The sequence below is a fragment of the Rhizobium sp. S96 genome (genome assembly GCF_030382195.1).
Taxonomy (GTDB): Bacteria; Pseudomonadota; Alphaproteobacteria; order Rhizobiales; family Rhizobiaceae; genus Rhizobium.
The window spans coordinates 210,044-265,091 of sequence record NZ_JAUDRY010000003.1 but is presented as its reverse complement, the minus strand read 5'-3'; the positions used below and the strand labels follow the sequence as shown (position 1 = coordinate 265,091).

Annotated in this window: 56 protein-coding genes and 2 pseudogenes (2 of these 58 cut by a window edge); 24 read left to right on the top strand and 34 right to left on the bottom strand. The window is 61.1% G+C overall.

The genetic code is table 11. From position 1 onward, the window contains the following. On the bottom strand, positions 1–258 hold the beginning of the coding sequence (locus QTL94_RS02300; protein WP_289800458.1) for a glycosyltransferase family 2 protein. Its footprint begins 1,662 nt before the window's first position; only the first 258 of its 1,920 coding nucleotides appear in the window; the start codon lies at positions 256–258; its stop codon lies off the left edge, out of view. Positions 259–316: 58 nt separating this feature from the next. On the opposite strand from QTL94_RS02300, the gene QTL94_RS02295 reads away from it, so the two are divergent. Then, on the top strand, positions 317–1,192 hold the full coding sequence (locus QTL94_RS02295) for a transporter substrate-binding domain-containing protein (protein ID WP_289800457.1): 876 nt from the start codon (positions 317–319) through the stop codon (positions 1,190–1,192). On the opposite strand, the gene QTL94_RS02290 is transcribed toward QTL94_RS02295, so the two are convergent. From QTL94_RS02290 to QTL94_RS02270, 5 genes are all read right to left on the bottom strand, one after another. Continuing rightward, entirely contained in the window at positions 1,189–1,602 is a 414-nt protein-coding gene (locus QTL94_RS02290) for a tellurite resistance TerB family protein (RefSeq protein WP_065689403.1), read from the bottom strand. The two genes, QTL94_RS02295 and QTL94_RS02290, sit on opposite strands and share 4 nt — an antisense overlap. Before the next feature lie 53 nt (positions 1,603–1,655). Further along, positions 1,656–2,393: a thermonuclease family protein gene (locus QTL94_RS02285; protein WP_289800456.1), complete on the bottom strand. Its 738-nt coding sequence runs from the start codon at positions 2,391–2,393 to the stop codon at positions 1,656–1,658. Between the two features lie 11 nt (positions 2,394–2,404). Continuing rightward, the gene (locus tag QTL94_RS02280) at positions 2,405–3,070 is read right to left on the bottom strand and encodes a S24 family peptidase (protein ID WP_065690195.1); all 666 of its coding nucleotides are present in this window, start codon (positions 3,068–3,070) and stop codon (positions 2,405–2,407) included. A gap of 109 nt (positions 3,071–3,179) precedes the next feature. Next, entirely contained in the window at positions 3,180–3,827 is a 648-nt protein-coding gene (locus tag QTL94_RS02275; RefSeq protein WP_289800455.1) for a response regulator, read from the bottom strand. Between the two features lie 88 nt (positions 3,828–3,915). Continuing rightward, a complete protein-coding gene (locus tag QTL94_RS02270) occupies positions 3,916–4,314 on the bottom strand; it encodes a hypothetical protein (protein WP_065689406.1) in 399 nt (132 codons plus the stop codon). A 109-nt stretch (positions 4,315–4,423) separates the two neighbouring features. Here QTL94_RS02270 and QTL94_RS02265 point away from each other — a divergent pair, with 109 nt between their 5' ends. Together QTL94_RS02265 and QTL94_RS02260 are read left to right on the top strand one after the other, a co-directional pair. Next, positions 4,424–4,777, top strand: coding sequence for a DUF952 domain-containing protein (locus QTL94_RS02265; protein WP_289800454.1), 354 nt, complete (start codon positions 4,424–4,426; stop codon positions 4,775–4,777). Then, positions 4,774–5,862: a quinone-dependent dihydroorotate dehydrogenase gene (locus tag QTL94_RS02260; RefSeq protein WP_289800453.1), complete on the top strand. Its 1,089-nt coding sequence runs from the start codon at positions 4,774–4,776 to the stop codon at positions 5,860–5,862. Before QTL94_RS02265 ends, QTL94_RS02260 begins: the two co-directional genes overlap by 4 nt. Here QTL94_RS02260 and QTL94_RS02255 read toward each other — a convergent pair. From QTL94_RS02255 to QTL94_RS02245, 3 genes are read right to left on the bottom strand one after another with little or no spacing between them, the layout of a single operon-like run. Further along, positions 5,838–7,184, bottom strand: coding sequence for an MATE family efflux transporter (locus QTL94_RS02255; RefSeq protein ID WP_065689408.1), 1,347 nt, complete (start codon positions 7,182–7,184; stop codon positions 5,838–5,840). The two genes, QTL94_RS02260 and QTL94_RS02255, sit on opposite strands and share 25 nt — an antisense overlap. Positions 7,185–7,223: 39 nt before the next feature. Further along, positions 7,224–7,721 carry a CAP domain-containing protein gene (locus tag QTL94_RS02250; protein ID WP_289800452.1) on the bottom strand — a complete coding sequence of 166 codons (498 nt, stop codon included), beginning with the start codon at positions 7,719–7,721 and terminating at the stop codon, positions 7,224–7,226. A gap of 1 nt (position 7,722) precedes the next feature. Then, the gene (locus QTL94_RS02245; RefSeq protein ID WP_113520282.1) at positions 7,723–7,989 is read right to left on the bottom strand and encodes a DUF6460 domain-containing protein; all 267 of its coding nucleotides are present in this window, start codon (positions 7,987–7,989) and stop codon (positions 7,723–7,725) included. Positions 7,990–8,134: 145 nt separating this feature from the next. Here QTL94_RS02245 and QTL94_RS02240 point away from each other — a divergent pair, with 145 nt between their 5' ends. Beyond that, the gene (locus tag QTL94_RS02240; RefSeq protein ID WP_289800763.1) at positions 8,135–9,067 is read left to right on the top strand and encodes a class I SAM-dependent methyltransferase; all 933 of its coding nucleotides are present in this window, start codon (positions 8,135–8,137) and stop codon (positions 9,065–9,067) included. A 217-nt stretch (positions 9,068–9,284) separates the two neighbouring features. After that, on the top strand, positions 9,285–9,920 hold the full coding sequence (locus QTL94_RS02235; RefSeq protein ID WP_065689411.1) for a YitT family protein: 636 nt from the start codon (positions 9,285–9,287) through the stop codon (positions 9,918–9,920). Between the two features lie 55 nt (positions 9,921–9,975). On the opposite strand, the gene QTL94_RS02230 is transcribed toward QTL94_RS02235, so the two are convergent. Then, positions 9,976–10,437 carry a carboxymuconolactone decarboxylase family protein gene (locus QTL94_RS02230; RefSeq protein WP_289800451.1) on the bottom strand — a complete coding sequence of 154 codons (462 nt, stop codon included), beginning with the start codon at positions 10,435–10,437 and terminating at the stop codon, positions 9,976–9,978. Positions 10,438–10,461: 24 nt separating this feature from the next. Further along, positions 10,462–10,962: an RrF2 family transcriptional regulator gene (locus tag QTL94_RS02225; RefSeq protein WP_289800450.1), complete on the bottom strand. Its 501-nt coding sequence runs from the start codon at positions 10,960–10,962 to the stop codon at positions 10,462–10,464. 185 nt (positions 10,963–11,147) lie between these two features. On the opposite strand from QTL94_RS02225, the gene QTL94_RS02220 reads away from it, so the two are divergent. The 4 genes from QTL94_RS02220 to QTL94_RS02205 all read left to right on the top strand — a co-directional run bounded on the left by QTL94_RS02220 (position 11,148) and on the right by QTL94_RS02205 (position 15,773). After that, on the top strand, positions 11,148–11,903 hold the full coding sequence (locus tag QTL94_RS02220) for an ABC transporter substrate-binding protein (RefSeq protein WP_289800449.1): 756 nt from the start codon (positions 11,148–11,150) through the stop codon (positions 11,901–11,903). 171 nt (positions 11,904–12,074) lie between these two features. Further along, positions 12,075–14,585: a ligase-associated DNA damage response DEXH box helicase gene (locus QTL94_RS02215; RefSeq protein ID WP_289800448.1), complete on the top strand. Its 2,511-nt coding sequence runs from the start codon at positions 12,075–12,077 to the stop codon at positions 14,583–14,585. Positions 14,586–14,604: 19 nt separating this feature from the next. After that, a complete protein-coding gene (gene pdeM / locus QTL94_RS02210) occupies positions 14,605–15,333 on the top strand; it encodes a ligase-associated DNA damage response endonuclease PdeM (protein WP_289800447.1) in 729 nt (242 codons plus the stop codon). A 218-nt stretch (positions 15,334–15,551) separates the two neighbouring features. Next, a complete protein-coding gene (locus tag QTL94_RS02205) occupies positions 15,552–15,773 on the top strand; it encodes a DUF2798 domain-containing protein (RefSeq protein ID WP_289800446.1) in 222 nt (73 codons plus the stop codon). 170 nt (positions 15,774–15,943) lie between these two features. On the opposite strand, the gene QTL94_RS02200 is transcribed toward QTL94_RS02205, so the two are convergent. From QTL94_RS02200 to QTL94_RS02185, 4 genes are all read right to left on the bottom strand, one after another. Further along, positions 15,944–16,612, bottom strand: a complete 669-nt coding sequence (locus QTL94_RS02200; protein WP_289800445.1) for a coiled-coil domain-containing protein — start codon at positions 16,610–16,612, stop codon at positions 15,944–15,946. A 126-nt stretch (positions 16,613–16,738) separates the two neighbouring features. Next, positions 16,739–17,320, bottom strand: a complete 582-nt coding sequence (locus tag QTL94_RS02195) for a transglycosylase SLT domain-containing protein (RefSeq protein WP_289800444.1) — start codon at positions 17,318–17,320, stop codon at positions 16,739–16,741. Between the two features lie 119 nt (positions 17,321–17,439). Then, positions 17,440–18,246 (bottom strand): TIGR02186 family protein, encoded by an 807-nt coding sequence (locus tag QTL94_RS02190; RefSeq protein WP_289800443.1) that lies wholly within the window; start codon positions 18,244–18,246, stop codon positions 17,440–17,442. After that, positions 18,246–19,169: a sulfite exporter TauE/SafE family protein gene (locus QTL94_RS02185; RefSeq protein WP_065689420.1), complete on the bottom strand. Its 924-nt coding sequence runs from the start codon at positions 19,167–19,169 to the stop codon at positions 18,246–18,248. The genes QTL94_RS02190 and QTL94_RS02185 overlap by 1 nt, the downstream gene beginning before the upstream one ends. 264 nt (positions 19,170–19,433) lie before the next feature. Between QTL94_RS02185 and QTL94_RS02180 the strand changes: the two genes are divergently transcribed. Beyond that, positions 19,434–20,024 (top strand): DUF922 domain-containing Zn-dependent protease, encoded by a 591-nt coding sequence (locus QTL94_RS02180; protein ID WP_289800442.1) that lies wholly within the window; start codon positions 19,434–19,436, stop codon positions 20,022–20,024. 1 nt (position 20,025) lies between these two features. On the opposite strand, the gene QTL94_RS02175 is transcribed toward QTL94_RS02180, so the two are convergent. From QTL94_RS02175 to QTL94_RS02155, 5 genes and pseudogenes are all read right to left on the bottom strand, one after another. Further along, positions 20,026–20,664, bottom strand: a complete 639-nt coding sequence (locus QTL94_RS02175) for a TerC family protein (protein ID WP_289800441.1) — start codon at positions 20,662–20,664, stop codon at positions 20,026–20,028. Between the two features lie 166 nt (positions 20,665–20,830). Beyond that, positions 20,831–24,628 carry a peptidoglycan-binding protein gene (locus tag QTL94_RS02170; RefSeq protein WP_289800440.1) on the bottom strand — a complete coding sequence of 1,266 codons (3,798 nt, stop codon included), beginning with the start codon at positions 24,626–24,628 and terminating at the stop codon, positions 20,831–20,833. Between the two features lie 343 nt (positions 24,629–24,971). After that, positions 24,972–25,669: pseudogene (locus QTL94_RS02165) on the bottom strand (SDR family NAD(P)-dependent oxidoreductase). Between the two features lie 76 nt (positions 25,670–25,745). Next, entirely contained in the window at positions 25,746–26,432 is a 687-nt protein-coding gene (locus QTL94_RS02160) for a DNA-3-methyladenine glycosylase I (protein WP_289800439.1), read from the bottom strand. A 51-nt stretch (positions 26,433–26,483) separates the two neighbouring features. Next, on the bottom strand, positions 26,484–26,960 hold the full coding sequence (locus QTL94_RS02155) for an Lrp/AsnC family transcriptional regulator (protein WP_289800438.1): 477 nt from the start codon (positions 26,958–26,960) through the stop codon (positions 26,484–26,486). Positions 26,961–27,085: 125 nt separating this feature from the next. On the opposite strand from QTL94_RS02155, the gene QTL94_RS02150 reads away from it, so the two are divergent. After that, a complete protein-coding gene (locus QTL94_RS02150; RefSeq protein ID WP_289800437.1) occupies positions 27,086–28,369 on the top strand; it encodes a cystathionine gamma-synthase family protein in 1,284 nt (427 codons plus the stop codon). Between the two features lie 11 nt (positions 28,370–28,380). Here the strand turns inward: QTL94_RS02150 and QTL94_RS02145 are convergent, their stop codons facing one another. The 5 genes from QTL94_RS02145 to QTL94_RS02125 all read right to left on the bottom strand — a co-directional run bounded on the left by QTL94_RS02145 (position 28,381) and on the right by QTL94_RS02125 (position 32,444). Continuing rightward, positions 28,381–28,752, bottom strand: a complete 372-nt coding sequence (locus QTL94_RS02145) for a hypothetical protein (protein ID WP_113520270.1) — start codon at positions 28,750–28,752, stop codon at positions 28,381–28,383. A 165-nt stretch (positions 28,753–28,917) separates the two neighbouring features. After that, the gene (locus QTL94_RS02140) at positions 28,918–29,937 is read right to left on the bottom strand and encodes a sensor histidine kinase (RefSeq protein ID WP_289800436.1); all 1,020 of its coding nucleotides are present in this window, start codon (positions 29,935–29,937) and stop codon (positions 28,918–28,920) included. A gap of 13 nt (positions 29,938–29,950) precedes the next feature. Then, entirely contained in the window at positions 29,951–30,388 is a 438-nt protein-coding gene (locus QTL94_RS02135; protein WP_289800435.1) for a response regulator, read from the bottom strand. Beyond that, positions 30,385–31,878 carry a sensor histidine kinase gene (locus QTL94_RS02130; RefSeq protein ID WP_289800434.1) on the bottom strand — a complete coding sequence of 498 codons (1,494 nt, stop codon included), beginning with the start codon at positions 31,876–31,878 and terminating at the stop codon, positions 30,385–30,387. Before QTL94_RS02130 ends, QTL94_RS02135 begins: the two co-directional genes overlap by 4 nt. A 92-nt stretch (positions 31,879–31,970) precedes the next feature. After that, complete coding sequence (locus QTL94_RS02125; protein ID WP_289800433.1) at positions 31,971–32,444, bottom strand: VOC family protein; 474 nt, start codon at positions 32,442–32,444, stop codon at positions 31,971–31,973. 200 nt (positions 32,445–32,644) lie between these two features. Between QTL94_RS02125 and QTL94_RS02120 the strand changes: the two genes are divergently transcribed. The 4 genes from QTL94_RS02120 (at position 32,645) to QTL94_RS02105 (ending at position 38,471) form a co-directional block, all read left to right on the top strand. Continuing rightward, positions 32,645–34,441: an acyl-CoA dehydrogenase C-terminal domain-containing protein gene (locus QTL94_RS02120; RefSeq protein WP_289800432.1), complete on the top strand. Its 1,797-nt coding sequence runs from the start codon at positions 32,645–32,647 to the stop codon at positions 34,439–34,441. Between the two features lie 107 nt (positions 34,442–34,548). After that, the gene (locus QTL94_RS02115; protein ID WP_289800431.1) at positions 34,549–35,757 is read left to right on the top strand and encodes an acetyl-CoA C-acetyltransferase; all 1,209 of its coding nucleotides are present in this window, start codon (positions 34,549–34,551) and stop codon (positions 35,755–35,757) included. Between the two features lie 12 nt (positions 35,758–35,769). After that, positions 35,770–37,983, top strand: a complete 2,214-nt coding sequence (locus QTL94_RS02110) for an FAD-dependent oxidoreductase (RefSeq protein WP_289800430.1) — start codon at positions 35,770–35,772, stop codon at positions 37,981–37,983. A gap of 278 nt (positions 37,984–38,261) precedes the next feature. Further along, entirely contained in the window at positions 38,262–38,471 is a 210-nt protein-coding gene (locus QTL94_RS02105; RefSeq protein ID WP_018898356.1) for a cold-shock protein, read from the top strand. Between the two features lie 148 nt (positions 38,472–38,619). On the opposite strand, the gene QTL94_RS02100 is transcribed toward QTL94_RS02105, so the two are convergent. Further along, on the bottom strand, positions 38,620–39,723 hold the full coding sequence (locus QTL94_RS02100; protein ID WP_289800429.1) for an MFS transporter: 1,104 nt from the start codon (positions 39,721–39,723) through the stop codon (positions 38,620–38,622). A 134-nt stretch (positions 39,724–39,857) separates the two neighbouring features. On the opposite strand from QTL94_RS02100, the gene QTL94_RS02095 reads away from it, so the two are divergent. Beyond that, positions 39,858–40,460, top strand: a complete 603-nt coding sequence (locus tag QTL94_RS02095; RefSeq protein WP_289800428.1) for a TetR/AcrR family transcriptional regulator — start codon at positions 39,858–39,860, stop codon at positions 40,458–40,460. Here QTL94_RS02095 and QTL94_RS02090 read toward each other — a convergent pair. After that, positions 40,420–43,923, bottom strand: a complete 3,504-nt coding sequence (locus QTL94_RS02090) for a PAS domain-containing hybrid sensor histidine kinase/response regulator (protein ID WP_289800427.1) — start codon at positions 43,921–43,923, stop codon at positions 40,420–40,422. The genes QTL94_RS02095 and QTL94_RS02090 overlap by 41 nt on opposite strands. A 214-nt stretch (positions 43,924–44,137) precedes the next feature. On the opposite strand from QTL94_RS02090, the gene mscL reads away from it, so the two are divergent. The 5 genes from mscL to QTL94_RS02065 all read left to right on the top strand — a co-directional run bounded on the left by mscL (position 44,138) and on the right by QTL94_RS02065 (position 50,289). Further along, complete coding sequence (mscL, locus tag QTL94_RS02085) at positions 44,138–44,575, top strand: large conductance mechanosensitive channel protein MscL (protein WP_065689438.1); 438 nt, start codon at positions 44,138–44,140, stop codon at positions 44,573–44,575. 120 nt (positions 44,576–44,695) lie between these two features. Next, positions 44,696–45,862: a pyridoxal phosphate-dependent aminotransferase gene (locus QTL94_RS02080; RefSeq protein WP_065689439.1), complete on the top strand. Its 1,167-nt coding sequence runs from the start codon at positions 44,696–44,698 to the stop codon at positions 45,860–45,862. Between the two features lie 201 nt (positions 45,863–46,063). Then, positions 46,064–47,098: a UDP-glucose 4-epimerase GalE gene (gene galE / locus QTL94_RS02075; protein ID WP_289800426.1), complete on the top strand. Its 1,035-nt coding sequence runs from the start codon at positions 46,064–46,066 to the stop codon at positions 47,096–47,098. Positions 47,099–47,201: 103 nt separating this feature from the next. After that, complete coding sequence (locus QTL94_RS02070; protein WP_289800425.1) at positions 47,202–49,163, top strand: putative bifunctional diguanylate cyclase/phosphodiesterase; 1,962 nt, start codon at positions 47,202–47,204, stop codon at positions 49,161–49,163. A gap of 46 nt (positions 49,164–49,209) precedes the next feature. Further along, positions 49,210–50,289 carry an enoyl-CoA hydratase/isomerase family protein gene (locus QTL94_RS02065; RefSeq protein ID WP_289800424.1) on the top strand — a complete coding sequence of 360 codons (1,080 nt, stop codon included), beginning with the start codon at positions 49,210–49,212 and terminating at the stop codon, positions 50,287–50,289. A 21-nt stretch (positions 50,290–50,310) separates the two neighbouring features. On the opposite strand, the gene QTL94_RS02060 is transcribed toward QTL94_RS02065, so the two are convergent. Then, positions 50,311–50,556, bottom strand: coding sequence for a hypothetical protein (locus QTL94_RS02060; RefSeq protein ID WP_289800762.1), 246 nt, complete (start codon positions 50,554–50,556; stop codon positions 50,311–50,313). 315 nt (positions 50,557–50,871) lie between these two features. Between QTL94_RS02060 and QTL94_RS02055 the strand changes: the two genes are divergently transcribed. Both QTL94_RS02055 and QTL94_RS02050 read left to right on the top strand, forming a co-directional pair. After that, positions 50,872–51,132: a hypothetical protein gene (locus QTL94_RS02055; protein ID WP_113520253.1), complete on the top strand. Its 261-nt coding sequence runs from the start codon at positions 50,872–50,874 to the stop codon at positions 51,130–51,132. A 44-nt stretch (positions 51,133–51,176) separates the two neighbouring features. Continuing rightward, positions 51,177–51,378 (top strand): annotated as a pseudogene (locus QTL94_RS02050) (DNA adenine methylase); the annotation flags it as partial. 99 nt (positions 51,379–51,477) lie between these two features. On the opposite strand, the gene QTL94_RS02045 reads toward QTL94_RS02050, so the two are convergent. From QTL94_RS02045 to QTL94_RS02025, 5 genes are all read right to left on the bottom strand, one after another. After that, positions 51,478–51,660, bottom strand: coding sequence for a hypothetical protein (locus QTL94_RS02045; RefSeq protein WP_289800423.1), 183 nt, complete (start codon positions 51,658–51,660; stop codon positions 51,478–51,480). 115 nt (positions 51,661–51,775) lie between these two features. Continuing rightward, positions 51,776–51,985 (bottom strand): cold-shock protein, encoded by a 210-nt coding sequence (locus QTL94_RS02040; protein WP_047514662.1) that lies wholly within the window; start codon positions 51,983–51,985, stop codon positions 51,776–51,778. A 642-nt stretch (positions 51,986–52,627) separates the two neighbouring features. Further along, positions 52,628–52,873 (bottom strand): DUF982 domain-containing protein, encoded by a 246-nt coding sequence (locus QTL94_RS02035; protein ID WP_065689444.1) that lies wholly within the window; start codon positions 52,871–52,873, stop codon positions 52,628–52,630. 157 nt (positions 52,874–53,030) lie between these two features. Next, positions 53,031–53,237 (bottom strand): hypothetical protein, encoded by a 207-nt coding sequence (locus QTL94_RS02030; protein ID WP_113520252.1) that lies wholly within the window; start codon positions 53,235–53,237, stop codon positions 53,031–53,033. Positions 53,238–53,325: 88 nt separating this feature from the next. Continuing rightward, positions 53,326–53,574: a hypothetical protein gene (locus tag QTL94_RS02025; RefSeq protein ID WP_065689445.1), complete on the bottom strand. Its 249-nt coding sequence runs from the start codon at positions 53,572–53,574 to the stop codon at positions 53,326–53,328. Positions 53,575–53,911: 337 nt separating this feature from the next. Between QTL94_RS02025 and QTL94_RS02020 the strand changes: the two genes are divergently transcribed. Beyond that, entirely contained in the window at positions 53,912–54,955 is a 1,044-nt protein-coding gene (locus tag QTL94_RS02020; protein ID WP_289800422.1) for an acyltransferase family protein, read from the top strand. A gap of 33 nt (positions 54,956–54,988) precedes the next feature. Here the strand turns inward: QTL94_RS02020 and QTL94_RS02015 are convergent, their stop codons facing one another. Then, positions 54,989–55,048, bottom strand: the 3' portion of a protein-coding gene (locus QTL94_RS02015; protein ID WP_244499405.1) for a CAP domain-containing protein. The gene runs 375 nt beyond the window's last position; only the last 60 of its 435 coding nucleotides appear in the window; its start codon lies off the right edge, out of view; the stop codon is at positions 54,989–54,991.

Sequence of the window (55,048 nt, the reverse complement as noted above, 5' to 3'; positions counted from 1 at the left end):
TGCCGCGTAATAGCTGTCGGGGTCGATCAAGCCGCTTGCCAGCAGTTCCTGCTCCACGGTCGTGCCATGGTGGCGAGCGGACTGGGCCGCCTTCGCAACCGTTGGCTTCCCGATGCCGAGCTTCAGAAGAACCTCGATTTCCGCCTGGTAGGGGTCGGGGTGCGGGAGCTGCGCGGGCGGCATGGTGCTGCCGGCCACGGGATGCCGTGGCCGTTCGCAATCTTCGTTTCCGCCTGGCGCATATTCCCCGATACGCATGACTCTGATACACCGTTTCACAATGGCAGTGCATGCTAATCCCCGAGGTCGAAGCATAATGATGCAATCTAGACTGGCATCCCTAAATCTTGAGGGGCTTCGCAGTTTTCTCCTGTCTCTGGTTGTGGCGTTGGGCGCGTTTCCGGCGCTTGCCCAGCAGGCAACGCCATCATTGCCTCTGCTGTTCGATTCCCGCGAGCGCCTTGCCAAGCCGGATCTCTCGGCGCTTGTTCGCCTGCGCTTCCTGACGTCGATGGATTTCCCGCCGTTCAACTTCACCGATCAGAACGGCAAGCTAGGGGGCTTCAATGTCGATCTGGCGCGCGAGATCTGCACAGAGCTCGAGATCGCCGACAAATGCCAGATCCAGGCACTACCCTTCGTTGATCTCAAGGATGCGCTCGGGGCGTCGCAGGGCGATGCCGTGATCGCCGGCGTGGCGGTGACTGCCGAGTTGAGGAGACAGTTTGCCTTCTCGCGGCCCTATCTCATGTTGCCGGCGCGCTTCGTTCGCAATGTGAAGGTTGCCGTTCAGGGCGATGCCGCGACGGCCCTTGCCGGCCACACGGTCGGTGTGGTCAAGGGAACCGCGCACGAAGCCATGCTGGCCTCCTATTTCCCCAAGCTGAAGGCGATGCCGTTCGACAGCAAGGACGCGCTGCTTGCCGCGCTGAAGGATGGCAAGGTCGAGGCCGCTTTCGCGGATTCGCTGCAGCTGTCCTTCTGGGTATCGTCGCCGGCCTCGGCGAAGTGCTGCGAGCTGTTCGACGGTCCCTATCTCTCCGAGCAGTTCCTCGGGGAGGGCATGACCATCATGCTGCGTCAGAAGGACGATGTTCTCACGGCCGCGCTCGACCATGCGCTCGCTGCGCTCTCGCGCAGCGGACGCCTGCAGGAAATCTACCTTCGCTATTTTCCTTACGGTCTTTACTAACCCTTGCGGAACCGGGCGATGGCGCTGCGCTCTATGGCAGCGCAGGTCAGCTTGTCGAGGCCGAGCCGGTCGCGTAGCAGGCTGAGCAGGCGCAGTTCTTCCGCCTTCACCGACAGGTCCGCCGACGCAACTTCGACAGCAAGCGCATAGGCGGTGTCGTAGAGGCGTGGAGGCACGGTATCCTTGACGGTCTCCAGTACGACATCGAGCCCTTCAGGGCCGGCAAGGAGCGAGGCGCAGTCACGCGCCACTGATATCAACCGGTCCTCGTCGAAGTCGCGAAAGACCGGTAGGAAGCCGATCAGCTCGCCGATACGCTCCAGTTCGCGATCGTTCATCGTACTGTCGACGGCGGATGCCATCACCATCACGTAGATCAACGCATCGTGGGCGGAAAGCGGCTTGTTCATGTCTGGATCGTTCCTCTCTAGCGAGCCTCGAGTTTAAGAACTGGTCCGGCGCATTACAAGGGATCGGCTGGTTCATCCGGCAGCGGATCGGGAACGGGGACACCCTTGCGCGGGTCCTCGCCATGCAGGCCCTTCTGGTCCTGCTTCGCCTTTGTACCCGCCTCGACGAGGGCCGAACCGTCCGCCGCGTCGGCCCAGCCGGTCTCGACCAGCCACTGCGAAAGATCCTGCGTGCCGATCTTGCACGAGGTGGTAACTGTGCCGCTCCAATCGGCACTGTCGAGATCGCAACTGACGGTCCTCAGTCTGAGGAAAAGCCGGAAGTTTGTCTTGGCAAGCATTCCGCATGGCCATTCGACCCCGCTTGGGTCGGTGCAGATCTTGTCCGCCGGGGTGGGGATGATGCCGGCAAGCTGCAGCCGCCTGGCGCCGAAGCCGAGGACGCCGGCGCTTTCCGCAACGGGCCGCGGAAGGTTCATGCCCTCTTTCTCTTCGGTCGCTTTCGGCTTTTCCGGCTCGGGTGCCGCAACACGTTCGAGAGGCTTGCCGTCCACCGCAGCCGGGTAGAACTGGCTCGCGGCGTCGATTGCTCTGGCATTCATGCTGGCTTGCGGATTGGTTGTCGGCTGCGGGGCGGGCGTCGTTGTGCCTTCGGCTTGGCCACCGTCCGGTGCTGGCTCGGATGTCTGGTTAGGATCTACCGTGCGCCCAAGCCTCTGGCCGCCCGCGCCGATAAGGCCGACAACCACCCCGATCCCCGCAACAGCCGTCAGAATTGCCGCAGGACGCATGGAAGATTTTCCTACTGGCTGGCCCAGATGATCCGGGCTATCCAATCGACATCGGAAAGCTCGATCGTCCGGTTCGGATGCTCGGGATTGAGCGACATCAGCTCGATGGAACGCGGGCTCTGGCGCAGCAGAACCTTGGCCATTACTTCGCCTTCGCGCGTCTTGACGACGACGCGGTCGTTACGCCGCACCTGCGCGCCGGGCTCGACGATCAGCACGTCCCCGTCGCGATAGAGCGGCATCATGCTTTCGCCCTGCACCTCGAGTGCATAGACACCGGCCCTTTGCGAGGGCGCTGCCGGAAATTCCACCACGTCCCAGCCTTGCCCGGCCGGAAAACCGCCGTCGTCGAAAAAGCCGCCGGCACCCGCCTGGGCAAAGCCCAGCAATGGGATAGAGCTCCCCTGCGGTGGAAAAGCGCCGTCCGGTATGTTGGAAAATCCGTTTGCCGGCCGCATGAAGGTCATGAACTGCTCCATGCTGGAACCGGTCGCGTCGAGCACCTTCGCGATCGATTCCGTGGACGGCCAGCGCAATCGGCCGTCGGCGGACAATCGCTTGGATTTGTTGAATGAGGTCGGGTCGAGGCCGGCGCGGCGCGCAAGACCGGAGGGCGTCAGATCGTGCCGTTCGGCAAGCCTGTCGATTGCTCCCCAGATCTGCTCGTGTGACAGCATGTCGCCTGCTTCCATGCGCCTGCAGGCGCGGTTCCCTATCGGCTGAAATATTAGCGGCAAGCGATGCGGGAGTAAAGAGACGTGAGGAATAAAATCCTCTGTCGCGCCGTCAGGCGACCAGCGCCATGTTGATCTTGCCGAGCTGAATCACGGCCTGCGTGCGGCTGTCGACATCGAGCTTCAGCAATATCGCGGACACATGGGCCTTGATCGTCGCTTCCGACACACCGAGTTCATAGGCGATCTGCTTGTTGAGCAGGCCTTCCGCGAGCATCGTCAACACCCGGCTCTGCTGCGGCGTCAATGTATGCAGCCGGTGGATCAGCCTGGCGACGTCAGGATCATGCTCCTGTCCATCGCGATAGTTTTCAGGCGTTGCGATATCCCCGCCAAGCACAGTCTGGATGCCTCGGCGGATATCCTCGATGCCGGATGATTTCGAAATGAAACCGGAGGCGCCGAGTTCCAGAGCCCGGTGGATGGTGGTCGTGTCGTCGGAGGCGGACACAATCACGATCGGCAGCCCGGCGAATTCCGATCGCAATGCCATCAGTCCTGAGAAACCGCTGACACCGGGCATTGCCAGGTCAAGCAGCATCAGATCCGCATCCGGATGGTCGCCGGCCGCTTTGCGCGCCGCGGAAAAATCGCCGGCCTCGACGATTTCCTGGTGGCCGTCCATGCCCTCGACAGCCTGACGCAGCGCATCGCGGAAAAGCGGATGATCGTCTGCGATGATTATCGTCTGCTCATGCATCGAAAACTCCCTCCCAAGAGCTCGATAACGTCTCCATATACCGCGATCGCTCGCGAAATAGGCCTCCGTACCTATAGATTATAGCAAATCAGGTCTTTTGCGGAAGGGCGTTGCGCTGCTCTTCGCCCTGGAATTCCTTGACTATCCCCATGAAGCTGCGCATCCAGCGCTCCATGATGCCGATGGAACGGTCGATTTCCGCATCCGAGGGCAGGGCCTTGTTGACGATGCTCTTGTTCTCGAGCGCCGTGACGCGATCGGAGAGCCGGTCGAGTTCATTCTCGTAGGCGGCGCGTTCGTCGGCGGCCATCCGGCAGACGAGCGAACCGTCCTTTTCCTCGCAGAGCGACATGGCGCCTGTCTGGCGGTCGAGCCGGACGAAGTGATCGCCGCTGCGTTCGAGCTGGAAGCGGGAGGTGTCAGGTTCGGCGGCAAGTGCCCCCAGCGGCAGCAAGAAGGCGACAAGGCCGATTGCGATATTTTTCATGGTTTCCTCCGGAAATCTCGGTGGCCGTCGCATTTTTCGCGTCGGGGCGTGGACATCGCCGCCTCTTTGCGGCAAAGCCCGGGAAAGACCAGCCATTCATGAGGCCATCATGACCCTGACACCCACGCTTTACAAGATCGTGACGGAGACGCTCTGGCAGGAGGCCCGCGAGAGCGGCGTGTTCCGAGGCGCCGCCATCGACCTGACGGACGGCTTCATTCATTTCTCGACCGCAGATCAGGCCAAGCAGACAGCCGCGCTCCACTTCGCCGGCCAGGCTGGCTTGCTGCTGGTCGCAGTCGATGGCGGGAAGCTGGGTGACAAGCTGGTCTTCGAGCCGTCCCGAGGCGGCGCTCTCTTTCCGCATCTTTACGCCGACCTACCGCTTTCAGCCGTGCTTTGGGAAAAGCCGCTGCCGTTGGATAGCGCCGGCCACCACATCTTTCCGGACCTTCAGCCATGATCGATCTCTTCAAGCATGCCGCCCGCAAGGGTCTCTTCCTTTTCGACCCCGAGACGGCACACGGCATGTCGATCGCGGCCCTCAAGTCCGGCCTCGTGCCCGCCTGCGCGCTGGCTGCTGATCCGCGCCTGCGCCAGACCGTTGCAGGCATCGATTTCGCCAATCCGCTCGGCATGGCGGCAGGCTACGACAAGAACGCCGAGGTTCCGGAAGCGCTGCTGAAGATCGGCTTCGGCTTTACCGAAATCGGCACGGTGACGCCCAAGCCGCAGCCTGGAAATCCGCGTCCCCGCATCTTCCGTCTGGTTGAGGACGAGGGGGTCATCAACCGCCTGGGCTTCAACAACGAGGGGCATGACGCGGCCTTTGCGCGCCTCTCCCCGATCCGGGGCAATGGCATCATCGGCGTCAATATCGGCGCCAACAAGGATAGCGCCGATCGCATCGATGACTACGTGAAGGGTATCCGTCGGTTCTATTCGGTCGCGCGGTATTTCACCGCGAACATTTCCTCGCCCAACACGCCGGGTCTGCGAGACCTGCAGGCGCGCGAGAGTCTCTCCGCCCTGTTGTCGGCGGTGCTTTCCGCGCGTGACGAGGAGGCAGCGAAGTCAGGCAGGAAGACGCCTGTCTTCCTGAAGATCGCGCCGGATCTCACGGAGGAGGGAATGGACGACATCGCCGCCGAAGTGCTGTCGCATGCGCTCGATGGCTTGATCGTGTCGAACACCACGCTTTCCCGCGATGGCCTCAAAGACCAGCAGCAGGCGAAGGAAGCCGGCGGCCTTTCGGGCAAGCCGGTGTTCGAGAAGTCTACGGCGGTGCTCGCGAAGATCCGCAAGCGGGTCGGCCCGGCATTGCCGATCATCGGCGTCGGCGGCGTGTCGTCGGCGGAAACGGCAATGGAAAAGATCAGGGCGGGCGCCGATCTCGTTCAGCTCTATTCCTGCATGGTCTACGAGGGACCGGGGCTTCCCGCCCAGATCGTCCGTGGCCTGTCGACGCTGCTCAACCTCGAGAAGGCTGCCTCGATCCGCGAGTTCCGCGACACGAAGATGGATTACTGGGCCGCGCGAAACGTCTGATCGGCGCGCGGCTTTACCAGCATTGCCAGGAAGAAGCCGCGAAACAGCAGGAAGCCGTTCATCGCCAGCCACAGGCCGTGATTGCCGAAAAGCGGCACGAAGATCGCAAGAGCGAGCAGATAGCCCGCAAACGACATCAGCATCCGGTTGCGCATGTCGCTTGACCACGTTGCGCCGATGAAGACGCCATCCATCAAGAAGGCCAGCGCGCCGGTAAGGCCGGTGACCGCCGCCCACGGCAGGTAGGTTTCCGCCGTCTGCTGAACCTCGGGCGAGGTGGTCAGCACCGAGATCAGCCAGGGACCGGCGATCAGGAAGAAAATGGAAATGATGGCTGCGAGGCCGAAGGACCAGATCGCCGTCAGCTTCAGTCCGCGGTCGAAGGCCGGCCGATAGCGCGCGCCGATCGCCCTTCCGGTGATCTGCTCGGCGGCGTTGGCAAGCCCGTCGAGATAATAGCCCGACAGCAGGAAGAAGTTCATCAGCACGGCGTTGGCCGCCAGCGTAACGGCGCCGAAGCTCGTGCCGATGCGCGTCATGATCGTGAACGCTGCCAGCAGGACGAAGGTCCGGATCAGGATGTCGCGGTTGAGGGCGAAAAGCTCGCCCAGCCGATGCCTGGAGAAGATCTCTACGCGTTTCGGCCGGTCGGCTCGGTTGAAACCGCGCAGCACGATGAAAAGGCCGACCAGCGCGCCGACGGTTTCGCCGACCATGGTGCCCCATGCGACGCCGGCAACGCCCCAGTTGAGCCAGATCCCCAGGAAGATGGCGAGCACGATGTTGATGCCGTTGATGATCGTCTGCAGCAGCAGGCCGATGGTTCCCTGGCCGCGGCCGAGCACGAAGCCGAGAATGGCATAGTTGGCGAGCGCTGCCGGGCCGGCGAGGATGCGGATCGAGAAATATGTGCTGGTCGCCTGCGCGACCGCGTTCTCCGGCCCCATGAGCTTGAGGCCCGCGGCAAGCAGCAGCGGCGACAGACAGAGCAGCGCCAGGCCGCAACCGACCGCCGAAATCAGCGCCCGCCAGAAGACGCCTTGCTGCGCATGCTGATCACGCCGTCCGTACGCCTGAGCCGTCAGCCCGGTCGTCGAGGCGCGCAGGAAGTTGAAGCTGCCGAGAATGAGATCAAAGAGCATGGCGCCGATCGCAAGGCCCGCGAGCGCATCCGGCTGGCCCATATGGCCGACCACCCCGGTATCCACGAGGCCGAGCAGCGGCGTCGTCATGAAACCGAGCGTCATCGGTATCGCGATGGAAAGCACCAGCCGGTGCGTCACATCGAATGCCAGCCTGTTTTCGCTGCCGTGCGTGTCCATCTCTTGAAGGGCCTGCCTCTAAGGGGAGGCAGAATCGCCTCAGCTGGAAAGCACCATTGCCCAGTATGGCACGTTTTTGGAAGCCGGATTATGCGCCAGCGCGACGCCGAGGCCGGTATAGCGGCCAAGCATGTTTTCGAGATGATGTGGCGAGTTGATCCAGGCCGTCACGACGGCCGGAACAGACTGCTGGCCGGCAGCGATGTTTTCGGCGGCCGGAAGCTGCACGCCGCTCGCCTTGACGCGCGGGCCGAAGCCGTCGCCGATGCCCATCACGTGCTTCATCTTGCCTGCCGCTGCCATGCGCTTGGCCTGGTACAGGGCTGCCGCCGTTGCGGCGGGATCGATGGAGAGCGGCGGCAAGCCGTTCTTGGCGCGCAGCTGGTTGACGAGGGGTAGGGCGGCAGCCGTCTGGTCTTCGCCGTCCGACGGCGTCGAGGGTGTCTGCGGCGCCGTTGCGCAGCTGGCAACGCTGGCGACCAGCGCGAGGCCCGACAGACGCAGCAGGTTACGACGTGAAAGATCGATGGAGCTCATGTTACCTGCGATAGTTGAAGAGGCGGATGAGGAGGAAGATCGGAATGACCACGGTGGCGCCGAGCAACAGATAATCACCGACACGGCCGAGGGCGGCAAAGCCACGATGCCAGACTTCCAGCACGAAATTGCGGAGGCCGTAGACGAAATCCAGTGGCGCCCAGCCGAACACGGCCATGATGAAGCCGACGATCAGCGACACGACCAAAAGCTTGATCAACGTACGGCCGAGCGAGTCGCCCAGAAACTTGTTCACCTGATCGGACATGCGCCATCTCCTGTTTATCCCTGAAATACGGGCGCGAATCGTTGCTCGCAAGCCTTTTTCAGAGCTGGCGCCTCTGCCTCTGAAATAGGACTTGAGTTTTTTTGTGGCCGCCGCCAAATGCGTGCCGTCCCAACAGGTCCCCATCATGCAGCCGCACCAGCTCACCTCAGGCGATGTTATTGCCGATCGCCGCGCCGATTATGCCAAGATGCTCGACGAGGGCGGCGAGCCGGATGCCGCCGCCGAGTTGATGGAGCAGGCGCTCGAGCTGGCACCCGGCTGGGCAGCCGGATGGTATCGTCTGGCAGGCTACCGTGAGAAGGCCGGAAATAAATCCGGCGCGATCGATGCATACCGGCGCGCGCTCGATCTCGGCCCCGAGGACATTTTCGGCGCCGAACTCAAGCTGGCGCTTCTTGGTGATATCGCGACGCCGGACCAGCCGCCCAGCAGCTATGTCGAGCGCCTGTTCGACGACTATGCGGATCGGTTCGAAACCTCGCTGGTCAAAAAGCTGGATTACAGCGTGCCGCAAAAGCTCGCGGCGCTCATCGCGTCGAAGGAGCGGCACTACACGCTGGCGGTCGATCTCGGTTGCGGCACCGGCTTGCTCGGGCCGGAAATACGCGACCGGGTGGCGTGTCTTGAAGGCTTCGACCTCTCGCAGAACATGCTGGCCAAGGCGGCGGAGAAGCACGTCTACGACCATCTGGCGCAAGCCGATCTGTCACTCGCGCCCGAGGCAACCGGTCTCTTCCTGGGCGCTGGCGAGCGTCGCGCGGATCTGATCACGGCGGCCGATGTGCTGATGTATCTCGGCAATCTCGAAACTGTTTTCGATGCTGTCGTGGCCCTCGCGGCCCCCGGTGCCGACTTTGCCTTTTCCGTTGAGGATGCCGGCGATGGGGATGGCTTCGATCTCAAGCCTTCCCTGCGTTATGCGCATTCGGAGGCTTATGTCCGTCAGCTCTGCGAGCGCCATGGCCTGCAAGTCGTCGCGGTCACCAAAACGCCCATTCGTAAAGATGGCGCGAATGTCATTTTCGGCATTCTGTTCCTTACGCACAAAACGGTGTGAACGAACGTTTCTTGCGATTTCGCAATAGGTCAGCCTTACTTACGTATTTCGCTTGAAAAAGCCGCGAAAGCGCCTGATAATTCAGGCCATACGCCGAAGAGCACATGCGTTCGAAAGAACGCAAAAGCAGGCCCGGCAGCATTTCATCATTTCCATTCCGTGCCGCCCGGGTTTCCTCGGGCGTTCTTGAACTCGTCTGCCGTCGGGGACTAACGACATGACACAGCTCATCAATGCCCTTGGTTTCTGGAATACGACAGCCACGCGTCACACACCTGTGGAAGACGTGCAGGGCATCTTCTCGGGCAGCCTTATTGCCGCCCTCGGGCTCTATTTCCTGGCCAGCGCGGGTTTGCTGACCGGCAGCACCGCCGGCGTCGCCTTTCTGCTGCACTACGCTTTCGGTGTGAATTTCGGCCTGGCCTTCTTCCTGCTTAATCTGCCGTTCTTCTATCTCTCGTGGAAGCGCCTCGGCGTCTCCTTCACCGTGAAGACTTTCATTGCCATCGGGCTGACGTCGCTGCTGACGAGCCTGCAGCCAAAGGTGATGAGCATTGCCGCAATTCATCCGGCATGGGCCGCCCTGCTTGGCGGTCTGCTGCTCGGCTTCGGTCTTCTCGCGCTCTACCGTCACCGCGCCAGCCTGGGCGGCGTCGGCATTCTCGGCATCTACATGCAGGAGCGCTTCGGCATCCGCGCGGGCCTGGTTCAACTGGCCGTCGACATGTGCGTGCTTGCGGCTGCTTTCTTCGTCACCACGCCGCCGGTGGTGTTCTATTCGGTTCTCGGCGCCGTCGTCCTGAACCTCTTCCTCACCATCAATCACCGCTCCGATCGCTACATCGCGCTCTGAGTGGGTGTCCTCCCCGTTTTGCGGGGAGAACGTCGGTCGATCCCGGTAGCCTGGCTCAGACGGCCTTGGCCGGCTTGTCGATCGGGTGCTGCGAGCGGAAGCCGACCGCCAGACGGTTCCAGACGTTGATGACGCCGATCGCGACGGTGATCTTGGTGATTTCCTCTTCGCTGAAATGCGCCTTCAGCGCTTCGAAGTCGGCATCCGGAGCGCCGGTCTCTGCGATCTTCGTGACGGCATCGACCCATCCCAGTAGGGCGCGTTCGCGGGCATCGTAGACCGGCGATTCACGCCAGACGCACATCAGGTTGATCCACTGTTCGCTGAGACCGTCGTGCCGGGCTTCCTTCACGTGCATGTCCACGCAGTAGGCACAGCCGTTGATTTGCGATGCGCGCAGCTTGATGAGGTGGATGAAGCGCCGCTCCAGGCCCGAGGTCTGGACGAATTCTTCCAGAGCGACAACAGCCTTGTAGGACTCTGGCGAAGCCTTGGCGAAATTGAAACGCGGTTGCATGGGCAGTCTCCTCTTTGTCGGGGCTCAGCGAGCCGTTCTACGTTCATGAATTTGCAGGAAGGCGCAGCTTCGTGCGGCGATGGAGCCGTCGTCGATCTCCGCCAGTTCGGCGCCGAGATCGGCAACGGTGGTCTTGGCAAGCTCGGCGCGGTAGACGCGCTCCGCCCGCAACATGGCAGCCGAGATGTTGCACGGCTTGGCAAACAAACGATCCGAGACCGGGTTCGGCCCGCGCTGACGGATCTCGTTGCAGCGGAAGGCCGGCGCCGGACCTTCGACGGCGAGCACGATATCAAGAAGCGTGATCTCCTTCGGGCGCCTCGCCAACCGATATCCGCCCTTCGGGCCGGGCACGGTGTCCAGAATGCCGGCGCCCGAAAGCGCCTGCAGATGCTTCAGCAGATAGCTCGTCGAAACGCCATGAAACTCCGCCAGCGCCGCGGCGGAAAGCACGCCGCCTTCGGACAATCCCGACAGCATCGCAACGCTGTGAATGGCCTGTTCGACGCCGTCGCCGAGTTTCATGAGATGCCTCCTCAATTCGTGGATAAAAAATATCCACGATATAAATTCTTGTCAAGGCCCATTTCCCTCGTAGCCGCGCGGAGCGGTCTTCTGCTGCCGCTGGACTTTACCTTGCGGGCTTGTGAAGCGGCGCGGATTCGGTAATGTCGTCCGGTAAGCTAAAAACCATTCCAAAAGGGAACCGCATGAAAAAGACGATTTTTGTGGCCGCCGTCGCACTGCTCGCAGCGCCGCATCTGGCCTCAGCGGAGGATACCATCCGGATCGCGACCGAAGGCGCATACCCTCCCTTCAACTACGTTGAATCGGATGGCAGCCTGAAGGGTCTCGACGTCGACATGGCCAATGCGCTGTGCGAGGAGATGAAGGCAAAGTGCACGATCGTCGCCCAGGATTGGGACGGCATCATCCCCGGCTTGCTCGCCAAGAAGTACGACGCGATCGTCGCCTCGATGAGCATCACCGCAGAGCGCAAGAAGCAGATCGACTTCACCAACAAGTACTATACCACCCCGCTCGCCGTGGCTGTTCCCAATGACAGCCCGCTCAAGGGCGTGAGCGTCGAGGACATGAAGGGCAAGATCGTCGGTGCCCAGGCATCGACCACCCAGGCCGACTATCTGAACGACGTCTACGCCAAGGGCGGCGCGGAAGCCAAGATGTATCCGACGCAGGACGAAGCTGTCGCCGACCTGCAGAACGGCCGCATGGACGCGCTGATCTCCGACAAGTTCGTGGTCGTGGATTGGCTGAACAAGGCTGGCAAGGATTGCTGCAAGCTGCTGGGTGACGTTCCCGGAACCGCGACCGAAGCCGGCATCGGCATCCGTCAGGGCGACACGGAACTCAAGGAACGCTTCAACAAGGCGATCGATGCGCTGGTGGCCAACGGCACCTACCAGAAGATCACCAAGAAGTACTTCCCCTTCGACATCTACTGATCGCTTGTCGATCGTGTCGTGCGGAGACCATCGGTGTCCGCACGTCTTTGACTGCAAGCTCCCAAGGCTTGGTCTGGGGTCGTGGTTTGCCAACCCGCCGCCATCTAACGCGCGACAGTTCCTATAGCCGCGCCATTCTATTTCGCCACGTCGTGCACTACCTTTAACGTCGTGGACCAGATCGATTCCGAAGCCAGTGTTCTCCTGCCTCAACCTTTCACCCGTTGGTTCGCGGAAAAAGGCTGGCGTCCGCGCGTCCACCAGCTCGAGTTGCTGGCGCGCGCCGAGGCCGGTGAAAGCACATTGCTGATTGCGCCGACCGGCGCTGGCAAGACGCTCGCGGGCTTCCTGCCGTCGCTGACCGATCTGACCCGTCGCGGCAAGATTCCGCCGGGCTCGGCCTTCACCGGCATCCACACGCTCTATATTTCGCCGTTGAAGGCGCTTGCCGTCGATATCGAGCGCAACCTGATGAAGCCCGTCGAGGAAATGGGCCTGCCAGTCACGGTCGAGAACCGGACCGGCGATACGCCTATCGCCAAGCGTCAGCGCCAGAAGCTCAACCCGCCGGACATTCTGCTGACGACGCCGGAGCAGGTGGCGCTGTTGCTCGCCAACCGGGAGGCGGAACGCTTTTTCAAGGACCTGAAATACGTTGTCCTCGACGAGCTTCATTCGCTGGTCAGCTCCAAGCGCGGCCATATGCTGTCGCTCGGATTGGCACGGCTGCGACGCCTTGCGCCCAATCTCCAGACAATTGGCCTTTCGGCGACGGTGGCCGAGCCGATGGACTTGCAGAAGTGGCTGGTGGCGCAGGAACAGGGGCAGGAACGCCACGCCGGCATCGTCACCGTCGAAGGCGGAGCCAAGCCCGATATTTCGATCCTCTCGACCGAGGAACACATTCCCTGGGCCGGTCACTCGGCGCGATACGCGATCCCCGACGTCTACAAGCAACTCATCGACCATCAGACGACGCTGCTCTTCGTCAACACCCGCAGCCAGGCGGAAATGCTGTTTCAGGAACTCTGGACGGTCAACGAGGAGAACTTGCCGATCGCGCTGCATCACGGCTCGCTCGACGTCGGCCAGCGCCGCAAGGTGGAGGCGGCGATGGCTGCGAACCGGCTGCGCGCCGTGGTCGCCACCTCGACCCTCGACCTCGGCATCGATTGGGGCGATGTCGATCTCGTCATTCATGTCGGCGCGCCGAAGGGAGCATCGCGGCTTGCCCAGCGTATCGGTCGCGCGAACCACCGCATGGACGAGCCATCCAAGGCGATCCTCGTTCCCGCCAACCGTTTCGAGGTGATGGAGTGCCAGGCAGCCCTCGACGCCAACTATCTCGGCGCGCAGGACACCCCGCCGGTGGGGCGCGGCGCACTCGACGTGCTGGCCCAGCATGTGCTCGGCATGGCCTGCGCCGAACCCTTCGATATGCTGGAGCTCTATGATGAGGTGGTGAGCGCCTCACCCTATGCGGATCTCGATTGGGAGACCTTCGAGCGGATCGTCGATTTCGTCGCCACCGGCGGCTATGCGCTACGCACCTACGAACGCTATGCCCGCATCCGCAAGACCAAGGAGGGACGCTGGCGCGTTTCCAATCCGCTGGTCGCGCAGCAATACCGACTGAACCTCGGCACCATCGTCGAAAGCCCGATGCTGAACCTGAAGATGGTGAAGCGCGGGGAGGGCGGCCGCATCGGTCGCGGCGGTGCCACGCTCGGCAAGATGGAAGAATACTTCTTCGAGCAGCTTTCGCCCGGCGACACCTTCATCTTCTCCGGCAAGGTGCTGCGCTTCGAGGGGATCCGCGAGAACGAGGCACTGGCCAGCCAGGCCTATTCCAATGACCCGAAGATCCCCTCCTATGCGGGCGGCAAGTTTCCGCTTTCCACCTATTTGGCTGATCAGGTGCGCTCGATGCTTGACGATCCCGACCGCTGGCACCGGCTGCCGGACCAGGTGCGCGACTGGCTGGCGATCCAGAAGGAGAAGTCGATCCTGCCGAAGCGCGACGAGCTGCTGATCGAGACCTTCCCGCGCGGCAGCCGCTGCTACATGGTGGTCTACCCGTTCGAGGGGCGGCTGGCGCACCAGACACTCGGTATGCTCCTCACCCGACGGCTGGAACGCGCCGGCGGCAAGCCGCTCGGCTTCGTCGCCACCGATTACTCGCTCGGCATCTGGGGGCTCGAGGACATGAGCAGGATGATCGCGAGTGGCCGCCTCAGCCTTTCCGACCTCTTCGACGAGGACATGCTGGGCGACGACCTCGAAAGCTGGCTCGACGAATCCTTTCTTTTGAAGCGCACCTTCCGCAATTGCGCCGTGATTGCCGGTTTGATCGAGCGCCGGCACCCGGGCAAGGAAAAGAGCGGCCGGCAGGTGACGGTTTCGGCTGATCTGATCTACGACGTTCTCCGGACCCATGAGCCCGACCACATCTTGCTGCAGGCGACGCGCCAGGATGCGGCGACCGGGCTTTTGGACATCGGCCGGCTTGGCGATATGCTGAGACGAATCAAGGGGCACATCACCCACCGCGCGCTGGAGCATATCTCGCCGCTGGCCGTGCCCGTGATGTTGGAGATCGGCAAGGAGCCGGTGCATGGCGAGGCCCACGACGCGGTGCTGGCGGAAGCAGCGGACGACCTGATCGCCGAAGCCCTGGCGTAAGAACGAGGAACAGACTAACGTGATTAACCGGCTGGCGCTGGCGCGAGAACTGAACGGAGTGGCAGCCATGCCGGGCGTTGAAACGTCCGTGCACGGGGTTGCCGCCGTCTGCGATCCGCTCGGCGCCCTCTATCTGCCCGATGCCGGTGTTCTCGTCGTTTCGGACCTGCATCTGGAAAAGGGCGCCGCCTTCGCTCGTCGCGGCATGATGCTGCCGCCCTATGACACGCTGGCGACGTTGACGGTGCTGTCGGCCGTCATTGCGCGCTACGATCCCAAGCTCGTGATCTCGCTCGGCGACAATTTCCATGACCGTATCGGTTCGGCGCATCTGCCGGAGGTTTTCAGGTCGCGCATCGTCGACATGGCACGCGGGCGCGAATGGATATGGATCAACGGCAATCACGATCCTGACGGGACCGTCGATCTGCCCGGGTCTTCGACCGATGAAATGCACTATGGCAGGCTGACCTTCCGGCACGAACCGAAAAGCGGCCTGCAGAGCGGCGAGATCGCCGGCCATTTGCACCCGTCCGCTACCGTGCGCCGGCGCGAAAAATCCGTTCGCCGGCCATGCTTTGCCACCGATGGCGCCCGCCTGCTGATGCCGGCTTTCGGCGTGATGAGCGGCGGCCTGGATCTTCGCCATAAGGCGATGAAGGGGTTGTTCGATCAGCCGCAGCTGGTCGCGCATCTGCTCGGCCGCGATCGTATCTATTCCGTCCGGTTCGGAAATCTGGTCGGGTAGCGGCTCTGCCGGTTCGACCGGCCACCGTTGACAATTCGGCGCAGTCGGCTATTTCGAAATCGCCGAGAAATTCTAGGCCGGTTGGTTATTCCGGCGCTCGCCACGCGCGAGAATTAGTCGCTGACGCGAACCCACGGCACCAAACCTTTGATCAAGGGTGGTGCTGTGACGTGAAAGACCATCTTTCAGCACGCTCCACCTGGCAACGTGGAGAGAACATGACCGATCCGAAGACAATTCTGATAGCCCAGATCATGATATCCGGGATGATGGCCTTCTGCATGACAGGCTTCTTTGGCTTCCTTCATATGGGACTGACGAGCCAATGGTTGCATGAATGGTCCCACGCCTTCGTCGTCGCCTGGCCCGTTGCCTTCTGCCTGTCGCTGATTGTCGGCAAGCTCTCCTTCACGATCGCCTGCCGGATAACGGGGAAATAGACCCCGCCGCCTATAACCTTTCGCTACGTGCGCCGGCGCGAAAAATTCGTCCGCCGGCGACACTCGTCACCGACGTGTGTCCCTTTTCACACGCAGCGGTCGTCGCTGATCGCGCCCCGCTTGGGCGCACGATCATATCTACTCCGTTGGGTTCTCAGTTCTGTTGGTTGCTACTGGTTGGGCAAGCTCAACGGAATTGCTATCGCCATAAAGACGATCAGGGCAATCAACAAAGACAGTTGGAACGAGCGATTGATAATCTCGATCGAGCGTCCGATTTTGACCCTGCCGATCAATACGACAAGGGTGCAGAAGACCACCATAACCGCCAGCGCTGCCAACAGCATCGCAACTTCTCTTTCGATGCTCGGTATCAACTGGCTTGAGATGCTTGTGACAAATGCCTTCTGTGGTGCCGAGACAGCCAGTTTATCAAGAAGCAACTTGGCTCGATCAGCCAGAGTTGTGTACTCGAATATGAGAAGAGCGACGACCAGAACGAAAACGGAATTGGTGATTCCGTTGCTGTTGAAATAAACGTGTTCTATCGGCGAAAAGTGAGGGACGAGCTTTTCCTTTAGTTCCTCTCGTTGATTTTGGGCGATTTTCTTCAACCGATCAATTTCGCTTAGGAGCGATTCCGTGTCGGCAGCGACGGGATGTGGCGAATCCAGCGTTTCGGGCGGCCGGAGAACGGATGGCGGGCGCGCTTTGGGTCCCCAGATGAAAAGCAATAGCGCTATGACGACCAAACTCAGGATTGCTGAACTCAGTCTCGGGTCTAGTTGCTTGAGTTGGTCCAAGGCAAAACGCGTCAATTCGATGATGATCTCGACCATGGGATCCCCTCTGGATCGTCAGCTGGCCTGCATCATACATCAATCCCGCCAGAAATAAACCTATGAGGGCATTGTGTAGATATGCTCGCAAAAGATGCTGATGGTTGCAATGATCTCAAGATTCGGTCAGTTGCACCCCTGCAGCTGCTGCTGGTAGGTGGCGGCCATGTTGGCGAACCGTTGCGCGGTCTTCTGCAGCTGTGGGTTCGATTGCCAGTCGCCGCGCATGTATCCCTTCGGGCCGGAGTAATAGGCGAGGTAGAGGCGATAGGCATCGTTCAGCGGAATACCAGTCATCTGGCTGTTCTGTGAGTGGTACCAGCCGATGAAGTCGATCGCGTCGGCGAAATTGGTGCGTCGTGCGGCCCAGTTGCCGGTTGCCGACTGGTAGTGGTCCCAGGTTCCGTCAAGCGCCTGCGAGTAGCCGTAGGCCGTGGAAGGCCTTGTCCACGGGATGAAGCCGAAGAGCTTGGTGCGGGGCGGTCGCGCATTCGGCTGGAAGCCGGACTCCGTGTACATCGTCGCCATCAGGATCGGGACCGGTACGCCGTATTTCTTCTCTGTCCGCTCGGCAGCGCGCTGCCAGTTTGTAAACAGCCCGTCACGCTGATCGAAGACGGCGCAGATGTTTCGCGTTTGTCGGGGAGCTGTCGCGCAGCTGGCGACGAGGGCCAGTAGCACGAGGGCGAGAAGGGTACGGATACGCATTACAGGAAGCCTCTCAATTCAGAGAGATTACTAACTTGTAAATGTTAATGGTCGGTTTTTAGCGAATGGCGAACACGTGTCCGTCTGGCGGCAAGAGTCTGGCAGGCCGCACGATTGGCTCAATCCTTGCGGAACACCACACTGGCGCCCCAGCCGGTCAGCAGCGCGAGGAAGACGGCAAACAGTCCGTAGGCGATCGGCTGTTCATGCGCGGCGTCGGTGATCGTCTGTTCGATGCCCGTCTTGATGACCCGAAGCGGAACGGATTTTTCGGTCACGAAGGTGCCGCTCTTGAAGAGATAGGCGCGGACGGTATGCACGCCGTTCGGGATGTTCGCCGGCAGTCGCAGGCTCGCCTTGAACAGGTTGGAGCTGACGAAACGCACGCCGCTCGGATCGCGGTCGTAGAGGCCGCCTTTTTCCTGCAGTCGCCTGAAGGCCTGGCGGAAGTCGCCGAGATTGCTGGCATTGCCGACAAACCCGATCGGTGTCAGCGGAATATGGTCGATGCCGATGCCTTGGTCCGTCAGATCAAGCGGCGTGGTGATATCGTCGAGCATTCGCGAACTCGACATCGAATAGGAATGAGGCACGGACTCGAAGGTCATCGAGCGCGTGTTGATCCAGATGCCGAAGACGCGCTCCTTCCGGCGCACCGTCGCATCCTCGCGCGGTCCTTCCAGCACGACGACGACATCGTACTGGCCGATCGCCAAAAGCAGGCTGTCGGTGTTGGTCACGGCGCCGAAGATCGTCAGGTCCGCGCCGTGGAAGTCGGATGTGATGGCGATTTCGCTCGTCGACGTACCGATCTCCAGCCCCTCGGCGATCGTCTGCGTTCCCTGGCCAGGCAACATCATCTGCGCGCCGGCGGTTTCCGCGAGCAGCATCAGAGGAAAGAGCAGGGAGAGAAGGCGAAGGCGCATCAGTGCCCGCCTTCCATGACAACGGAATAGATGTCGGCTGGGGTCACCACCAGAGCCACAGCTAGGCGCAGGCCGACCGCAAGCACGAGCAGTCCGAGCAGCGCGCGCAATTGTTCGCCGCGCAGCTTCTGGCCGACGCGCACGCCGTATTGCGCACCAATGACGCCGGCAACCATCAGAATGAACGCGAGCACGATATCGACGGAGAAGTTCGTCGCGGCTTGGACCACGGTTGTATAGGCCGTGACGAAGATGATCTGGAACAGCGAGGTTCCCACCACGACATTCGTCGGGATGCGCAGCAGGTAGATCATCGCCGGCACCATGATGAAGCCGCCGCCAACACCCATGACCGATGTCAGGATGCCGATCGCAAAGCCGAGCGCGATGATCGGAATGACGCTGAGGAAGATCTTGGATTTCTTGAACCGCATTTTCAGCGGCAGGCGATGGACCCAATGATGATGCCCGGGCTTGCGCACTGCAGGCGGCACGTTCTTTGCCGCCCGGCGCATGGCATTGACGCTTTCGAGCAGCATCAGTCCGCCGACCGTGCCGAGGAAAACGACGTAGAGCAGCGAGATGAACAGGTCGAGCTGGCCGATCCGCCGCAGCAGCGAGAAGATCCAGATGCCGACGGTGGCGCCCGATAGACCGCCGATCAGCAGCACCGTCCCGAGCTTCACATCGAGCGTGCCGCGCCGGAAATGCGTGATCGCGCCTGATATGGACGATGCGACCACCTGGTTGGCGCCGGTGGCGACGGCCACGACGGGGGGAATGTTGTAGAAGATCAGCAACGGCGTGATCAGGAAGCCGCCGCCCACGCCGAACATGCCCGAGAGGAAGCCTACGGCCGCGCCCATGCCGAGAATGATGAAAATGTTCACCGACAATTCCGCGATGGGCAGATAGATTGTCACAGGCGGCCCCGAATGATGATCTGCCCCCCACGGGCAGTCTTAGTCATGCCTTTGAATTTGCCGCATGATAACTTGAAATCGTTGCCAGAGGCTTTCGATAAGCGACATGGGCTGCCCTTGATCGGCGTGCATGATCACTCCTGACCAATCAGGCTTTTTTCAGGTTTTGTGACAGGGCTGACATCACCGCAAGAGTTGAACAGGAAAGAGCCGATCGATAGGTTCGATCCCCTGTGCGTCGGCAGATGGGGATTGTGCTTGAGAATGTGTTTTCGGTTGTGCCTAGTCGCGGCTTTTTCCGCGGTCCCGATCGCAGCATCGGCGGAATGGAAGGCCGTTGAAGAGGTAAAGCCATACGCGATTTCCGGTGCATCGGGGGCTGCGCTCTACGCTTCGATCGGCGAGCGGGGACCTTCGATCGACGGCAGGGGGCGTACCATCGCCCATACCACCTTCAAGCTGACATGGACCCGGAAGTACGAGCCCCAGGCCGGCTCGTGCGTTCTGGTTTCGGCGCGGCCCAAGCTCATCATCACCTACACGCTGCCCAAGCCGGCCCAGACGCTACCGGCACCGATACGCGCCAGCTGGGAGCGGTTCATTGCCGGTATCACCCAGCATGAACATGTCCATGGCGATCACATCAAGGACATGGTGCGAGAGATCGAGGCCATGAGTGTCGGTCTGGCCGTCGCCGACGATGCAGGCTGCCGGAAGATAAGGGGCGAGCTTACCAAGCGTCTCGGCGAACTGTCGGCGCGGCAGCGCGAGCGCAGCCGCGAATTCGATCGTGTGGAGATGAGCGAAGGCGGAAATATCCGCCAGCTCATCCTCGCGCTTGTGAACGGACCGTGATTTAGCCGCTGATCGCTGCGGCGGCCGGCGCCACGTGCGGCCATACCTCCAGCGCTCCGCGGTAGATCATGTGCAGGGCGACGTAGACGATGATCGCCAGACCGATGTACGCGATCCAGCGATAGCGGTTCAGCAAGCGTGCAATGAAGTTCGCAGCGATACCCATCATCGCGATCGACAGGATGAGGCCAATCACCAGGATCGTCGGATGCTCGCGGGCCGCACCGGCAACAGCCAGCACGTTGTCGAGAGACATGGATACGTCGGCAATGACGATCTGTGTCGCCGCCTGAACGAACGTCTTCCGTGGCGCCTGGGCGCTGTCGCTGTCCCCGTCCGCGGCGTGATCTGCTTCGCCGGCGCGAAGTTCACGCCACATTTTCCAGCAGACCCAGAGCAGCAGAATCCCGCCGGCGAGCAGCAGGCCAATGATGTCGAGAAGCTGAACGGTGACGCTGGCGAGCCCGATACGCAGCACCGTGGCTGCAAGGATGCCCACCAGAATGGCTTTCTTGCGCTGCTCCGGTGCCAGCCCCGCTGCAGCCAGCCCGATGACCACCGCATTATCGCCGGCAAGAACGAGATCGATCAGGACCACTTGCAGAAGAGCAAGCAATCCGGCGGAGGTAAAAATTTCCATGCTGCAGCATCCCTGGTGTTTGCAAACGCCATCCCCGCCCAACGCATAGATGATCGCTTGGTTGCGGATCAAGTGCCGTCAGGGGCGCTTGGGAAAGATTTGCTGCCGAGGGCGCAAAGCGCGGGCTGTTTCGCCCGCGCTCAGAGATGAGCGGTTATCCGAAGGCTCAGGCTTTCGTCGCCGGTCCCTTGTTGCGCTCGAGCAAAGCCTTCACCGTTTCATCGTTGATCCGGCCGCTGGGCTCCTGGCCGATCGACTTCTGGAAGCTCTTGATGGCGGCAACCGTCTTTGCGCCCAGCTGTCCATCCGGCTTGCCGGCGTCGAAGCCGTTGTTGTTCAGGATCGCCTGGATGTTGCGGATTGCCTTGGTCATATCGACAGACGATGTCTTGGTGCCGGTGCCGGCCCACTCATCGGGGATATCGACGGTGTTCGACTTGGCGTCCTGCGGCTCCGCCTTCCAGAGATCGGCCTTGGCGCGCGCCTTTTCGAGCTGGTCGGGCTTCATCGCGTTGGCGACCTCGTCACGCTTCTGCGACGCGTCCTTGTCGCCGCCCTTTGCAGCGATGGCGAACCACTTATAGGATTCCGTCAGGTCCTGCGCGACGCCGTTGCCGCGGGCGCAGAGAATAGCGAGGTTAAACTGGCTGTCGGTGACACCGAGGTTGGCGGCTTTGGTAAACCAGTTTGCTGCCGCCGTGTAATCCTGCTGACCGAGCGCGCCGGAGGCGTAGAGAACGGCAAGATTGTGCATGGCGCTGGCGTTGCCCTGATTGGCAGCCTGCTCGTAGTACTTCTTGGCCTTGTTGATGTCGCGGTCGACGCCGGTGCCCTTTTCGTAAAGGTTGCCGAGACGATACTCCGCCGGTGCAAAGCCCTTGTCGGCGGAAAGCTGGTACCAGCCCGCCGCTTCCTTGGGATCCGCGGTCACGCCAGCGTGGCCATCGCTATAGCGTGCGCCGATTTCGAACAGCGCCAGCGCGTCGCCGCTCTTTGCGGCATCCGCGAGCGACTTCGGCTGGACGGTGTCGGGCACGGCGATCGTCGGTGCCGGCGCTTCCAGTGCAGCGGTCTTTGGCGCGGCGTCGGCCGGCACGAAGGCCGACGCATCCTGCGGCGCGCCGGAGGGCGCAAGCGCAGTCGGGCCATCGCCATTGAGCGGCGCGGCTTCGGTCAGATGGTCTGCTGTTGCCGGTGCTGGTGCCGGCTCGGTTGCGGCAACCGGCGTCTGCGGCGCAGCGGCGGGTTCAGCAGAAGGAGCTGCCGATGCAGCAGCCTGGCTCTGGTCCGGCGCGGTTTCGCTGTCGGCGGGAAGCGCGCTGTTGCCGGCGTCGGTCACTGTCGCGACTTCTACCGACGGGGTCGGCTCGCCATGCGTCAGGGTGCGGGCAAGCGGGAATGCCATGATGGCGAGCAGAACGGCGCCGACAGCCAGGAGGATCGGGCGACGGAAGCGTGCAAAGGCGCCTCCTTTGCCAGCATCGGCTTGCGCAGCCTTCTTGCCACTCTTCGCCACGCCTGCTTTCGAATCCGAATCCACTTCCATTGCCGCGGCCTGCGCGGCCCGGCGCGCGGCGGCGATGTAGTCCGCACGCTCGTTTTCACTGACCGGCTTCGAGCTCGTCCGCGCTGCGTTCTGGCTGGCGCGAACGCGCTCCAGGATCTTCTTCACGTCAGGCGCGCCGGAGCCTGGCTCCAGTGGCTCGTTGGCAGCTTCAGGCGGCATCACGTCGATGGGATCGATCGAGGGGGCCGGATCGATAACGGTCCGCTCGCTCGCCTTGGCCTTCTTCGCGGGAATGAGACGCTTGCCGAGGCTTGCGAGCAGGCTGCCCTTGGACGCCGGTGCAGGCGCCGCAGTCGCGGGCTTCGTTGCTGCTTCGATTGCGATCGCGCTTGTCTCGGTGGCCGTCATGACCGGCGCAGCGGCAGCCTCCGTACGGGTGGGCTGCTGCACCGTGCCGCGAGTTCCGAACAAGGCCGGCTTTTCTGCCTCCTCAGCGCCCGCCGGCACCAGCGAATAGGGATCGACGTTGAAGTCGACATCGGCGACCGGCATTCTCGGCGCATGCCGTGCGGCACCGCTCTCCATGTCATCGAGCCGATCGGCAATCTGAACCAGCGTTTCGTGCAGAGCCTGAAACGTCTTGTGCGTGCGCTCTTCGCTGCTGCGGCTGAGATCTTCGAGATGACGCAGATCGTCGGCCAGCGCATTGAGCGCGGATATGTCGACGCCAGCCGAGCTGCCGGCTACGCTGCCGTTGCGCGCATAGGCCTGAACGACCGTCTCCGCCGCCTGGCGGGCCGCCTCGATGATGTATTCGTCGCTGGTCGCCATATAGTCTTCGATGGCACCCATGCGGCGATCCAGATCGGCAGGCATCTCGGCGCTCGGGCGCGGCTCGCTCATCAGCGAGGAGAGGTGAGCGATCTGGTCTTCGAGATTGCGCAGAGCAGCGGTATCGGTGGCAGGCGCTGCGGTGCTTTCTTCAAGGCGCGCGGCGATATCGCTGAGGCGGCCTTCGATCCGGCGGAACGCGCCGTCGTCGATGGACGCCGCAACCGGCTGCAGCGGCTGGAACTCCATTTCGTCGATCCGGCGTGCAAGATAATCCAGCCGTTGCGCAAGCGCATCGTTGACCGAGCCTGTCTCAAGCGCGTCGATCTTGCGGGAGATGTCGGCAAGCGCACCGGTCAGCTCCGGCTGCGGGGCAGCTCTCTGGCTCTGCTCGAGGAGCAGGGAAAGGTGCTGAAGCCGTTCGTCGAGGCGAGAGGTCGCTTCGGCGTTGGCAAGCTCCTCGACGCGCATCGTCAGCGCTTCGAGCCGGTCGGCGAGGTGCTCGGTGGGTGCCGCGCGGCTCGCCACGCTTTGACCCATCAGCTCGATCTGATCCGCCAGTCCGTTCAGGCGCCCTTCGAGGCGGTGGATCAGGGCCGGATCGCCAGTGTTGGCGGCGCGACCGGAGGCGGCGATCGCCCGGCTGATCTCGTCAAGTCGGGTGTCGACAGCTGCGAACTGCTCGGACATCACGCGATCATGCGGCTGGATCATGCTGCCGAACTGTTCCATCACAGTCGCGATGGAGATCAGCTTGTCTTCCAGTGCGCGCACGGCCGGGCTCTCGCCCATGCCGCCGATGTGACGCTTGATATCGTCGAGACGGTAGGCAAGCGAGACCAGTTCTTCCTGCAGGCTCGAGGTGTCGAGGGTATGGAGCTGGTTTTCGAAGCCGTCCCAGCGGTTTTCCATGTGGCGCAGCGAATCTTCGCGCGCCAGTCCGTCCATCAGCGACCGCAGCTCTTCGAATTCGCCACGCAGTTCCTGCGTTTCGGTGGTGCTGGAGCGGCCTGCAAGAACATTGATGCTTTCCGCGAGACGCCCCATGTCGGCGCGGATGTCTTCGACGAAATGCCCGTCGGCGGCGCTTGTCTTGATCTCGCGCAGCTCGTTGCGCAACGCGTTCATTTCGCGGGTAACACCCTCGGAAATGTCACGCTTCAGGTCCTGGCGCAGATTGACGAGTGCCTGCGCGATCTCGGTCATGGTGTCTTCGGAGGCGCGGCTCGCGGGTGCTGCCGGCTGCTGCATTGCAGGTGCCGGACGCTGCGGCGCGGGTGCAACCGGTCTTGCGGGCTCCTGGTAGGGTGCGTGCTCGCGGGGATAGGGTGCCGGTTCGCGAAGAACCGGGCGTTCGCGGCTGGCCTCGATCGTGCGCTGGCGCTGACGGATCTCGGCAAGCGGATCCGGTCGCGCCGCGGCTGCGGCCAGGGGGGCACGCTGCCCGTAGGTGTCGGGGTAGGTTTCGCGTTCGGCGACCGGGGACGGTGCGCGTGGCCGCTGATCGCGGACGCCGCTACCGATCAATCCTTCGATCCTCGCCTCAAGTCCTTCAATCGTGCGGTTCAGTGCATCGAGCGACGCCCTGTCGGAATGCCGTGGGGAATTTGATCGCGATCCGTTCATCTTCTTGCTCGCTTCGTCTGTCCGAACCCTCGTCAGGGTCGATCATTGGCTTTTCCGTCAGCGCCCGCATCACTGCGGACCAGAGAGCCCCGTCCATGAGGAAATAATCAATTAGGCTTTCCTCAACCTGTACGGAGTAGCGACATGCACAAAACGCGAGACTTGAAAAAATGAACGCAGGTCGCCAATGCTCAATCGGCACCTTTCACGAAACGTGGTAAACAACCCGTTAACCGGCGTGAGATTTCTTTAACTTCTGGTGAGTTTCAGCCGATTTTCGGACGGAAATCGGGTGTTTGGATTGCGCGCACAATCCAGGCGCGCAAAACCAGCGGAGCATCTATCAGAAGCTTTCAGTCCAGGGTCGCAACTCGATTTCCTGCGACCACGCGCTCCGGTGCTGCAGCAGAACATCAACATAGCTTTGTGCGATCGCATCGGGATCGAGCATCGCGTCCGGCTTGTCGGGGCTTTCCGGCCGTGTCTTCGAGCGGATTGCGCCGTCGATGATGAAGTGCGCGACATGGATGCCCTTGGGGCCGAGTTCACGCGCAGCACTCTGCGCCAGACCGCGAAGCGCGAATTTGCCCATCGCAAACCGCGCCGATTGAGCGAAACCCTTGATGCTGGCCGTCGCCCCGGTAAACAGGATGGCGCCGCGACCGCGTGGGACCATGCGTTTCGCTGCCTGCTGGCTCACAAGGAAACCGCCGAAAGCGCCGACGGCGAGCGCCTGTTCGACCTCGTTCGGATCGAGTTCCGTCAAGGGGCCGCGCACCCGGCCGCTGGCATTGTAGACGACGAGATCAGGCTCGCCGATCTCTTCAGTCACCTCCTCGAAGAGGGCCGCCACGGAGCCCGGTTGCGCCGCGTCGGTCGCAAAGGTCTTCGCGCCCGTTTCAGCCGCCAATGCCGCCAGTTTGTCGATATTGCGCGCCGCCAGGGCCACCTTCACACCGCTGCAAGCAGACGCGCCAACGAAGCGCTGACGCCAGAACCGGCGCCGACGATGAGCGCCGTGCTGTAGGGAAAGTCTGTCATGGTCGCGTTCTCCTGATCCATCTCTCTCACCTAGGCATCGGATCGTTGTGGAACCAGACGCGATGCAAAAAAGACCTCAGGGGTGCCCAGGCGCGTCGATCGAATAGGCGGCAATTCTCGAAAGGTGGTTCAGCGACAATCCCGATTGAGCCGACCACTCGGCGAAAACCTGTTGTGCAAGCTGAAGATCCTTCTTGGCCGTGCCGGTTTGGGAAAGCGCAGCGCCGGCGTCTCTGAGGCAGGCAAGCACATCGCCTGTCAGGATGAAGCAGTCGCGCCCGATCGCGCGCAGGAAGTACTGGCCCGCCAGGCCGCCGAGCCTGCTGCCGCGCTTGCTCAGCAGTTCGAGAAGCCCGGCGTGGTCGGTGGCCGGCCATTCGGCGAAAAAGATGCCAGCGCTGCCGGCCTCATTGGCGAGTTCCCGTACAAAGGCAGCATTGGCGCGGACCGCCATGATTTTCGCGCCGTTGCGGATGATTCTGCTGTCGGAGGTGAGGTCGTGCCAGTAGTCGTCCGGCGCGATGTTCAGGAAGGCCGGATCGAACCCGGAAAACGCGTCCTCGAACCCCGGCCATTTGCTGTCGATCACTTGCCGCACGAAGCCGCTATAGAAAACGCGACGCGTCATCTCCGCGAGGATCCGGTCATCCGTCGTCGCCCTGAGCTTGTCGTGATCGGCAAGCGGCGGCAGCATCGCCTGCAGGGCTGCCGCGCCGCCCTTGCGCTCCTCCGCGCGTTGCCGGATCACTTCGAAATCGATCACCTTCTTCTGTCCTCCTCACCACTCAACGGCCATTGTTCGAGCTGCGCTCATCTAAGCCGCGCTTTCCCGCTGAACCCTTCGCGCCTTGATCGTGTTCATCACGAAGCTCGTCTCGATCGTGTCGACGCACTTCAATCGGGCGATCTTCTCCTTGATGAAACGCTCGTAGTCCTCCAAGCCGGAGCTCATCACCTTGAGCACGTAATCGCGTGATCCGGTGACCAGATGGCACTCGAGAACTTCGTCCCACTGGCGCACGGCCTCTTCGAACATCTGGATTTCATCCTCGTGCTGGCGGCTGAGCCGGATGGAAGCGAGCGCCGTCATCGTCCAGCCATCCACGGCCGGATCGATGACCGTGGTGTATCCCTGAATGATCGAGGCCTCCTCCAGACGGCGCAACCGACGAAGACAGGCAGAGGCGGACAGGCCGACGCGTTCGGCCAGTTCATTGTTCGCGATGCGCGCATCGGCTTCCAGTTCCCGCAGGATTCGCCGATCCGTTTCGTCTGCAATTTTCTGCGTCATCTATTTCCTCTTCCCGCAATAAATTGCTTCGATAAGCGCACACGCGCTCCAAATAGCAAGAACCGCCTTCGCATTCTGATATAATTTTGAGGCCTCATACGTATCTCTCAACGCTGGAGACGACCATGACCGCACCGCATCCCTCCAAAACGCACATCGGCAACCATGCACTGCATCCCGAAACACAGATGCTGAACTACGGCTACGATTCGGAGCTGTCGGAAGGTGCGGTCAAGCCCCCGGTGTTTCTGACGTCGACCTTCGTTTTCAAATCCGCCGAGGATGGGCGAGACTTTTTCGATTATGTCTCGGGTCGGCGTGAGCCGCCGGCAGGCACCGGCGCGGGCCTTGTCTATTCCCGCTTCAATCATCCCAACAGCGAAATCGTGGAAGACCGTCTTGCCGTTTACGAGCGAACGGAAAGCTGCGTGCTGTTTTCATCAGGCATGTCGGCTATCGCCACGACGCTGCTTGCCTTCGTCCGCCCGGGCGATGCTGTGCTGCATTCGCAGCCGCTCTACGGCGGGACCGAAACGCTCCTGGCGAAGACCTTCGCCAATCTGGGTGTGGCTGCCGTCGGCTTTGCCGACGGGGTCAGTGAGGCATCCGTGCAGGCCGCGGCGGAGGCGGCGATGGCCAAGGGGCGGGTGTCGCTGATCCTGATCGAAACGCCGGCCAATCCGACCAACAACCTCGTCGACGTCGCGATGATCCGCCGCGTTGCCGATGCGATAGGACGGAAGCAGGGACATACGCCGATCATCGCCTGTGACAACACGCTGCTCGGCCCCGTCTTCCAGCGCCCGATCGAGCATGGCGCCGACATCTCGCTCTATTCGTTGACGAAATATGTCGGCGGCCACTCGGACCTGATCGCGGGCGCGGCACTCGGCGTCAAGGCCGTGATGAAGCAGGTGAAGGCGCTGCGCGGTGCGATCGGCACGCAGCTTGATCCGCATTCCTGCTGGATGCTTGGACGCTCGCTGGAAACGCTGCAGCTGCGCATGGAGCGGGCAAACAGCAACGCCCAGGCTGTCGCGGACTACCTGCACGCCCACCCGAAGGTCGAGACGATCCATTTTCTGCCGTATCACGACCCGGCATCCCCACTGGGGCGGACCTTTGCCGCCCAATGCACGGGTGCCGGATCGACATTCTCATTCGATATCAAAGGTGGTCAGGCGGCGTCCTTCAAGTTCTTGAACGCGCTGCAGATATTCAAGCTCGCCGTGAGCCTCGGCGGTACGGAATCGCTCGCCAGCCACCCGGCCACAATGACCCACTCGGGCGTCCCGGCCGATGTGCGCCAGCGCATCGGCGTGTTGGAATCAACCATCCGCCTGTCGATCGGCATCGAGCACCCGGACGATCTCATAGCGGATCTCGCCCAGGCGCTGGACGTTGCATGAGGGGAGGCGGCTTAGGCTGCCGCCGTTTCCCTTACGTCGTCGAGCAGGAAATGCACGACCAGATATTTGGTCGTGTAGTGCCGCCCGCTATCGGCGACGTTGTCGACACTGCCGCCATCCGCCGGGTGCCAGCGGTGATAATGCGGGTTGGTCGTGATCAGCGTGATCGCTTTGCCCTGTCGCTTTCCATCGAGCCTGTAACGCATTTCGGCCAGCGGCCAGATGCGTTCGTAGTCCTCCATCGCAATGCGAACCTTGAGCGCTTTCCGGCTGATCGCTTCGCTGCGCGATCCGTCTTCGTGCTCGATCGGAGGTAGGTCTATCGTGACCTCTTCCGCATCGTTCAGGATGGAGTTGAACTCTTCGGGCCAAGTCCGTCTCATGAAATCGCTCCTCCCAGGCTATTTCGTCAGTTAGCCAGCGAAATCTAGCGTGTCTTGCTAAAGAAGCAAACGGCCACGCACGATTTTCAAGGAATGATTTGGTGTCCCGTTGGCAACGCTGGCTCGCGGTGCCTCCCGGGCTGCGGGCGAGGGCAGTGCCTTGCGCTATTGTTGCCAGTGAATGGCGATGTGCGTGCCGGAGGATCGACCGTCATGCCCGAAGGTCAATTCGGCGCCGAGTGTGGTGGCCATGGCGTTTATCAGCCTCGTGCCGAGCCCCGTTCCTTTTGGCCCGCTCGTTCGGTTGTATCCGACGCCATCGTCTTCCACCGAGAGAACCGCGCCATCGCCCTCTGTGCGAAGCGTGATGCGGACATCGCCTGTTCCGGAGGGATAGGCGTATTTCATCGCGTTCGTCACCAGTTCGATCAGGATGATGCCGAGCGCGACAGCCTTGTCCGCCGACGTAGAGACCTGACAGAGATCGGACTGTACCGAGATGCCGCGCGCGAACGCGTTGGCGCTCTGAAGCTCGGCCAGCAACGGCCCGAGGTAGACATCGAGCTGGACCTCGCCGACATTCTCCGACGTGTAGAGGCTGCGGTGGACGCCTGCGATCGCCGTGATCCGGTTCTGTGTCTCGTTTAGCGCCGTCTTGGTTTCGTCTGTCTTGGCGATCTGCATCTGCATGCGGATCATCGCGGACACGAGCGAAAGGCTGTTGGCGATGCGATGGTTCATCTCCGCGAGCAACAGCTCGGCGCGCTCCTTCGCGACGACGAGCTGGCGATCGGCCTCTTCCTTCTCGCTGCGCAGCCGCGCATTTTCCAGCGCCTGGTTCAGCGCGCTGACGAGTAGGGGAAAGAAGTCATCAGTCGCCGTCTTGACGACGTAATCGGCCGCGCCTCCCTTCAATGCCCGGATTGCCACATCGGCGTCGCTGGATCCGGTCACATAGAGAACCGGCGTCTGCTTTCCGCTTTCCGCGATCGCTTCCAGGAAGTGCAGGCCCGTCTGGCTCTCGAAGTAGTGGTCGAGGACGACGGCTTCGAAGTCTTCGCTGGTGAACAGGTCCAGGCCCACCGAGATCGATGGAGCGTGAACGACTTCGAAATCACTGCGCGCAAGAACCCGCGTCGCAAGGCGGGCAAGGGCTGGATCATCATCGACGTAAAGGATGCGCACAGTTTGCTACTCGTTAGGGGACTTGGATGACGGAGAAGAAGAGGCCGAGATTTCGGATCGCTGTCGCGAATCCATCATAGTCGACTGGCTTCGTGATATATACGTTTGCACCGAGATCGTAGCATTTCTGGATCTCGCGCTCGTCGTCCGTCGTTGTCAACACGACGACCGGCATGCGACGCGTATGTTCGTTGCCCTTGATCTGGGCGAGAATGTCGAGACCCGACATGTCAGGCAGGTTGAGGTCGAGAAGCACGAGCAGGTAGCGATCCTTGCTCACCACCCCGTCACGGTTCGGACCAAGAATGTAGTCCAGCGCGCTTTTGCCGAGCGTGAACGGCACGATCTCGTTGTGGACGCCGGCGCGGCGTACGTTCTTTTCGATGAGGCGAGCGTGGCCTTCATCGTCCTCGATCATCACGATCGTGACTTCCTGTCCGGTTGCTTTCATAGTTCCATACTCCGTACGATTTTGGTGAGGTCGGTCGGCAGCGTCAGGATGAACGTGCTGCCCTGCCCAAGTTCTGACTCGACTGTAATGTCACCCCCCAAATTTCGGATTAACGAGCGCACGTGGGCGAGGCCAATGCCTTCTCCGCGCTGATCCTGTTCCCCGGCGCGCCGAAAGAGCTCGAAGACACGCTCGAGGTCCTGGGGGCCGATCCCGCGGCCGTTGTCCTTGACCTCCACCCTGATCCGTCCCGGACCGTCGGGATAGGCGTCGACGTTGAGCTGCAGCGGACGCCCCGGCATCTGGTATTTGACGGCATTGTCGAACAGGTTGCCGAATATCTGCTCGAGCGAGAAGCGATCGTTGATGATGCTGCCGACACGAACCCGTGCATCCGCGGTGCCGCTCGCATCCACGATCTGATGGTGGACATTCGCCGCCGCGGTGTCGATCAGGGCTTTGAGGTCGATACGCTCCGGTTGAAGCTTGCGGCGCCCGTCCCGGGAAATCTTCAGGATCGCGTTGATGAGCGAATCCATCTTGCGGGTCGATGATCGGATAAACCCGAGCGCTTCGGGCAGGTCTTCTTCGACTGCCTGTCGAGCCTCGTGGATTTCTTCAGCCGTCGGCGGCTTCTCGTCGGCGAGAATATAGGTCGAAACAGCCTTCATCGCGGTATCGAGTTCGCTGAGGAAGCCCATGATGTTGACAAGAGGCGCACGCAGGTCGTGCGTCACGATGTAGGCAAACTTCTGGATTTCCTGGTTAGCGCGGATCAGGTCCTGGGTGCGCTCGTTTACGCGTGCCTCCAGTCCGACGTTCAGGAACTCGACTTCCTTCGTGGCTTGCGACAGGTCGCGCACGTGCTGCGCAATGATCAGAATGCCGCCGCCGAGCACAAGCAGGATGGCGACTGCGCCGCCGATCGTAACCCATTGCAGATTGTTGGCGGCGGAAAGCTGTGCCTCCACGAGCACGCGCAGGCGATCATCCGTCTGCTGCAGGAAGTCGCCGAGGATCGCTCGAACCTTGTCCATGAGCTCCCGCCCGGCGTCATCGCGAACGATCGCCAAGGCTTCGGGCAGCTTTCCGTCCTTGGTCAGCGCAACCGTCGTCGTCAGCTCGGTCATCTTGCCATCGATGGCGGCGTTGAGCGCGTCGAGCTGCTTGGCATAGCCTGGAAGAGACGAAACGTTCTCGGTCAGAACCTTGCGCCGCTCCGGCAGGTTTGCCAGAGCCTTGTTGTAGGGCTCCAGATAGGCGGGATCGGTCGACAGCAGGAAGCCGCGCTGCCCTGTCTCCGCATCCTGCACCGTCGTCAACAGATTGACGATGGAGCTGCGGACCCGACGCAATGACGCCGTTTCATCCGAATATGAACGGTTTGCCTGCACCAGCCACAGCGACGAGCCGACGATTCCGAGAAGGATCATCACACCAACGGCAAGCATGAGCAGGCTGGATCGAAGGAAGGCGGCTGTGGAAGTCATGAAGCGTCCAATTATGGGTCTCCATGATTTCTATACATAGCCGCCACAGAAAGATAGCACCCTCATAATATACCGTTTCAATTGATTTCCGTTCAGCGGTAGGCGGCCTGAAGGGTCGCCAAGTCGAGCTTGACCATCTTGAGCATCGCTTCCGTGACGTGTTTGGCGCGCTCCCGATCCGGATCGGCAATCATGTCGGCGAGCACGCAAGGCACGATTTGCCAGCACACGCCCCAGCGGTCTCGCAGCCAGCCGCATTGCTCTTCGGTGCCGCCATTGCCAAGAAAGCGTGTCCAGATCCGGTCGATCTCTTCCTGGGTTTCGCATTGCACCGAGATCGAGAACGCATGGTTGAACGGATCGAGCGGACCCGCCTGCATGGCCGTGAAGTCCTGCTGCCTGAGTTTGAATTCGACAATGGTGACGCTGCCGGGAGGGCCGCTGGGTGTTTCCGCGGGAAGCACCGTCGTTCTCCCCATGGACGAATTGGGCACCGTTGCCACATAAAATGCAACTGCTTCCCGCACGTTCTTTTCGAACCAGAGATTCGAGCTGACCTTGACCATTGTTCGTCCTCCTCGCTGTTCGTTGCTAATGCATCACAGCCATAGGACGTTCCGAGACGGCGGTTCCCGACATGCGCCAGCCGAAACGGGCGCAGAAATTCGCGGCGCTTGAAATTTGACGTTTACGCAAACGTCAATATTTTGTAATAGAGTCTCAAATGCCGGTCTCGCCCGGTAAGCGAATTGGAGGAATTCGAACGATGCCAGTCTACAAGGCCCCGGTGAACGACACGCTCTTCGTGCTGAACGATGTGCTGGGTCTCGAACGCTACAACAATCTGCCGGGCTTCGCCGATGCGAGCCCCGATATGATCGAGGCCATTCTGGGCGAGTCGGCGAAGGTGGCCGAGGAAGTGCTGTTCCCGCTGAATTATTCGGGCGACCAGGAAGGTTGCGTACGTAACGACGACGGGTCGGTCTCCGTGCCGAAGGGCTTCAAGGGAGCCTATGATGCCTATTGCCAGGGCGGCTGGACGGGTCTTGCCGTGCCCGAGGAGTTCGGTGGCCAGGGCCTTCCCTACACGCTCCACGCTGCCGTCGGCGAATATACCTCCGCCGCGAACATGTCGCTGATGATGTATCCCGGTCTGACGCAGGGCGCGATCGCCGCGATCTTCGTGCATGGCTCCGACGCGCAGAAGAAGACCTATCTGCCGAAGATGGTCTCCGGCGAATGGTCGGGCACGATGAACCTGACGGAACCGCATTGCGGCACCGATCTCGGCCTTCTGCGCACCAAGGCCGTGCCGCAGCCGGACGGCAGCTACAAGATCTCAGGTCAGAAGATATTCATCTCCGCCGGCGAGCACGGCATGACGGAGAATATCGTGCATCTCGTGCTCGCCCGTATTGAGGGCGCGCCGGAAGGCACCAAGGGCATCTCGCTCTTCATCGTGCCGAAGTTCACCGTCACGGACGACGGTATGGTTGGCGATCGCAATGCCGTTTCCTGCGGTGCCGTCGAGCACAAGATGGGCATTCACGGCAACGCAACCTGCGTCATGAATTATGACGACGCCACCGGCTTTCTCATCGGTGCCGAGAACAAGGGCCTCAGCGCCATGTTCGTGATGATGAACGAGGCCCGCCTCAGTGTCGGCCTGCAGGGCCTGGCGATCTCGGAAGTGGCCTATCAGAATGCCGCGAATTATGCCCGCGAGCGGATCCAGGGTCGCTCTCTCTCCGGTGCGAAGGCGCCCGAGAAGAAGGCCGATCCGATCATCGTGCATCCCGATATCCGCCGCTCGCTGATGACCATTCGCGCCTTCAACGAGGCCGGCCGCGCCTTCCTTCTCTGGACCGCCCTGAAGTCCGATATCGCCCACCGCTCGGCGGACGAGAAGGAGCAGCAGACGGCGGACGATATTCTCGGCCTGGTCACCCCGATCCTCAAGGGCATGATGACCGACAAGGGCTTTGATCACGCTGTCATGGCGCAGCAGGTTTTCGGTGGCCATGGCTACATCGAGGAAAACGGCATGAGCCAGTATGTGCGCGATGCCCGCATCGCGATGATCTATGAAGGTGCCAACGGCATCCAGGCGCTCGATCTCGTCGGCCGCAAGCTCGGACAGAACGGCGGCCGTGCCGTTATGGCGCTCTTCAAGGAGATCGGTGATTTCTGCGAGGAGAACCGCCACGACGAACAGATGGCCTTCTTCACCAAGAACCTGAAGAAGGGCTTGAACGACGTGCAGGCGGCGACCATGTGGTTCATGCAGCATGCGATGGCAAAGCCCGACAATGCCGGTGCAGGCTCGACCGACTACATGCATCTCTTCGGTCTCGTCATTCTCGGCTATATGTGGGCGAAAATGGCAAAGGCCGCCAATGATGGCCTTGCCGCCGGAGAAGCCGATCGCGAAGCCTTCCTGCGCAACAAGCTGATCACGGCACGCTTCTTCATGGAGCGGATCATGCCGGAGACGGCCCTGCGCAAGGCGCGCGTCGAGACGGGTGCCGAAACGATGATGGCGCTGAGTGCCGAGGCGTTTTGAAGGTGGCGTCTTTTCTTCCCCGCGGGGAAGAGAGACGGATGCGGCATCGCCGCAGGGCAGAATTCAAGCGCTTGGCACCGCCTCTGCGCCGATAGGGAGATGAAGGTATGACCGAGGTTTTCGTTTACGATCACGTCCGCACGCCGCGCGGCCGCGGCAAGAAGGACGGTTCGCTGCATGAGGTGCCGTCGGTGCGCCTGGCGGCCAAGACGCTTGAGGCCATCCGCGACCGAAATGGTCTGGACACCTCGACCGTCGATGACATCATCATGGGCTGCGTCGATCCCGTCATGGAAGCGGGGGCGGTCATTCCGAAGGGCGCTGCCTTCGAAGCGGGCTACTCCACCAAGGCGCCGGGCATGCAGATCTCCCGCTTCTGCGCGTCCGGCCTCGATGCCGTGAACTTCGCGGCCGGCAAGATTGCCCAGGGCGCTGATGACATCGTCATTGCCGGTGGCGTCGAGAGCATGTCGCGCGTTGGCCTCGGCATGTCGGGCGGCGCATGGTTCATGGATCCCTCGGTGAACTTTCCGGCCTATTTCATGCCGCAGGGCGTCTCGGCCGATCTGATCGCCACCAAATACGGCTTCAGCCGCGATGACGTTGACGCCTACGCGGTCGAAAGCCAGAAGCGTGCCGCCAACGCTTGGGAGAAGGGCTACTTCAAGAATTCCGTCATTCCGATCAAGGATCAGAACGGCCTGACGATTCTGGATCATGACGAGCACATGCGCCCCGGCACGGACATGCAGGCGCTGGCATCGCTCAACCCGTCCTTCCAGATGCCCGGCGAGATGGGCGGCTTTGAAGCCGTCGGCATTCAGGCGCATCCCGAGATCGAGCGGATCAACTACGTCCACCACGCCGGCAACTCCTCCGGCATCGTCGATGGCGCCGCAGCCGTGCTGCTCGGCTCGAAGGCGGGCGGCGAGAGCATGGGGCTGAAGCCGCGCGGCCGCATCAAGGCCTTCGCCAACATCGGCTCGGATCCAGCGCTGATGCTGACCGGTCCTGTCGACGTCACCGAGAAGCTGCTGAAGCGCACCGGCATGACGCTCGCCGATATCGACCTCTTCGAGCTCAACGAGGCCTTCGCCGCCGTGGTCCTGCGCTACATGCAGGCCTTCGACATCCCGCACGACCAGATCAACGTCAACGGCGGCGCCATTGCCATGGGCCACCCCCTCGGCGCCACCGGGGCTATGATCCTGGGCATGGTGCTGGACGAACTGGAACGCCGTGATCTCAACACCGCGCTCGTCACGCTCTGCATCGGCGCCGGCATGGGCACGGCCACAGTTATCGAACGCGTCTAAGGGAGAGAGACGATGAGCTACACCAATTTCACCGTCGAGACCGACGCAGACGGCATCGCACTCGTCACCTGGGACATGCCCGGCAAATCCATGAACGTTTTCACCGCGGACGTGATGGACGAACTCGACGCCATCATCGACCAGACGGTGGCCGATAATGCCGTCAAGGGTGTTGTCATCACCTCGGGCAAGTCGAGCTTCTCCGGCGGGGCCGATCTGTCGATGATCAAATCGATGTTCACCTTCTACAACGAGGAGAAGGTCAAGGACCCTGCGAACGCCGCGCACAAACTCTTCGATCTCGTCGGCCGCATGACCGGCCTGTTCCGCAAGCTGGAAACCTGCGGCAAACCCTGGGTCTCGGCGATCAACGGCACCTGCATGGGTGGCGCGCTGGAGATGTCGCTTGCCTGCCACGGTCGCGTCGCTTCCAATGCCAAGTCGGTCAAGATCGCGCTCCCCGAGGTCAAGGTCGGCATCTTCCCGGGCGCCGGCGGCACGCAGCGCGTCTCCCGCCTGGCAGACGCTCAATCCGCCCTGCAGATGATGACGACGGGCCAGTCGCTGACGGCGGCGCGTGCCAAGGCGATGAACCTGATCCATCAGGTGGTCGAGCCGGATCAGCTGATCCCAGCCGCCAAGCAGATGATCAAGGACGGCCTGAAGCCGATCGCCCCCTGGGACGAAAAGGGCTTCAAGGCGCCAGGCGGCGGCATCTGGACGCCGGCGGCAGCCCAGCTATGGCCGGCCGCCCCCGCGATCCTGCGGCGTGAAACCGCCGGCAATTATCCCGGTGCGCTTGCGATCCTGAAATGCGTTTATGAGGGCCTGCAGGTGCCCTTCGATACGGCACTGAAGATCGAGCAGCGCTATTTCACCCAGGTGCTGCAGACCACCGAAGCATTCTCGATGATCCGTTCCCTCTTCATCTCCATGCAGGAGCTTGGCAAAGGGGCCCGCCGCCCCGCCGGCATCGCAAAGACGGAGCTGAAGAAGGTGGGTGTCGTCGGCGCCGGTTTCATGGGGGCGTCGATCGCCTACGTGACCGCCGCCGCCGGCATTCCCGTCACCCTTGTTGATCGCGATATGGAGGCGGCCAGCAAGGGCAAGTCAGTCTCCGAGGGATTGGTGAAGGATTCGATCAGTAAGGGACGTCTTACGCAGGATGAGGGCGCGGCCCTTCTCTCGCGCATTACGCCATCAGCAGACTATGCCGATCTCAAGGATGCCACTCTTGTCATCGAAGCTGTGTTCGAGGATCGCGACGTGAAGAAGGCCGTGATCGAGGCTGTCGAAGCTGTGCTGCCCGAAGGCGCCATCTTCGCCTCCAACACCTCGACGTTGCCGATCTCCGGCCTCGCGAAGAATTCGAAGCGGCCGGTCGATTTCATCGGCGTCCATTTCTTCTCACCGGTCGAAAAGATGATGCTGACCGAAGTGATCCTCGGCAAGGAGACCGGTGACAAGGCGCTGGCTGTGGCGCTGGATTATGTCGCCGCGATCAAGAAAACGCCGATCGTCGTCAACGACACCCGCGGCTTCTTCGTCAACCGCTGCGTCTTCCGCTACATCCACGAAGCCTATGACATGCTGATCGAAGGCGTGCCGGCGGCGATGATCGAAAATGCCGCCAAGATGGCCGGCATGCCGGTCGGGCCATTGTCACTGAACGACGAGGTGGCGATTGATCTCAGCCAGAAGATCCTGAAGGCGACCGTCGCCGATCTCGGCGAGGCGGCTGTGGATCCACGGCACCTGACGCTGATCAACAAAATGGTCGATGAACTCGACCGCCGTGGCCGCAAGAACGGCAAGGGTTTCTATGACTATCCGGCAAAGCCTGCCAAGAAGTCGCTCTGGCCCGACCTCAAGACCTTCTATCCGCAAAAGAAGGCGGAGGACGTCGATGTCGTCCTTCTCAAGCATCGCTTGCTGGTGACGATCGCGCTGGAAGCCGCGCGGACCATCGAGGAGGGCATCGTTACCGATCCTCGCGAAGCCGATGTCGGCTCCATCCTCGGTTTCGGCTTTGCCCCCTATACGGGCGGTGTGCTGTCCTACATCGACGGCATGGGCGTGAAAACCTTCGTCGCGCTCTGCGAAAAGTTGGCCGCGGCTTACGGAGATCATTTCAAGCCGACGGCGCTGCTGCAGGAGATGGCGGCAAAGAACGAGACCTTCTACACCAGGTTCGACCCCTACGCGGGAGAGCAGAAGGCGGCCTGACCGTTACGCCACGATGGAGAGCGGGCCGCGACGGGCCCCGCTTTCACCTTCGTGGATCGAATGCCTTGTGAAATTCGAAAGGGGAGCGAGGCGGATAGACCCAAAGCGCCTTGCAACGAACACAATTGCCGGGTAAAAGCCCAGCATCGATCTTGCTAGATGAACTTTGTAGCGGACATTCGTGTCGTTACTGGCGAACTTCCTCCAAAATCGGTTTCATCGCACATCGGTTCCGGCTGATTTGCATCTTTAGTGTACGATTTGAAAAGGATATCGTCATGAGCACAGGTACCGTTAAGTGGTTCAACGCAACCAAGGGCTACGGCTTCATTCAGCCGGACGACGGCTCGGCGGACGTTTTCGTTCACATCTCTGCTGTTGAGCGCGCTGGCATGCGCGAACTCAAGGACGGCCAGAAGCTGTCTTACGAGCTCGTTGCTGACAAGCGTTCGGGCAAGATGTCGGCTGACCGCCTGCAGGCTGCCTAAGCCTTAAAGAATATCATCTCCGGATCGTGACCACGGATGTACTGGCACGGTTCGTCGAGATGGAAGGGAAGGTCGGGTTTGCCCCGGCCTTTTTTCGTTTCAGGGGGCAGCATTCCTCTTCACCAGCCGCTATCGCTTCTCCCGCATATCAGGCCGCTGCACGCGCCGCCCTTGAACGCTCGGCGCGCAGGCCGAGAAGACCGGCCCCGGTCACGAGCACGATCGCCGTTGCGAAGATGTCGGTGGTCAGCTGGTAGCCGAGCGATTTTGCCAGGAAGCCGGCAAGGATCGCCGGCAGGCTGAACGCGAGATAGCTCTGGATGTAGAAGGCGGAAAGCAGTTCGGCGCGTTCGTCCGGCTTGGCGAGCGGCATGATCGTGCCGATCGCGCCAAGGAAATTGGTGCCAAACCCCATTCCCGTCAGCACCGTGCCGGCAAGCAGCAGCGGAACGCTTGCAAGATGGACGCCGGCGACCACGGTCAGGATGCCAAGGATGGTCGCGAGCGTTCCGAAGCCAAGGTTTGAATCGGCCGACTTGCCGCGTCTGAGATAAACGGCCCCGGCGCCCGAGACCATCAGCGCGGTCACCACAGAGCCACCTGTCAGCGGTGCATGATTGCCTGTCGTGTTGACCACCAGCGAGGGTACCAGCGACAGATAGAAGCCGCCAAGCGTCCAGTTCGCAATGTTGATCGGTGTCACCAACGCGAGCGATCGCTTGACCTGCGGAGGGATTGCGATCCGCGGCGTCAACGAACCCCAGACGCCCGGCCGCTGGCCGCCGGTTTCTCCGGTGGCCCATATGGCGATCGCCATGCCGGAGAGCGGCGCAATGGAGTTGATCAGTTGGCCCTTGGGACGATCGACATCGACGAGCGCCGCGCCGATGGAGGCGCCGGCAATGCCGGTCGCCAGTCCCTGCACGATCCTTGCGGCAATCAGCCATCCCGGTCCGCTTGCGACGACGAACAACGTCATGGCGACGATCTCAAGCAGCAGCGCCGAAAAGATCACCGGTTTGCGGCCGAGATGGTCTGAGATCGAGCCAGCGATCAGCAAGGCAAGCAGCAGTGCAAAGGCATAGACCGCAAAGATCACCGTGATCAGAACCGGAGAAACGGCAAAATTCTCCTGGTAGATCCGATAGAGCGGCGTCGGCGCGGCCGATGCCCCGAAGAAGGTGGCAAGGGTGATCGCGTGAAAGCGGATCGGATTGGACTTGGTCTCTATGGATTCGCCGGCGCCGCGCATATATAAGCTCCTTAAAGCTAAGTCGTTGCGTTAGTCCATGTAGGTCAGGCGTCGGCTAAAAGCAAATAAGTTGCGTTAATGGATCGCTCAATCTTTTTGAAACATGGCGCGCAGCGAAGAGGGTTGGGTTGGTAATGGCGGTAAAGGAAAATGTTCGTCCCGGCGGTCGTAGCGCCCGGGTGCAGGCGTCGGTCCACAAGGCCGTGCGCGCGTTGTTGCAATCGATGGAGCGAACGGACGTGACCATCCCGTTGATCGCAGGCGAGGCAGGTGTGACACCCTCGACGATCTATCGCCGTTGGGGCGATCTCCAGGAGTTGCTCGCTGACGTCGCGGTCGAGCGCCTGCGCCCTGACATGCGGCCGGTGGACACCGGCAGTGCCAAGGGTGATCTGGAGGCATGGGCCGAACAATATGCCGAGGAAATGTCGTCAGGCATCGGCCGTGAGATGATCCGCGATGTGCTGGCTGCGCAAGACAACGCCAATGCCTGCAAGTGCTACGCCTTCACCCGCGAGCAGATGGAGCTGATCGGCGATCGCGCTCAGGGGCGCGGCGAGCGCTTCCCTCCTGTGGATGCGGTGATGGATCGCGTCGTGGCGCCGATCATCTATCGGATCCTGTTCGGCGATGCGCCATCGGCCGATCACGTGCGCGGCCTCGTGGCGGATGTGATGAGCAGCGAAGCCGTCGCCGCTACTCCGCCGCTGCCCGTTTCTGCGCGGAAATCTGGGTGATATAGGCGCGCAGTGCGGCGGGCCGAACAGGCTTGTGCTGAATGCTGATGCCGTGGCGTTCCGCCTCGGCGCGAACCTCCGGCGTGCGGTCGGCGGTCACGATCAGACCTGGGATGTAGGACATGAACTGCTCGCGGGCCGCGAGGATCGCTGCAACCCCTGTCCCGTCGCCCAGATGGTAGTCGGCGATGACAAGGTCCGGGGCCTGTTGTCGGAAATCAAGCTGGGCGATCGCGGCCAGCGAATCCGCGCACTGCACATCGCAACCCCAGCCGCCGAGGAGCAGCTGCATTCCCTCGAGAATATGCGGTTCGTTATCGATGCAAAGAATCCTCAAGCCCTTGAGGTTCTGCGCGGACCGTTCGGCGGGTGGGGCAGGGGTGGATGGTTCGACCTGCCGCGAGACGTCGCGGGGCATGACGATGCGGAAGTCTGTCCCTTTGCCGTGGGTCGAGTGCAGCTCGACAGGATGGCTCAGCACGCGCGCGATGCGGTCGACAATCGACAGCCCGAGCCCCAAGCCCGATGCGGTCTTGGCGCCTTCGTCGAGCCGTGCGAACTCCTTGAAGACAGTCCGGAATTTCGACGGCGGGATGCCGATGCCGGAATCCATCACCTGAATGACGACCTGGTTTCCGCGTCGACGTGCGCCGACCAGCACCTTGCCTGATATCGTGTATTTGATGGCGTTGGATACGAGGTTCTGCACCAGCCGCCGCAACAGGTTCGGGTCGGAGCGAACCCGAAGCGAGGTCGGCATGACCACCAGCTTCAGTTTCTTCTCGCGTGCAATCGGCGCGAAATCGGTCTGGATGCGCTCCAGCAGATCCGAGAGCGGCACCGAGGCAAGGCGCGGACGCATGGCGCCGGTATCCAGCCGGGAAATGTCGAGAACGGCCCCGAGAATGCTTTCGACCGACTCCAGCGCCGAATCGATGTTGCGCACGATCGCGCTGCTTTCGGATTGCCCTATTCGCTCCACGAGAGCGGACGAATAAAGTCGCGCGGCATTGAGCGGTTGCAGGATGTCGTGGCCGGCGGCGGCGAAGAACCGTGTCTTGCCGAGATTGGCATCGTCGGCTGCTGCGCGGGCCTCGCCGAGCTCGTGATTGACGCGGGTGAGCTCGGCGGTCCGCTCGGCCACCCGCTGCTCCAGCGTTTCGTTGGCCTGCTTCAACGCCTTGTCCGCGGCGACGCGTTGTGTGATGTCGGTGAACGTCGCAACGATGCCCTTGTCAGGCATGGCGTTGGAGCGCACTTCGATGATCCGCTCGCCGCCGGCCAGAACCAATGCGAACGGTTTGTCGAGGGCGAGGAAATGCCGCACCGTCTGGCTGTGATCGCCACCGGGAAGGTCGCCCCGTTCGCTGAGGATCGCGACGATCTCGGAAAGCGGGAAGCCCACCTGTCCGGCAGCTTCGGGAAGATCCAGCAACTGCCGGAACCGGCGGTTCCAGATTGTCAGGTGGTTCGAGCTGTCGAAAACGGCAATGCCCTGATCCATCTGCGACAGAGCCGTCTGCAGCATGTCCTGGTTATACTGGAGTGCTTCGCTCGCCTGATCGAGCAGCCACGCCGTATCGGCGGAGGCGTCCTCGACCTTCTGCAGGATCAGCGACAGCACGAGACGCGCTGAAGATGAGCCGATGGCGCTGCCGAGCAGCTGCTCGGTGAAATGGATCAGGGCCATGTCCGCAGGCTGCTCGTCATCGAGCTTGCGCCCCGAGCTCTGCTGGTAGGTCAGAAAGGAACGCTCCATCCGCTCGTCGCCAAGATAGCGGGATATCGTCGCTTTAAGATCGCCGACACTGATCCGGGTCTTCCAGCCGCGTGTTGCAAACTGCGAGCGGGATTGCCGCTTGATGAAGATACCCGCCTGGATACGCTCGAGCGGTCTGGCGTTGCGGGTGACCGAGCCGATGACGAAGAAGGCGGTGTTGACGAGCAGGCTCATGACAGTCGCATTGACGAGCGGGTCGGCGTCGGGAGCCGTAAAGACAGTCGTGCCGGGGAAGATGAAGCCGAGCACGGCGCTGGCGACCGACGAATAGTCAGGTCCGCCGAGCGACGGCAGAAACAGCAGATAGACCCAGATGACGAAGCCCGAGGTGAGCCCGAGGATGGCGCCGCGCGCATTGGCACGCCGCCAGATCAGCCCGCCGAAGAGCGACGGCGACATCTGCGCTATGGCCGCAAAAGAGAGAAGACCAATGGAGGCAAGCCCGGTCGTGCTGTCGGTGGATCGGTAGTAGGCATAGCCAAGCAGGAGAACGGCGAATATGGCGCTGCGTCTGATGTTGAGCAGCGTCTTTGCGAAATCGTCCCGCTGCCCGGCGCGCCCGGCAAGCTTTCGGTGCAGGAAAATCGGCATGATGATGTCGTTCGACACCATGATCGAGAGGGCGACCGAGGCGACAATCACCATCGCCGTCGCGGCGGAGAAGCCGCCGATGAAGGTGATCAGCGAGACCACCGGCATCTGTCCGACGATTGGCAAGGACAGCATGTAGAGATCGGCATTGCCGCTGCCGCCGAACGTCAGCAATCCGCCGATGGCAACCGGAAGCACGAACAGGTTGATGGCAACGAGATAGAGCGGAAACAGCAACCCGGCGAGACGCAGCTCCTTCGGCGTCCGGTTTTCCACGACCGTCACATGGAATTGCCGCGGCAGCATGATGATCGCGAACGCCGAGAGCAGCGTCAGCGTAATCCACCGGCTGAGCGGCGTCTGGTAGCTCAGGGCGGACTGCACGAGTGCGTTGTCGGCGGCCTTCTGCCAGAGATCGCTGGGGCCGTCGAACAGGAACCAGATGACGCAGACGCCGGCGGTGAGAAAGGCGACGAGCTTGACGACCGACTCCATCGCGACCGCGAGGATCAGTCCATCCTGGTGCTCCGTGGCGTCTGTGTGGCGCGTGCCGAACATGATGGCGAAGCAGGCCAGCACCAGGGTTACGAGCAATGGCAGATCGAGGAAGTAGAGATTGCCGCTGCCGATCCCGTAGTCGGAGGGATTGAGCATCGCGCTCACCGTGCTCGACACCGACTTGAGCTGCAACGCGATATAGGGAATGGCGCCGACGAGGGAGATCAGGGCAACGATCGTCGCGACGGTTGAATTTTTGCCGTACCGGGCGGCAATGAAGTCCGCCACCGACGTCAGCTTCTCGGCCTTGGCAAGGTCGATGATCCGGCGCAACACCGGCATGCCGAGGGTGAAGACGAGGATCGGGCCGATGTAGATGCCGGTGAATTCCAGCCCGCGCTGCGCCGCCAGTCCGACGCCGCCGAAATACGTCCAGGAGGTGCAGTAGATCGCAAGGCTCAGCGCATAGACGATCGGCCGGCCGCCTTGCGGGACGCCGAAACGCCTGCGCCGGCGATCGCCATGGCTTGCCACGGCAAAAAGCAGCAGCAGATAGCCGAACGCGGATGCAAGTATGACCCAGCCTGGCAGCATAGACCCTCCGCCGGCGCCAGATGCGCCGGTCCTCCCGGACGGTTCGAGACTACGGCAATTGATAGGCTTTGAACATCGGCCCCATCTAGGCCTTAAGTCAAAGGCCGGCAGGACATAACGATATTTGTAATTAGCAATTGAATATTTGTTTCGAACATGTAGCTAATAAAAACAATGGCATGTCAGTGGACTGCATCAAAGGGAGACAGATCGCATGCTCAACGAGTTCAAAGCATTTATCGCCCGCGGCAATGTCATGGACCTTGCTGTCGGTGTGATTATCGGCGGTGCCTTTGGCGGCATCGTGAGATCGCTGGTCGATGACATCATCATGCCGATCGTTGGCGCGATCTTTGGTGGTTTCGACTTCTCCAACTACTTCATTGGCCTGTCTTCGAACGTCAATGCACCGACCTTGGCGGCCGCTCGCCAGCAGGGTGCGGTTCTTGCTTATGGCAGCTTCATTACCGTTCTCATCAACTTCATGATCCTTGCCTGGATCATCTTTTTGATGGTCAAGGGCGTGAACACGCTTCAGAAGCAGGTCGAAAAGCAGAAGAAGGCAGCACCGGAAGAAGCGCCTGCAACGCCTGCCGACGTCGCGCTTCTCACCGAAATTCGCGACCTGCTGGCCAAGCGCCCGGCCGTCTGATCGAGACTGGCCCCCTTGGCTATGGCGGGGCCAACCATCAAAGAAATCGACATTGCATCACGGATTGTCATGGGATTTGCCTTCGTAATTATTCTATGAAGGCAAAAACCGGAGTGATGCATGTCGATCGTAAGCAGCCTTAGCCCGCGCGCCGTCTCTGCGCCTGAAAGCGGGATCGTTGAAGTCGTCAACTACGCGCGTGGCAGAGAAGGCCTTTTGCCTTTGTGGGTCGGCGAGGGGGATCTGCCCAGCCCCGATTTCGTCAACAAGGCCGCGATGGATGCTCTCGGCGCCGGCGAGACCTTCTACACCTATCAGCGCGGCATTCCCGAGCTTCGCCAGGCACTTTCGGACTATTATGCCCGCAATTTCGCGGTTGATCTTCCGGTCGACCATTTCTTTGTGACCGGTTCCGGCATGCAGGCGATCCAGATCGCCGTGCAGGCGCTGACTTCCCCGGGCGACGAACTTGTTTACCTGACTCCGGCTTGGCCCAATATTGCCGCGGCGCTCGAAATTGCAGGGGCCCGTTCGGTCGGCGTGCAGCTGCAATTCCAGGGCGGCAAATGGGCAGTCGATCTTGATCGCATCGCAGCGGCAATCACCCCGAAAACCAAGGCACTCTTCATCAACACCCCGTCCAACCCGACCGGCTGGACCGCGACGAAGGAAGATCTGGCCGCCATTCTCGGGCTGGCGCGCAAGCATGGTCTCTGGATCATGGCCGACGAGATCTATGCTCGTTACTACTTCCCCGGCGGTCGCGCGCCCTCGTTCCTCGATGTCATGGACGCCGACGACAGGATCATGTTCGTCAATTCCTTCTCGAAGAACTGGTCGATGACCGGCTGGCGCGTGGGTTGGATCGTGGCGCCGCCGCAGACCGGGCAGGTGATTGAAAACCTCATCCAGTATTCGACCTCGGGCGTCGCCCAGTTCATGCAGAGGGGCGCCGTCGCTGCCTTGAATGATGGCGAGGCTTTCGTGGAGGCCAACATCGAAAAGGCAAAGCGCTCGCGCGACATTCTCTGCGACGCCCTCATTGCGACCAATCGCGTGCAAACGCTCAAGCCTGATGGTGCGCTTTATGCGTTCCTGAAGATTGACGGCGTCACCGACAGCCGCAAGGCGGCGATCGATATCGTCGACAAGACCGGCGTCGGCCTGGCCCCCGGCGCGGCGTTCGGCGCCGGCGGCGAGCTGTTTCTCCGTGCCTGCTTCCTGCGCGATCCCGCGCAAATACAGACGGCGGCCGACCGCCTTTGCGACTACATTCTCAAGCTTTGATAGGGCGCTCGAGGGCTCGTTTCTCGAGCCCTCGGCCCGAAATTGGCACATCGATAAAATTGTAGAGAACGTCGAAATCCCGCTCTAACCACATCGCCAAACTTACCCGCCTCAAAGCCGTCCGGCGCTCTTCTGATAAGAAAATCGGAAAGGAAACTGGCGTCAATTGCATCCGTGCAATGAAGGCAGGGAATGTAGGCGATGGCAATTTTGGTCACCGGCGGCGCCGGATACATCGGCAGCCATATGGTGTGGACGCTACTGGACGCCGGCGAGGAAGTCGTCGTTCTCGACCGTCTGTCGACAGGTTTCCGCTGGGCCGTTGCTCCCCAGGCGCGCTTCTATCTCGGTGACGTCGCGGACCGCCGGATTCTCAAGACCATCTTCATTGAAAACGATATCGAAGCCATTATCCATTTCGCGGGATCGGCCGTTGTGCCGGCATCCGTCGCGGATCCACTCTCCTACTACGACAACAATTCGGGCAAGACGCGCGAGCTGATGAGCGCCGCGATCGAGGCTGGCGTTCGCCACTTCGTCTTTTCGTCGACAGCTGCCGTCTACGGCCCCCAGAAGACATCCGCTCCCGTGAAGGAGGACGCGTCTCTCAATCCCGAGAATCCTTATGGCCAGTCGAAGCTGATGACTGAGTTCATGTTGCGCGACGCCGCCGCTGCCTATGACTTCGACTATGTCGCACTTCGCTATTTCAACGTTGCCGGTGCGGACCCTGAGGGTCGTGCTGGCCAGTCGACCGCAGGCGCCACGCACCTGATCAAGGTTGCCTGCGAAGCCGCCCTTGGGCGGCGCGACAGCGTGCATGTCTACGGTATCGATTATCCCACGCATGACGGGACGGGTGTGCGCGACTACATCCATGTCAGCGATCTCGCGGCAGCACATCTGAAGGCCCTGCAGCACCTGCGTCGTGGGCGCGGCTCGCTCGTTGCGAATTGCGGCTACGGGGCCGGCTACTCCGTTCTCGACGTGCTGAACATGGTCACCCGCCTGCACGGCCAGTCTTTCAAGATCCACATGGCGCCGCGACGCCCCGGCGATGCGGCAAGCGTCGTCGCCGATTCGACGCTTGCGCACCGCGTGCTGGATTGGAAGCCGCAATACGATTCCCTGGAAACGATTGTCCGTAGCGCGCTGGATTGGGAACTTTTGCTGATGAACAGGAGCGTGGACGACCTGCAGAGCGTTCATCGGGCGCTTGCTGCGGCGGGCTTCTAACGCAGCATTTACCATGCGTCCGGTCGGCAGCCGATCTGACGCTACGTGAGTAGGAAATAATCAAGCTTTCTCTGGCTGGCATGGGCCAGGGGAAAAGGAAATCATGAACAGCTTTCTCGCGTCGCTCCGTCTGCAAAAGGATGATCCGGACTTCCTCAAGTCGCAGTATAAGGCTCTCGCGTCGCAGATCCCTATTCTCTACGTGCTTCTGATCATCAACGCGCTCGCCGTCGCGATAACCCATATCGGGACGGCCCCTGTCTGGCTGTCGCTCTACATCCCGATCGGCCTGTCCGTTACCTGCCTGCTCAGGCTTTGCTGGTGGGAAATTCACGGCAGGGACGAGGTGACTGCTGAGCGGGCGATGACGCTCATGCGCATTACTGTGGTCGCAGCCGCCGTCCTGACCTGCGCCTTCGGTGCCTGGGCGGTTGCTCTCTATCAGTATGGCAATGCCTACCAGCAGGGACAGATCGCCTATTTCCTGGTGGTCACCGGTATTTCCTCGGTATTCTGCCTCATGCATCTGCCACTGGCGGCGGCACTGACCACGGTCATCACGTTCGGGACGATGATCGTCACGTTCATGTTCTCCGGCAATCCGGTGTTCGTTGCCACGGCGACGAGTGGCGCTTTCCTTGTCGTGCCGTTCCTGCGGGTTATCAACAGCTACTACCAGAATTTCGTGCGTCTCGTGCGGCTGACGGAGGAACTGCAGAAGAAGCAGGCCGAAGCGCAGGAACTCAACCTTGTAAACAGCCGCAACGCGCTGCACGACCAGCTGACCGGCCTTGCCAATCGCCGCAGCTTCTTCCTGTCGCTCGAAGAACGGCTGCGGGCCGGATCGGATGCGCCGCCTGTCCTGGGGATCATCGACCTTGATGGTTTCAAGCCTGTCAATGACGTCTTCGGCCATGCGGCGGGTGATCTCGTTCTCAAGGAAACCGCGCGTCGTTTCATGGCTCTGATTGGCGATGACGGTGTCGTCGCCCGATTGGGCGGGGACGAATTCGGCATCATATTCCCGGATGACCTTGCCGTTTCGACGATCGCCGATGTCGCCCACGCGCTCTGCAGCGCGGTCCGCGAACCGTTCGAGATTCCGGACGGATCGGTTCGAGTGTCCGGTTCCTGCGGCATCGTCCAGCTGGCCTCCGGTGGCCATACGGCTGAAGAACTCTACGAGAAGGCCGATTTCGCGCTCTATCAGGTGAAAAGCAAACACAATGGCGGCGTCGAATTCTTCTCGCCGGAGCATGAGACGATCCTGTCGCAGCGGCACATGATCGAACTGGAATTGCAGGCGGGCAACTTCGCGGATGAGTTGTCGTTGGAATACCAGCCGATCATCGAGCTCAAGACGGGTGTTGTCGTGGGTTACGAGGCTCTGGCGCGCTGGGACAGCGCCCGGTTTGGCCGGATCAGCCCCGCCGCCTTCATTCCTGCAGCGGAGCGCACGGCTCTTATCGGCCGAATGACGCGTGTTCTGCTGGGACAGGCACTCGACGCGCTTTCCTTGATGCCGTCCCGCCTGCGTCTGTCGTTCAATCTCTCGGCGCGGGACATTTGCGATCATGAGACCGCAATGACGTTGTTGGCCATGATCCACCGCTCGGGGGTGGACGCTCGGCGCATCGAGTTCGAGATCACGGAAACGGCCCTGCTGTCGGATTTCGCCACGGCCGACCGCGTCGTCAATCTGTTTCGCGCCGCTGGCGTCACCATCGCGTTGGATGATTTCGGCACGGGCTACTCCAGCCTCAGTCACGTTCATCGGCTGGCCTTCGACAAGCTGAAGATCGACAAGAGCTTCGTGATGAATCTCGATCGCGACACGCGTTGCCTGAACATCACGCGTTCGGTTGCGAATCTCTGCCAGAATCTCGGCATTGCGTCGGTAGCGGAAGGCGTAGAAAGCGGGGAGGTCGCCGAGGGGCTGCGATCCATGGGCGTGCGCCTTGCGCAAGGCTATTATTTTTCTCGGTCATTACCCCTCTCCGCAGCCATAGACTATGCGATCGAACGCGATAAATTCGCAATGACGCAACAGCCGCTGTACGCCTGATTCCAGGAGCAGAACGGCGTCACATACAGGTGGCAGGGAGACAGGAATGCAGGATGGTATCGAGCAGCGCGACGTCATCCTCGAACGCCACGCCTCCGCCGGCATCATTCGCCTGAACAGACCGCGCGCGTTGAATAGTCTCACTCTCGACATGGTCAGGATGGTCAGCGCAGCACTCGACGAGTTCGCCGCAGACCCCGGTATTGCCACCGTCATAGTCATGGGAGAGGGAGAGCGTGGCTTCTGTGCCGGCGGCGATATCCGCGTGCTGCACGAGAGCGGCCGTGGCGGCACCGATCTTGCCGAGACTTTCTGGCGCGAGGAGTTCCGCCTCAACCACCGCATCTCGACCTATCCGAAGCCCTATGTCGCGTTAATGGACGGGATCACCATGGGTGGTGGCGTTGGCCTGTCCTCGCATGCGAGCCATCGCGTCGTGACCGAGCGAACACGCTTTGCCATGCCGGAAGCCGGCATAGGCTACTTTCCTGATGTCGGGGCCACCTGGTTGCTCCCGCGTGCGCCTGGTGAAACGGGCATATGGATGGGTTTGACCGGCTCGAATGTCGTGCCGGCGGATGTCATTCGAGCGGGGCTTGCCGATTTCCAGATTGCGTCGTTCCAGCTGACCGAGCTTGTCGATACGCTTGCCGAGTTGCCGCGCGGCGCCGGTCCCCGGGACGTTGATGCCGTGCTCAAGAATCTGTCCTCGGATCCCGGCATGGGGCCGCTGCGCCGGAACGCAGACCTGATCCACCGCACCTTCCGGTTCGGCAAGATGGAAGAGATCATCGCTGCGCTCAAGGCAGAAGACGGCGATTTCGCCGAGGAGACATTGCGTACGCTGCACACGCGCTCGCCCACCAGCCTCAAATTGACGTTGCGTCTGCTCCGGCTGGGCGGGCAAAGCCGCAATCTGGCCGAATGCCTTGCCCGTGAGCTCGGTGCCTGTTTGCAGATATTGAAATCGCCTGATTTCTACGAAGGAATTCGCGCCGCGATCATCGATAAGGACCGGGATCCGAAATGGCTTCCGTCCACGCTTGAGGCCGTCGGAGCCTCCTCGATCGATGCCTTCTTGAGGCCGGCCGAACCGCCACTGACGTTCTCAGGCGCGCATGCCTGACCCGGACCATGCGGGCCTGGCCTACATCGGATAGTCCGGAATGACGTCACGACGCGTGAGCTTCAGCGTGCGATCCGGCTGCAGAATGTAGGTCTCAAGCATCTTCGTTCCCGAGGAATCGTAGAGCGAGTTGTAGATGACGCTGCCGGGTGGCGATTTCGTCAGCTTGGTGCGTGGCTGTCCATTGTAGGTGATGCTGCCGGGGATGGGTTTCACCTCCGCCGTCTCGGCCGTGGCGCACCCCACGAGCGCAGCAGTCGACACCATTGCCAGTATAAAATTCGTCATTGCCAAGATCCCAGCCAGTTCAACCATTTATATGGCGCGAGATCGGCAGCGCGCCAAGAGGCGAAGGTCACGCCAGCCACAACTATCGCCGAAATCGACCAGCTCCGGGAGCCAGGAGGCGCAATGCTGCACGGGTGATGAGGCGGCCGGTCACTGACGCCGGGTCCTCCGGTATGATTATGTTAACATCATCTAAAATGCAGATACTTCGGCCACTCGAAAGTAGTAGCAAACCGGTGGAACTAAACTTGGCATCCGCTAGTTAACACTGCGATCAAAACGCAGGAGAAGCAGATGAAACGCCTTCTTCGATTGGGAATGCCCGCATTTGCATTGGCCATGGGTGCTTTTGTTCTACCTGCATCCGCGTCGCTGGAGTTCAGCGGCGACTATTCGGCGCTGCGGCAGGACGACGTTTTGTTGGTCCAATACGCGGGAGCAACAGAGTGCACGCAGACGAGCACCCATTTCGTGCCGTCGTTTATCCGCGCTCTCGACGGAACGATCATCGGCGTTGGCTATCTGGAAGTAGAAGGCACTGCGTCCGGCTGCTGAGACGTTAAACGGTGTTTACCAAGGATATCCGGCGGCGCAGGGGCAAGCGCGCAGCGCGTTTCATCTACGTGCAAAAGCTTGCCTTCGACGGAAAAGTTTCCGGTTAGAACTATGGCGTCCAGCACAGCGGCGCGGCTCAATCTGACCCGCCTCGCGCCCCCGCTCGAGGACGTTCACGAGCGCCTCGCGGGCGTGATCATCGAGAACCTTGACTGGCATGCGTTCATCGATTGTTACGATCGGCCAGTGAACTCGCGTTCTTTGGCGGTGCGCGCGTCACCGGACTTTTTCTCGTTCTTGTACCTCTGGAGGCATCACGTCACTCTACTCGCGACCGAAGCTGATTCAGCGAGTTTGATCCCTTGCCTCGTCACGAGCAAGCCGTGCTTCTCGAAGCCGTTGAGTCTTAGCCTGTCGCGCCTGTTCTTCGGTCTGAAGTTCCGCGACGGCTCGGCCGCGTGCGAAGAACTGGGATTGGACGCGGTCGAATGCGATTTCGGCCTGCTCCCTGGATTTGCTCTGGGTCATGAAACCTCCTTGGGTTTCGGGGCTAGAAGGCGAAAAGGCCGGACAACATTGCCCGGCCCTTCAAACGCGCTATCCCATTGCCAGTACATCCGTGGTCATGGGACCGCACGTTCAATTATGCGGCCTGCAGGTTGCAGGCAGACATCTTGCCGGACTTGGCGTCGCGCTCGAGATCGTAGCCGATCTTCTGACCTTCGACGATTTCGCGCATTCCTGCACGCTCGACGGCGGAGATATGGACGAACGCATCAGCGCCGCCGTTATCTGGCTGAATGAAGCCGAAGCCCTTGGTGGAATTGAACCATTTTACTGTGCCTGTGGTCATGATGAACCCTTTCAAAGCATAGAGTGAGGGACCGCGGAAGCGATGCTTCGCGGACGGTGATACGACTATTTTTGAAAGAGAAGGTTCGAATAGAGCGCGGTGCCAATCGCGCGGTAGACAAAGCTCGGCAAGCAAAAGATCGATAAAACCGAAAATAGAGGCTTTGCACCGAAAGTCAACCGATAGTTTTCCTGAGGCCATTCAGTCGCCAATGCGTATTAGGCAAAGAACTAGGCGGGAGAACCATCGAATGACCTGATCGGTCCGAACGCAGCAAAGGCCGTAACACAGTTTGAGGGCGCTTTAAGAGGACGTTAAGCGTCCCCGCGCCGGGCGTAGATGGCCAGGAACAAAATGCAGAAATTCCGGATCGAAGTGACAAAATTCCGGAGTTTCGCGACCGGCTACAACCGAACTTCAACTAAGTCCTTGGTTTCCGCGGTAAAACCGACGAGGCTCGTCTGCTTTTTAGAGCAGAGGGTGACGAGCCTCTGACCATCATCATGATGGCTGACGCTGTTCTATTGAGATACAGGCTGGCGTGACAACGACTTTCGCCGCGCGCCCACGGCGAGCTCCGTCGAGGGTTAAGCAAAAATAAACTATCGCCTTGTTTCGGTACACTTTTCCCGAAAAACGAGCTCAATGGATGCTGAGTTTGGCTTCCTCCGCGGCCGCGACGAATTCGGCGCGGGCTTCCTCTAGGCTCTTGCGCCCGTCGAGGGCTGCACGGCACGTGCTTCTTGCCTTGAGATAACGAAGGCCGCGCGCGTTCGGCCAGAGATCCGAAAGGCATTTCAGCGCATCGAGCGGACCGGAGACTGTGCGGGCGTCGTCAGTGGTTTCGAAACCTACGAGGATCGGCTCATTCCATTTTTCATTGGCCATCGGCAAATTCCTCCCTTGTACGTCGCATCCGCTCGGCCCTCCCGCGAAGCGGCATGCAGATGTATTTTAGTGATAAATCAGAAACCCGCAAACGAGAAAACATCTGCTTTCGGATGCAGCCTGAAATCCTCCGGAAAGCTGATCGACACTGCGGCGATCATTGCAGCCTCGCCCCATGAGCCGGCAAGCCGCGATAGTCCAACGGCTGGTGTTTCGGGCAATACCAATGCGTGACCGCCTCTCGATCCTCGTAGCCGTAGCATCCCCATTCTCGGCAGCGCAGCCCGTTGGCATCCACATGGTCGCAGAAATGCTCGACATGAATATTGGCGCCCGGCGCACTCGTGTGGTTTTCAATGCTCATCGCGATGCCTCAGCTCAATCTCAGCCTACGGCGGAAAAAGGCCCCGCGGTGTCGGCGGGGCAGTTGTTATCCGGATCTTTCAGAACGCCTACGCACCCTTGTCTGTTCCAAGCGCAAAGGTAATCCCGCGCGCCGCATCCACGAGAATGCGCAATTGTTGCTCGTCCCTGACGCCCTGTTGATAGAGTTCGACGGTGATGGCGGCTATTCGGTCGCTTTCCTCCGCGGAGACTTCGACGCCGAGATCGCCGCAAACTGCCTGGAAGACCTTATGGCAAATCCTGAGGTCACTGGAATGAAGGGGCTGCTCGTGACGGCTGTAGGTTCTGCGGGACATGGCATATCCTCCTCCTTGGAGAACACCAAACGGGGACGCCACGCCCGCTGCGGGCGTTTCAAGTCAGCGTTTTGGAAGGGCTGCGCCTTGAGAGCGACCAGAGTCAGGCGCTATCTGCATCGACAACGCGAGATCACCGATGCGGTTCCACACTCGTCATCAATTCTTTCGAGATGGCGACACCAGCACGCGCCAAAGGCCATCCTGCTGTAGTCCATTTGTCTAAGTTTAACGCCTGTGGGGAGTTTTGTATTTTTGCTCGATGTCATGGGGTGTTCAGCACGCGAACAGAATTGACCCGCGTGCTGATTGAGCTCGGTGGCCGACGGGGTTGGATTTGTCGAAGAATCTTGATCGGTACTACAATCTGGACTGGATGCGCGGCGTTGCGGCCATATTGGTCGTCGTCTATCACTACGGCTCAACCGGCCAGCCCAATCTGGCTGAACATGGCTTCATCGCGGTCGATTTCTTCTTCGTCTTGAGCGGCTTTGTTATCGACCGAACCTACTCGGCGCGTTTCGGTGCGGGGTTGTCGTCTTTCCAATTCATGACCGAGCGTTTCTGCCGGCTCTATCCACTCTTCATCCTTGGTCTCGCGCTCGGCTTCGCAAAAGCGCTCGGCGCTGTCTGGATCGGAAGTCACGATGGGCTTTTGAACCCGGTCGGTTCGCTGATGTTCAATGCGTTGTTTCTTCCATCTCCCGTCAGCGAATCCGTTATATTTCCGCTAAACGGCCCGGCGTGGTCCCTGTTTCTGGAGTTTTGGGTCAACGTTCTATTCGCGATCGTCCTTGTTCGGCTGGCGTTGCGTTCGCTCCTGGCGGTCGTGCTCGTTTCAGCCATCGGCTTCATATCAAGCAGCACGGCCGTCGGCGGTTTGAACGTCGGGTGGGATTGGGGCAGCCTGACGGGTGGGATGTTCCGCATCCTCTTTGCATTTCCCCTTGGCATGATCATCAGCCGAATGGCGCAGTGGAGCAAAGTGAACTCCCTCGCGTCGCTGGTTCCGGTGGCTATTCTGATATGCGTGATGTCGCTCAGCTCGTGGCCGGGCCAGCTTCCGTTCGATCTGACGATCGCGATACTCGTTGCGCCGGCGATTGTCGTTCTCGGCACCAGATATGAGGTCCCGCGCTACCTGGAAAAAACGGCGTCCATCTTTGGCGAGATCTCGTATCCGATGTATATCCTGCACTACCCGCTGTTGTTCGTGTTCGTGCCGGTGGTGCACAAACTGGGGATCAATGACGATCTGGCGATGGTAACATTCGTCGCAGGAATGTTTGCCTTAAGCTTGGCTTTGAGCCGGGCATACGACCGCCCGTCGCGAAAATGGCTGATGTCGCGGATCAAGATCAGATCCCAGCAGCCGGCCTAGAGCGCGCCAACGACGTCTTTCGCTGTCGAGCCGCTATCTGCAGACGAAGAACGTCGAATACCCGCCAACGACGACGACCGCGCCGTATCGCAT

What these genes read in the sequence shown, in the direction of transcription:
- QTL94_RS02295 (WP_289800457.1), top strand. Translation starts at nt 317, where the DNA reads ATGATGCAATCTAGACTGGCATCCCTAAATCTTGAGGGGCTTCGCAGT.
- QTL94_RS02290 (WP_065689403.1), bottom strand. Translation starts at nt 1,602, where the DNA reads ATGAACAAGCCGCTTTCCGCCCACGATGCGTTGATCTACGTGATGGTG.
- QTL94_RS02285 (WP_289800456.1), bottom strand. Translation starts at nt 2,393, where the DNA reads ATGCGTCCTGCGGCAATTCTGACGGCTGTTGCGGGGATCGGGGTGGTT.
- QTL94_RS02280 (WP_065690195.1), bottom strand. Translation starts at nt 3,070, where the DNA reads ATGCTGTCACACGAGCAGATCTGGGGAGCAATCGACAGGCTTGCCGAA.
- QTL94_RS02275 (WP_289800455.1), bottom strand. Translation starts at nt 3,827, where the DNA reads ATGCATGAGCAGACGATAATCATCGCAGACGATCATCCGCTTTTCCGC.
- QTL94_RS02270 (WP_065689406.1), bottom strand. Translation starts at nt 4,314, where the DNA reads ATGAAAAATATCGCAATCGGCCTTGTCGCCTTCTTGCTGCCGCTGGGG.
- QTL94_RS02265 (WP_289800454.1), top strand. Translation starts at nt 4,424, where the DNA reads ATGACCCTGACACCCACGCTTTACAAGATCGTGACGGAGACGCTCTGG.
- QTL94_RS02260 (WP_289800453.1), top strand. Translation starts at nt 4,774, where the DNA reads ATGATCGATCTCTTCAAGCATGCCGCCCGCAAGGGTCTCTTCCTTTTC.
- QTL94_RS02255 (WP_065689408.1), bottom strand. Translation starts at nt 7,184, where the DNA reads ATGGACACGCACGGCAGCGAAAACAGGCTGGCATTCGATGTGACGCAC.
- QTL94_RS02250 (WP_289800452.1), bottom strand. Translation starts at nt 7,721, where the DNA reads ATGAGCTCCATCGATCTTTCACGTCGTAACCTGCTGCGTCTGTCGGGC.
- QTL94_RS02245 (WP_113520282.1), bottom strand. Translation starts at nt 7,989, where the DNA reads ATGTCCGATCAGGTGAACAAGTTTCTGGGCGACTCGCTCGGCCGTACG.
- QTL94_RS02240 (WP_289800763.1), top strand. Translation starts at nt 8,135, where the DNA reads ATGCAGCCGCACCAGCTCACCTCAGGCGATGTTATTGCCGATCGCCGC.
- QTL94_RS02235 (WP_065689411.1), top strand. Translation starts at nt 9,285, where the DNA reads ATGACACAGCTCATCAATGCCCTTGGTTTCTGGAATACGACAGCCACG.
- QTL94_RS02230 (WP_289800451.1), bottom strand. Translation starts at nt 10,437, where the DNA reads ATGCAACCGCGTTTCAATTTCGCCAAGGCTTCGCCAGAGTCCTACAAG.
- QTL94_RS02225 (WP_289800450.1), bottom strand. Translation starts at nt 10,962, where the DNA reads ATGAAACTCGGCGACGGCGTCGAACAGGCCATTCACAGCGTTGCGATG.
- QTL94_RS02220 (WP_289800449.1), top strand. Translation starts at nt 11,148, where the DNA reads ATGAAAAAGACGATTTTTGTGGCCGCCGTCGCACTGCTCGCAGCGCCG.
- QTL94_RS02205 (WP_289800446.1), top strand. Translation starts at nt 15,552, where the DNA reads ATGACCGATCCGAAGACAATTCTGATAGCCCAGATCATGATATCCGGG.
- QTL94_RS02200 (WP_289800445.1), bottom strand. Translation starts at nt 16,612, where the DNA reads ATGGTCGAGATCATCATCGAATTGACGCGTTTTGCCTTGGACCAACTC.
- QTL94_RS02195 (WP_289800444.1), bottom strand. Translation starts at nt 17,320, where the DNA reads ATGCGTATCCGTACCCTTCTCGCCCTCGTGCTACTGGCCCTCGTCGCC.
- QTL94_RS02190 (WP_289800443.1), bottom strand. Translation starts at nt 18,246, where the DNA reads ATGCGCCTTCGCCTTCTCTCCCTGCTCTTTCCTCTGATGCTGCTCGCG.
- QTL94_RS02180 (WP_289800442.1), top strand. Translation starts at nt 19,434, where the DNA reads ATGTGTTTTCGGTTGTGCCTAGTCGCGGCTTTTTCCGCGGTCCCGATC.
- QTL94_RS02175 (WP_289800441.1), bottom strand. Translation starts at nt 20,664, where the DNA reads ATGGAAATTTTTACCTCCGCCGGATTGCTTGCTCTTCTGCAAGTGGTC.
- QTL94_RS02170 (WP_289800440.1), bottom strand. Translation starts at nt 24,628, where the DNA reads ATGAACGGATCGCGATCAAATTCCCCACGGCATTCCGACAGGGCGTCG.
- QTL94_RS02155 (WP_289800438.1), bottom strand. Translation starts at nt 26,960, where the DNA reads ATGACGCAGAAAATTGCAGACGAAACGGATCGGCGAATCCTGCGGGAA.
- QTL94_RS02150 (WP_289800437.1), top strand. Translation starts at nt 27,086, where the DNA reads ATGACCGCACCGCATCCCTCCAAAACGCACATCGGCAACCATGCACTG.
- QTL94_RS02145 (WP_113520270.1), bottom strand. Translation starts at nt 28,752, where the DNA reads ATGAGACGGACTTGGCCCGAAGAGTTCAACTCCATCCTGAACGATGCG.
- QTL94_RS02135 (WP_289800435.1), bottom strand. Translation starts at nt 30,388, where the DNA reads ATGAAAGCAACCGGACAGGAAGTCACGATCGTGATGATCGAGGACGAT.
- QTL94_RS02130 (WP_289800434.1), bottom strand. Translation starts at nt 31,878, where the DNA reads ATGACTTCCACAGCCGCCTTCCTTCGATCCAGCCTGCTCATGCTTGCC.
- QTL94_RS02125 (WP_289800433.1), bottom strand. Translation starts at nt 32,444, where the DNA reads ATGGTCAAGGTCAGCTCGAATCTCTGGTTCGAAAAGAACGTGCGGGAA.
- QTL94_RS02120 (WP_289800432.1), top strand. Translation starts at nt 32,645, where the DNA reads ATGCCAGTCTACAAGGCCCCGGTGAACGACACGCTCTTCGTGCTGAAC.
- QTL94_RS02115 (WP_289800431.1), top strand. Translation starts at nt 34,549, where the DNA reads ATGACCGAGGTTTTCGTTTACGATCACGTCCGCACGCCGCGCGGCCGC.
- QTL94_RS02110 (WP_289800430.1), top strand. Translation starts at nt 35,770, where the DNA reads ATGAGCTACACCAATTTCACCGTCGAGACCGACGCAGACGGCATCGCA.
- QTL94_RS02105 (WP_018898356.1), top strand. Translation starts at nt 38,262, where the DNA reads ATGAGCACAGGTACCGTTAAGTGGTTCAACGCAACCAAGGGCTACGGC.
- QTL94_RS02100 (WP_289800429.1), bottom strand. Translation starts at nt 39,723, where the DNA reads ATGCGCGGCGCCGGCGAATCCATAGAGACCAAGTCCAATCCGATCCGC.
- QTL94_RS02095 (WP_289800428.1), top strand. Translation starts at nt 39,858, where the DNA reads ATGGCGGTAAAGGAAAATGTTCGTCCCGGCGGTCGTAGCGCCCGGGTG.
- QTL94_RS02090 (WP_289800427.1), bottom strand. Translation starts at nt 43,923, where the DNA reads ATGCTGCCAGGCTGGGTCATACTTGCATCCGCGTTCGGCTATCTGCTG.
- mscL (WP_065689438.1), top strand. Translation starts at nt 44,138, where the DNA reads ATGCTCAACGAGTTCAAAGCATTTATCGCCCGCGGCAATGTCATGGAC.
- QTL94_RS02080 (WP_065689439.1), top strand. Translation starts at nt 44,696, where the DNA reads ATGTCGATCGTAAGCAGCCTTAGCCCGCGCGCCGTCTCTGCGCCTGAA.
- galE (WP_289800426.1), top strand. Translation starts at nt 46,064, where the DNA reads ATGGCAATTTTGGTCACCGGCGGCGCCGGATACATCGGCAGCCATATG.
- QTL94_RS02070 (WP_289800425.1), top strand. Translation starts at nt 47,202, where the DNA reads ATGAACAGCTTTCTCGCGTCGCTCCGTCTGCAAAAGGATGATCCGGAC.
- QTL94_RS02065 (WP_289800424.1), top strand. Translation starts at nt 49,210, where the DNA reads ATGCAGGATGGTATCGAGCAGCGCGACGTCATCCTCGAACGCCACGCC.
- QTL94_RS02060 (WP_289800762.1), bottom strand. Translation starts at nt 50,556, where the DNA reads ATGGTGTCGACTGCTGCGCTCGTGGGGTGCGCCACGGCCGAGACGGCG.
- QTL94_RS02055 (WP_113520253.1), top strand. Translation starts at nt 50,872, where the DNA reads ATGAAACGCCTTCTTCGATTGGGAATGCCCGCATTTGCATTGGCCATG.
- QTL94_RS02045 (WP_289800423.1), bottom strand. Translation starts at nt 51,660, where the DNA reads ATGACCCAGAGCAAATCCAGGGAGCAGGCCGAAATCGCATTCGACCGC.
- QTL94_RS02040 (WP_047514662.1), bottom strand. Translation starts at nt 51,985, where the DNA reads ATGACCACAGGCACAGTAAAATGGTTCAATTCCACCAAGGGCTTCGGC.
- QTL94_RS02035 (WP_065689444.1), bottom strand. Translation starts at nt 52,873, where the DNA reads ATGGCCAATGAAAAATGGAATGAGCCGATCCTCGTAGGTTTCGAAACC.
- QTL94_RS02030 (WP_113520252.1), bottom strand. Translation starts at nt 53,237, where the DNA reads ATGAGCATTGAAAACCACACGAGTGCGCCGGGCGCCAATATTCATGTC.
- QTL94_RS02025 (WP_065689445.1), bottom strand. Translation starts at nt 53,574, where the DNA reads ATGTCCCGCAGAACCTACAGCCGTCACGAGCAGCCCCTTCATTCCAGT.